This is a genomic window from Roseovarius salis (assembly GCF_044472985.1).
GTDB classification, from domain to species: domain Bacteria; phylum Pseudomonadota; class Alphaproteobacteria; order Rhodobacterales; family Rhodobacteraceae; genus Roseovarius; species Roseovarius salis.
The window spans coordinates 1-50,173 of record NZ_JBISDG010000026.1; the positions used below are offsets into that span (position 1 = coordinate 1).

The 50,173-nt window shown below is 67.5% G+C and carries 46 protein-coding genes, 1 tRNA gene and 3 pseudogenes; 18 read left to right on the forward strand and 32 right to left on the reverse strand.

All coding sequences use genetic code 11. The features are described 5' to 3' along the window. Positions 1–101 precede the first annotated feature (101 nt). The 3 genes from ACH13J_RS11845 to ACH13J_RS11855 form a co-directional block, all read right to left on the reverse strand. Positions 102–1,778 carry a formate--tetrahydrofolate ligase gene (locus ACH13J_RS11845; protein ID WP_397543546.1) on the reverse strand — a complete coding sequence of 559 codons (1,677 nt, stop codon included), beginning with the start codon at positions 1,776–1,778 and terminating at the stop codon, positions 102–104. 250 nt (positions 1,779–2,028) lie between these two features. Beyond that, positions 2,029–3,024: a YcjF family protein gene (locus ACH13J_RS11850; RefSeq protein WP_397543547.1), complete on the reverse strand. Its 996-nt coding sequence runs from the start codon at positions 3,022–3,024 to the stop codon at positions 2,029–2,031. Next, entirely contained in the window at positions 3,021–4,448 is a 1,428-nt protein-coding gene (locus ACH13J_RS11855; protein ID WP_397543548.1) for a YcjX family protein, read from the reverse strand. Before ACH13J_RS11855 ends, ACH13J_RS11850 begins: the two co-directional genes overlap by 4 nt. A 125-nt stretch (positions 4,449–4,573) precedes the next feature. Between ACH13J_RS11855 and truA the strand changes: the two genes are divergently transcribed. After that, positions 4,574–5,383, forward strand: a complete 810-nt coding sequence (truA, locus tag ACH13J_RS11860; RefSeq protein ID WP_397543549.1) for a tRNA pseudouridine(38-40) synthase TruA — start codon at positions 4,574–4,576, stop codon at positions 5,381–5,383. A 13-nt stretch (positions 5,384–5,396) separates the two neighbouring features. Further along, positions 5,397–5,473 (forward strand) — tRNA-Arg (locus tag ACH13J_RS11865). Between the two features lie 12 nt (positions 5,474–5,485). Here ACH13J_RS11865 and ACH13J_RS11870 read toward each other — a convergent pair. Both ACH13J_RS11870 and ACH13J_RS11875 read right to left on the reverse strand, forming a co-directional pair. After that, positions 5,486–7,321 carry a glycine betaine ABC transporter substrate-binding protein gene (locus ACH13J_RS11870; RefSeq protein ID WP_397543550.1) on the reverse strand — a complete coding sequence of 612 codons (1,836 nt, stop codon included), beginning with the start codon at positions 7,319–7,321 and terminating at the stop codon, positions 5,486–5,488. Next, positions 7,321–8,829, reverse strand: a complete 1,509-nt coding sequence (locus tag ACH13J_RS11875; protein WP_397543551.1) for a BCCT family transporter — start codon at positions 8,827–8,829, stop codon at positions 7,321–7,323. The genes ACH13J_RS11870 and ACH13J_RS11875 overlap by 1 nt, the downstream gene beginning before the upstream one ends. 728 nt (positions 8,830–9,557) lie before the next feature. Between ACH13J_RS11875 and ACH13J_RS11880 the strand changes: the two genes are divergently transcribed. Together ACH13J_RS11880 and ACH13J_RS11885 are read left to right on the forward strand one after the other, a co-directional pair. Then, positions 9,558–10,211, forward strand: a complete 654-nt coding sequence (locus tag ACH13J_RS11880; protein WP_397543552.1) for a response regulator — start codon at positions 9,558–9,560, stop codon at positions 10,209–10,211. Positions 10,212–10,559: 348 nt separating this feature from the next. Further along, entirely contained in the window at positions 10,560–11,120 is a 561-nt protein-coding gene (locus tag ACH13J_RS11885; RefSeq protein ID WP_397543553.1) for a Hint domain-containing protein, read from the forward strand. Between the two features lie 167 nt (positions 11,121–11,287). Here the strand turns inward: ACH13J_RS11885 and ACH13J_RS11890 are convergent, their stop codons facing one another. Continuing rightward, positions 11,288–13,924 (reverse strand): ATP-binding protein, encoded by a 2,637-nt coding sequence (locus ACH13J_RS11890; RefSeq protein WP_397543554.1) that lies wholly within the window; start codon positions 13,922–13,924, stop codon positions 11,288–11,290. 2 nt (positions 13,925–13,926) lie between these two features. After that, complete coding sequence (locus ACH13J_RS11895; protein ID WP_397543555.1) at positions 13,927–14,397, reverse strand: molybdopterin-dependent oxidoreductase; 471 nt, start codon at positions 14,395–14,397, stop codon at positions 13,927–13,929. Between the two features lie 298 nt (positions 14,398–14,695). Between ACH13J_RS11895 and ACH13J_RS11900 the strand changes: the two genes are divergently transcribed. The 4 genes from ACH13J_RS11900 (at position 14,696) to hisH (ending at position 17,145) form a co-directional block, all read left to right on the forward strand. Then, complete coding sequence (locus tag ACH13J_RS11900) at positions 14,696–15,298, forward strand: response regulator (RefSeq protein WP_397543556.1); 603 nt, start codon at positions 14,696–14,698, stop codon at positions 15,296–15,298. A 91-nt stretch (positions 15,299–15,389) separates the two neighbouring features. After that, complete coding sequence (locus ACH13J_RS11905) at positions 15,390–15,842, forward strand: thioredoxin domain-containing protein (RefSeq protein ID WP_397543557.1); 453 nt, start codon at positions 15,390–15,392, stop codon at positions 15,840–15,842. 72 nt (positions 15,843–15,914) lie between these two features. After that, a complete protein-coding gene (gene hisB, locus ACH13J_RS11910) occupies positions 15,915–16,502 on the forward strand; it encodes an imidazoleglycerol-phosphate dehydratase HisB (protein WP_397543558.1) in 588 nt (195 codons plus the stop codon). A 4-nt stretch (positions 16,503–16,506) separates the two neighbouring features. Continuing rightward, complete coding sequence (hisH, locus tag ACH13J_RS11915) at positions 16,507–17,145, forward strand: imidazole glycerol phosphate synthase subunit HisH (protein WP_397543559.1); 639 nt, start codon at positions 16,507–16,509, stop codon at positions 17,143–17,145. Positions 17,146–17,163: 18 nt separating this feature from the next. On the opposite strand, the gene ACH13J_RS11920 is transcribed toward hisH, so the two are convergent. Further along, the gene (locus ACH13J_RS11920) at positions 17,164–17,565 is read right to left on the reverse strand and encodes a DUF2147 domain-containing protein (protein WP_397543560.1); all 402 of its coding nucleotides are present in this window, start codon (positions 17,563–17,565) and stop codon (positions 17,164–17,166) included. Positions 17,566–17,919: 354 nt separating this feature from the next. Here ACH13J_RS11920 and hisA point away from each other — a divergent pair, with 354 nt between their 5' ends. Continuing rightward, complete coding sequence (gene hisA / locus ACH13J_RS11925) at positions 17,920–18,642, forward strand: 1-(5-phosphoribosyl)-5-[(5-phosphoribosylamino)methylideneamino]imidazole-4-carboxamide isomerase (RefSeq protein WP_397543561.1); 723 nt, start codon at positions 17,920–17,922, stop codon at positions 18,640–18,642. Positions 18,643–18,651: 9 nt separating this feature from the next. Here the strand turns inward: hisA and ACH13J_RS11930 are convergent, their stop codons facing one another. From ACH13J_RS11930 to ACH13J_RS11940, 3 genes are all read right to left on the reverse strand, one after another. Further along, the gene (locus tag ACH13J_RS11930) at positions 18,652–20,562 is read right to left on the reverse strand and encodes an elongation factor G (RefSeq protein WP_397543562.1); all 1,911 of its coding nucleotides are present in this window, start codon (positions 20,560–20,562) and stop codon (positions 18,652–18,654) included. 208 nt (positions 20,563–20,770) lie between these two features. After that, a complete protein-coding gene (locus tag ACH13J_RS11935; protein ID WP_397543563.1) occupies positions 20,771–22,405 on the reverse strand; it encodes a hypothetical protein in 1,635 nt (544 codons plus the stop codon). 89 nt (positions 22,406–22,494) lie between these two features. Then, a complete protein-coding gene (locus ACH13J_RS11940; protein WP_397543564.1) occupies positions 22,495–23,688 on the reverse strand; it encodes a methyltransferase in 1,194 nt (397 codons plus the stop codon). A gap of 160 nt (positions 23,689–23,848) precedes the next feature. On the opposite strand from ACH13J_RS11940, the gene ACH13J_RS11945 reads away from it, so the two are divergent. Beyond that, positions 23,849–25,069, forward strand: a complete 1,221-nt coding sequence (locus ACH13J_RS11945; protein WP_397543565.1) for a glutaredoxin family protein — start codon at positions 23,849–23,851, stop codon at positions 25,067–25,069. 38 nt (positions 25,070–25,107) lie between these two features. Beyond that, positions 25,108–25,479 (forward strand): annotated as a pseudogene (locus ACH13J_RS11950) (flavodoxin family protein); the annotation flags it as partial. 76 nt (positions 25,480–25,555) lie between these two features. On the opposite strand, the gene ACH13J_RS11955 reads toward ACH13J_RS11950, so the two are convergent. After that, positions 25,556–26,851 carry a metallophosphoesterase gene (locus tag ACH13J_RS11955; protein WP_397543566.1) on the reverse strand — a complete coding sequence of 432 codons (1,296 nt, stop codon included), beginning with the start codon at positions 26,849–26,851 and terminating at the stop codon, positions 25,556–25,558. A 104-nt stretch (positions 26,852–26,955) separates the two neighbouring features. On the opposite strand from ACH13J_RS11955, the pseudogene ACH13J_RS11960 reads away from it, so the two are divergent. The 4 genes and pseudogenes from ACH13J_RS11960 to arsC form a co-directional block, all read left to right on the forward strand. Beyond that, positions 26,956–27,288, forward strand: a pseudogene (locus tag ACH13J_RS11960) (DUF952 domain-containing protein); the annotation flags it as partial. Positions 27,289–27,360: 72 nt separating this feature from the next. Beyond that, complete coding sequence (locus ACH13J_RS11965; protein ID WP_397543589.1) at positions 27,361–27,717, forward strand: DUF1330 domain-containing protein; 357 nt, start codon at positions 27,361–27,363, stop codon at positions 27,715–27,717. Further along, positions 27,714–28,772 (forward strand): quinone-dependent dihydroorotate dehydrogenase, encoded by a 1,059-nt coding sequence (locus tag ACH13J_RS11970; protein ID WP_397543567.1) that lies wholly within the window; start codon positions 27,714–27,716, stop codon positions 28,770–28,772. The genes ACH13J_RS11965 and ACH13J_RS11970 overlap by 4 nt, the downstream gene beginning before the upstream one ends. Further along, positions 28,763–29,110: an arsenate reductase (glutaredoxin) gene (gene arsC / locus ACH13J_RS11975; RefSeq protein WP_397543590.1), complete on the forward strand. Its 348-nt coding sequence runs from the start codon at positions 28,763–28,765 to the stop codon at positions 29,108–29,110. Before ACH13J_RS11970 ends, arsC begins: the two co-directional genes overlap by 10 nt. Before the next feature lie 3 nt (positions 29,111–29,113). On the opposite strand, the gene ACH13J_RS11980 is transcribed toward arsC, so the two are convergent. The 4 genes from ACH13J_RS11980 to leuS form a co-directional block, all read right to left on the reverse strand. Beyond that, the gene (locus tag ACH13J_RS11980; RefSeq protein ID WP_397543568.1) at positions 29,114–29,443 is read right to left on the reverse strand and encodes an HNH endonuclease; all 330 of its coding nucleotides are present in this window, start codon (positions 29,441–29,443) and stop codon (positions 29,114–29,116) included. Positions 29,444–29,548: 105 nt separating this feature from the next. Continuing rightward, a complete protein-coding gene (gene holA, locus ACH13J_RS11985) occupies positions 29,549–30,574 on the reverse strand; it encodes a DNA polymerase III subunit delta (protein ID WP_397543569.1) in 1,026 nt (341 codons plus the stop codon). Next, positions 30,571–31,059, reverse strand: a complete 489-nt coding sequence (lptE, locus tag ACH13J_RS11990) for an LPS assembly lipoprotein LptE (protein ID WP_397543570.1) — start codon at positions 31,057–31,059, stop codon at positions 30,571–30,573. The genes holA and lptE overlap by 4 nt, the downstream gene beginning before the upstream one ends. Beyond that, the gene (gene leuS, locus ACH13J_RS11995) at positions 31,046–33,604 is read right to left on the reverse strand and encodes a leucine--tRNA ligase (RefSeq protein WP_397543571.1); all 2,559 of its coding nucleotides are present in this window, start codon (positions 33,602–33,604) and stop codon (positions 31,046–31,048) included. The genes lptE and leuS overlap by 14 nt, the downstream gene beginning before the upstream one ends. Positions 33,605–33,754: 150 nt before the next feature. On the opposite strand from leuS, the gene ACH13J_RS12000 reads away from it, so the two are divergent. After that, entirely contained in the window at positions 33,755–35,005 is a 1,251-nt protein-coding gene (locus ACH13J_RS12000; protein WP_397543572.1) for a glycosyltransferase, read from the forward strand. A gap of 9 nt (positions 35,006–35,014) precedes the next feature. Here ACH13J_RS12000 and ACH13J_RS12005 read toward each other — a convergent pair whose 3' ends face one another. Further along, a complete protein-coding gene (locus ACH13J_RS12005) occupies positions 35,015–35,482 on the reverse strand; it encodes a DUF3576 domain-containing protein (protein WP_397543573.1) in 468 nt (155 codons plus the stop codon). 172 nt (positions 35,483–35,654) lie between these two features. Between ACH13J_RS12005 and ACH13J_RS12010 the strand changes: the two genes are divergently transcribed. Beyond that, positions 35,655–36,305 (forward strand): YggS family pyridoxal phosphate-dependent enzyme, encoded by a 651-nt coding sequence (locus tag ACH13J_RS12010; protein ID WP_397543574.1) that lies wholly within the window; start codon positions 35,655–35,657, stop codon positions 36,303–36,305. A gap of 100 nt (positions 36,306–36,405) precedes the next feature. Here the strand turns inward: ACH13J_RS12010 and ACH13J_RS12015 are convergent, their stop codons facing one another. From ACH13J_RS12015 to ybgC, 11 genes are all read right to left on the reverse strand, one after another. After that, positions 36,406–36,912, reverse strand: a complete 507-nt coding sequence (locus ACH13J_RS12015; RefSeq protein WP_397543575.1) for a L,D-transpeptidase family protein — start codon at positions 36,910–36,912, stop codon at positions 36,406–36,408. A gap of 96 nt (positions 36,913–37,008) precedes the next feature. Further along, positions 37,009–37,728 carry a methyltransferase domain-containing protein gene (locus tag ACH13J_RS12020; protein WP_397543591.1) on the reverse strand — a complete coding sequence of 240 codons (720 nt, stop codon included), beginning with the start codon at positions 37,726–37,728 and terminating at the stop codon, positions 37,009–37,011. A gap of 62 nt (positions 37,729–37,790) precedes the next feature. Then, positions 37,791–39,716, reverse strand: a complete 1,926-nt coding sequence (gene ftsH / locus ACH13J_RS12025; protein ID WP_397543576.1) for an ATP-dependent zinc metalloprotease FtsH — start codon at positions 39,714–39,716, stop codon at positions 37,791–37,793. A gap of 77 nt (positions 39,717–39,793) precedes the next feature. After that, positions 39,794–41,047, reverse strand: a complete 1,254-nt coding sequence (gene tilS / locus ACH13J_RS12030) for a tRNA lysidine(34) synthetase TilS (RefSeq protein ID WP_397543577.1) — start codon at positions 41,045–41,047, stop codon at positions 39,794–39,796. Beyond that, complete coding sequence (ybgF, locus tag ACH13J_RS12035; RefSeq protein ID WP_397543578.1) at positions 41,044–41,889, reverse strand: tol-pal system protein YbgF; 846 nt, start codon at positions 41,887–41,889, stop codon at positions 41,044–41,046. Before ybgF ends, tilS begins: the two co-directional genes overlap by 4 nt. A gap of 13 nt (positions 41,890–41,902) precedes the next feature. Continuing rightward, positions 41,903–42,397: a peptidoglycan-associated lipoprotein Pal gene (pal, locus tag ACH13J_RS12040; RefSeq protein WP_397543579.1), complete on the reverse strand. Its 495-nt coding sequence runs from the start codon at positions 42,395–42,397 to the stop codon at positions 41,903–41,905. Between the two features lie 105 nt (positions 42,398–42,502). Further along, positions 42,503–43,834 (reverse strand): Tol-Pal system beta propeller repeat protein TolB, encoded by a 1,332-nt coding sequence (gene tolB / locus ACH13J_RS12045; RefSeq protein WP_397543580.1) that lies wholly within the window; start codon positions 43,832–43,834, stop codon positions 42,503–42,505. Continuing rightward, positions 43,831–44,949 carry an energy transducer TonB gene (locus ACH13J_RS12050; RefSeq protein ID WP_397543581.1) on the reverse strand — a complete coding sequence of 373 codons (1,119 nt, stop codon included), beginning with the start codon at positions 44,947–44,949 and terminating at the stop codon, positions 43,831–43,833. The genes tolB and ACH13J_RS12050 overlap by 4 nt, the downstream gene beginning before the upstream one ends. Positions 44,950–44,959: 10 nt before the next feature. Further along, on the reverse strand, positions 44,960–45,430 hold the full coding sequence (gene tolR / locus ACH13J_RS12055) for a protein TolR (RefSeq protein WP_397543582.1): 471 nt from the start codon (positions 45,428–45,430) through the stop codon (positions 44,960–44,962). 3 nt (positions 45,431–45,433) lie between these two features. Then, positions 45,434–46,129 carry a protein TolQ gene (tolQ, locus tag ACH13J_RS12060; RefSeq protein ID WP_397543583.1) on the reverse strand — a complete coding sequence of 232 codons (696 nt, stop codon included), beginning with the start codon at positions 46,127–46,129 and terminating at the stop codon, positions 45,434–45,436. 154 nt (positions 46,130–46,283) lie between these two features. Continuing rightward, the gene (gene ybgC / locus ACH13J_RS12065; RefSeq protein ID WP_397543584.1) at positions 46,284–46,670 is read right to left on the reverse strand and encodes a tol-pal system-associated acyl-CoA thioesterase; all 387 of its coding nucleotides are present in this window, start codon (positions 46,668–46,670) and stop codon (positions 46,284–46,286) included. Between the two features lie 122 nt (positions 46,671–46,792). Between ybgC and ACH13J_RS12070 the strand changes: the two genes are divergently transcribed. Then, positions 46,793–47,599, forward strand: coding sequence for a mechanosensitive ion channel domain-containing protein (locus ACH13J_RS12070; RefSeq protein WP_397543585.1), 807 nt, complete (start codon positions 46,793–46,795; stop codon positions 47,597–47,599). Here ACH13J_RS12070 and thpR read toward each other — a convergent pair. The 4 genes and pseudogenes from thpR to ACH13J_RS12090 all read right to left on the reverse strand — a co-directional run. Beyond that, positions 47,596–48,165 carry an RNA 2',3'-cyclic phosphodiesterase gene (gene thpR / locus ACH13J_RS12075; protein WP_397543586.1) on the reverse strand — a complete coding sequence of 190 codons (570 nt, stop codon included), beginning with the start codon at positions 48,163–48,165 and terminating at the stop codon, positions 47,596–47,598. The two genes, ACH13J_RS12070 and thpR, sit on opposite strands and share 4 nt — an antisense overlap. Before the next feature lie 7 nt (positions 48,166–48,172). Continuing rightward, positions 48,173–48,820: a hypothetical protein gene (locus tag ACH13J_RS12080; RefSeq protein WP_397543587.1), complete on the reverse strand. Its 648-nt coding sequence runs from the start codon at positions 48,818–48,820 to the stop codon at positions 48,173–48,175. A gap of 95 nt (positions 48,821–48,915) precedes the next feature. Continuing rightward, positions 48,916–49,944 carry a Holliday junction branch migration DNA helicase RuvB gene (gene ruvB / locus ACH13J_RS12085; RefSeq protein WP_397543588.1) on the reverse strand — a complete coding sequence of 343 codons (1,029 nt, stop codon included), beginning with the start codon at positions 49,942–49,944 and terminating at the stop codon, positions 48,916–48,918. A 73-nt stretch (positions 49,945–50,017) separates the two neighbouring features. Beyond that, a pseudogene (locus ACH13J_RS12090) lies at positions 50,018–50,173 on the reverse strand (Holliday junction branch migration protein RuvA); the annotation flags it as partial.

Here is a 50,173-nt window from a genome sequence, read left to right on the forward strand (position 1 = left end):
CCCCCCCCCCCCCCCCCCCCCCCCCCCCCCCCCCCCCCCCCCCCCCCCCCCCCCCCCCCCCCCCCCCCCCCCCCCCCCCCCCCCCCCCCCCCCGCCCCCGGTCAGAACAATCCTTCGATCTCGCCTGCCTCGTTCAGCCGGATGTTCTCGGCCGCCGGCTTGCTGGGCAGGCCGGGCATGGTCATGATCTCGCCGCAGACCACCACAACGAACCCCGCCCCGGCGCTGAGGCGCACCTCGCGGATGGGCACGGAATGGCCGGTGGGCGCACCGCGCAGGTTCGGATCGGTCGAGAAGCTGTACTGCGTCTTGGCCATGCAGACGGGCAGGTGGCCGTAGCCCTGCTCCTCCCACAGCTTGAGCTGGTCGCGGATCTTCTTGTCGGCCAGCACCTCGTCGGCGCGGTAGATGGACTTCGCGACGCGTTCGATCTTGTCGAACAGCGGCAGGTCGTCGCGGTAGAGCGGGGCGAACTGGCTGACGCCGCTGTCGGCCACCTCGGCCACGCGACGGGCCAGTGCCTCGGCCCCCGCGCCGCCATCAGCCCAGTGGCGGCTGACCACGGCCTCGCTGCCCTGCCCGGCGACGTAGTCCTTGACCGCCTCGATCTCCGCCTCGGTGTCCTTGATGAAATGGTTGATCGCCACCACGACCGGCACGCCAAAGGACTTGAGGTTGCCGATATGCCGGCCGAGGTTCGCACAGCCCGCCTTGACGGCCTCGACGTTCTCCTCGCCCAGGTCCTCCTTGGCGACCCCGCCGTTCATCTTCATGGCGCGCACCGTGGCCACCAGCACGACGCAATCCGGCGCAAGGCCTGCCTTGCGGCACTTGATGTTCATGAACTTCTCGGCGCCCAGATCGGCCCCGAATCCGGCTTCGGTCACGACGTAATCCGACAGCTTCAGCGCCGTCTTGGTGGCGATGACCGAGTTGCAGCCATGCGCGATGTTGGCGAACGGCCCGCCATGCACGAAGGCGGGGTTGTTCTCCAGCGTCTGCACGAGGTTGGGCTGCATCGCGTCCTTCAGCAGCACGGTCATCGCGCCCTCGGCCTTGATGTCGCGGCAGTAAACCGGCGTGCGGTCGCGGCGATAGGCCACGATCATCGCGCCGAGCCGTTCCTCGAGGTCCTTGAGATCCTTTGCGAGGCACAGGATCGCCATGACCTCCGACGCCACGGTGATGTCGAACCCGCCCTCGCGCGGGAAGCCGTTGGCCACCCCGCCCAGGCTGCAGGTGATCTGCCGCAGGGCGCGGTCGTTCATGTCGACCACCCGGCGCCACTGCACCCGGCGCACGTCGATCTCCTGCGCGTTGCCCCAGTAGATGTGGTTGTCGATCATCGCCGACAGGAGGGAATGGGCGCTGGTGATGGCGTGGAAATCGCCGGTGAAGTGCAGATTCATGTCCTCCATCGGCACCACCTGCGCATGGCCGCCGCCCGCGGCGCCGCCCTTCATGCCGAAGTTCGGCCCGAGGCTGGCCTCGCGGATGCAGATCATCGCCTTCTTGCCGATGCGGTTCAGCCCGTCGCCAAGGCCCACGGTGGTCGTGGTCTTGCCCTCGCCCGCCGGGGTCGGGTTGATGGCGGTCACGAGGATCAGCTTGCCGCTGTCATTCGACTGGACGGAATCGATGTAGTCCTGGCTGATCTTGGCCTTGTCATGGCCATAGGGCAGCAGGTGCTCGGACGGGATGCCGAGCTTGCCGCCGATGTCCTGGATCGGCTTCTTCTGGGCTTCGCGTGCGATCTCGATGTCGGATTTGTGGCTCATGTCTGGTCCTCTGGTGGCCGCAGATGGCGAGAATTCTGGCCCGCTGCTTACCGGGTCGGCCAAGGTATACGAATTGCGAATCCGACATTTCCAGTTTCTCTTGCGGCGGGATGCCGCAGCGCGGTTTCGTATCGGAAACCGACGTCACGACACGCCCCAAAACCCCTCCTTCGGCGTCGCCGTCCGCCGGTCGCCAACCTCGCGCCCCGCCCCGCGGCCGGCCGGGTCCGGGGGTGATTCCACGATGCCCTCACCCCTGCCCGAACAGCCCGGTCAATGCCCGTCTGACCAGCCTCGACACGGATGGGCGGCGACGGCGGACAAAGGGCATGGGGCGGCACACCTCCATGGCCGCCACGCCGACGCGGGCGGTCAGCGCCCCGTTGACGATCCCCTCCCCGAAGCGGCGCGAAAGCTTCGAGATCACGCCGCCGCCGGCGACCGAGCCCAGCATGTCGTCGCCGACCGCCACCGCGCCCGTGGCCACGACATGCGTCAACACCGCCCGCGCCAGACGCCAGCCGCCGACAATGCCCGACCGCCCGCCGTAGATTTCCGCGATGCGCCGGATCATCCGCAGGTTCGCGGTGAGCGCAACCACCACGTCAGCCGCCGTGAGAGGGACCAGCGCCGTCACGGCGGCGACCTGCCGCGCGGCGGCCTCGACCTCTTGCGCGGCGGCGGCATCAAGCGGGGACAGGATCTCGGCCTCGGCCAGCCCCAGAAGATCCGCGGCGTCGAACTGGTCCGGCGCGGTGCTGCGCAGCCGGTCGCGGCCGAGACGCGCCTCCTCGCGCCCGGCATAGAGGCTGTCGAGTCCGCCGGTCACCCGCCGCGCCTTGGCAAGGTCCGCTTCCGACAGGGCCGCCTCGGCCATGCGGTGCAGCGTGTCCAGCCGCTTGAGCCGGGAAAGGGCCGCGAATTCCCGCACCGCCAGAACGGTCAGCAGCATCAGCAGCGCACCGACGATCGCCAGCACGGCATAGCCCAACGGCGCGGACCGGCTGAGCATCCCCGCCAGGAAATCCCAGACCGTGACCGACACCATCGCCGCCAGCAGGATCGCCGTCAGCCCCCACGCCCACCGCGCCAAGCGCGACGGCCGGTGCGATGCCAACAGCGCCGCGGCCTGCATCGCCCGCCCGTCCGGCGCTGCCGCCCCGTCGTCAGGTATTGGCGGGGCGGTGTCCGGCCCCTCGGCGGGCTCCGTCTCGTCAAGATCGATGAGTATCGGGCCATTGGTCATAGCCTGTCTCCAACAAGGAACTGCGCCGCCCGGTCGAGCCGGATATGGGGCGGCCCGTCGCCCGGCCTGAGTTTCAGCGGCGCGGGCGCGAAGCGCATCGCGCGGTACTCGGCCCCGGGCCATGCCCCCGCCCCGGCCCGTGCCGGCGTCAGCAGGCGCGCCGGGTCCTCCGGCAACTCGCCGGGGTGAACGGCGACCTGCCGGCCGCGGCTGCCATCCTCGTTGAGAAGCGTGCCGCGCACGCATGGCACCTCCGCCCCGCCGTGACGGCGTGTCTCCTCGGTCGTGGCACGCAGCGCGGCAATGGCCATGGCGCGCGTCTCGGCCCCGGCGAAATCCGCCCGGTCCCGCGCCTCGCGCATCAGCGCCGCCGTGATCGCCGACAGCCTGTCATGCTGGAGGTGATGCAGGTGGTCGGCCTTGGTGGCCGCGAAAAGGATCCTTTCCACCCGGCGCCCCGTCAGAAGACGGGCGAGAAAGGCGTTTCGCCCCGGACGGAACGCGCCGAGGATATCGGCCATGGCCTGGCGCATGTCCTCGACCGCCGCGGGCCCGCGATGAATGGCGCCAAGCACGTCGACCAGAACGACCTGACGGTCGATGCGGGCGAAATGGTCGCGAAAGAAGGGTTTCACCACCCGCGCCTTGTAGGCCTCGTAGCGCCGTTCCATCTCGCGCCAGAGCGACCGGCGCGGCACGCTGCGCGGTTCCGGCAGCGGCGCGAAGGTCAGCGCCGGCGACCCCGCCAGATCGCCCGGCAGCAGGAAACGCCCCGGCGTGCAGTCCGAATAGCCCGCGTCACGGGTGGCCTTCAGATAGCCGGCAAAGGACCGTGCCAGCGCCTGTGCCCGTGGCTCGTCCAACCGCGCGGCGGGATCCGTCTCGCCGGACAGTGCGGCGAACTCAGCGCCTTCGGGGCGGGCGGCGACCCGCGCGAGGGTCTCGGCCGACCATGTCGTGTAATCCTTGTCCAGCAGCGCGAGATCGAGCAGCCACTCGCCGGGGTAGTCCACGATGTCCAGATGCACCGTCCGCGGCCCTGCCACCCCGCCCAGCAACCCAGCAGGCCGCACCCGCAGCGACAGCCGCAGCTCCGACACGGCGCGCGTGCTTTGCGGCCAGTGCGGCTCGGGCCCCGTGAGGGCGGCGAGATGGCTCTCGAAGTCGAAGCGCGGAACCGTGTCGTCGGGCTGGGGCTGAAGGAACGCCGCCGAGATCCGCCCGTCCGCCGCGGCCACGAGGCCCGGCATGCGGCCGCGATCCATCAGGTTGGCGACAAGCGACGTGATGAACACCGTCTTGCCCGCGCGCGAAAGCCCGGTCACCCCCAGCCGGATTACCGGCTCGAAGAAGGTTTCCGAGACGCGCCCGGCCATGTTTTCCGCCCGGCGGGACATCCCGTCTGCGATGGTGGAGAGGACCAATGCCGCTGCCTTCCGTCGTGGTCGTGCCGCCAAGATAGACACCGGGGCCGGCGGATACCAGTGGTGCGGTACCGCGCCAGCTACCGGGATTGCCCGCCACCACGCGGCGCGGTATGTGCGGCGCCATGCCCAGATACGCCCTCAAGGTCGAATACAATGGCGCGCCGTTCGCCGGCTGGCAGCGGCAGGCCGACCAGCCATCCATCCAGGGCGCGATCGAGACGGCACTGACACGGCTGGAACCCGGACCGCATACCATCGCCGCGGCGGGGCGCACCGATGCGGGCGTGCACGCGCTGGCACAGGTGGCGCATTGCGACATGGCGCGCGAGTGGGAGCCTTTCCGCCTGTCAGAGGCGCTGAACCACCACCTCAAGCCGCAGCCGGTGGCGATCCTTGCCTGCGCGCGCGTACCCGATGACTGGCACGCGCGATTCTCGGCCATCGAGCGGCACTACCTGTTCCGCCTGCTCATGCGACGCGCACCGGCGACCCACGACCGCGGTCTGGTGTGGCAAGTCCGCCGCCAGCTGGACGTGCCCGCGATGCGGGCCGGCGCGGCCCATCTGTTGGGGCATCATGACTTCACGACGTTCCGCTCCAGCATCTGCCAGGCGAACAGCCCGCAGAAGACGCTGGACGAGATCACGATCGACGAGGTCACCGGCCTTGGCGGTGCGGAACTGCACTTCCGGTTGCGGGCACGCTCCTTCCTGCACAACCAGGTGCGCTCGATCGTGGGCACGCTGGAACGGGTCGGCGCGGGCGCATGGACGCCCGAGAGCGTCCGGCGCGCGCTGGAGGCGTGCGACCGCGCCGCCTGCGGCCCCGTCTGCCCGCCCCAGGGGCTGTACCTTGCCGGTGTCACCTACCCGGAGGATCCGTTCGCGGGAGCCTCTGCATTTGGCTTTGATTCCGGCGCGACGCGCGGGTAAATGACGGCGCAGCGGTCCCGTAGCTCAACCGGATAGAGCAGCTGACTTCTAATCAGCAGGTTGGGGGTTCGAGTCCTCCCGGGATCGCCAAAGAGGGAATGTCTAGCTTTCGCGCTTCGGCCTGACCAGGAGCCAGCCCGCCCAGATCACGAACAGCACGATCGCGACGGAAAGGACGGATCGCTCGGGTTCGGGGTTCAGGTCCCCGCGTCTGGGCCGGACGCTTGGCTGGAGCGCATCGGATTTCTTGAGAGATGGATCCACGCTGACCTTGAGATCCAGGTTCGCGTTGATCGCGCGCACCACGTTGTCGGTCAGCGGATAGAGCTCCTCGATATAGGATCCCGGCCCCTGGCGGCCGATCACGCTGGTCGAAGGGCGCGCGGGGCCCGTCAACGTAAGCTGCATGGCCAGTGTATCGACTTCGCGGTGACCAACTCCGTATGTATCGGCCGGAACGAGGGCGCGCCGCAGGAATGGCAGCCGCAAGCGCGTGATACCGGACCACCATCCAGCCGCATCCGCGAGGACCAGAGGCTCCGACCCCGTCAACACCTTGCGCAGGTCGGGCCGTCCGAGCGCGCCCACCACGATCGCGGCGTCCGCGGACCCGTCGCGCACGAGGGCGGCCGCGGACCCGGCGGAGGCATCCTCCGCGAACACGAGATCAGGCTCGGGCTCCATCGACGCGGCGACCAGCCTGCCCAGGCGATAGGAGGCCGTTCCGAACGGCCCCACGGCGATCCTTTGGGCCTCTGCCAAGGCATTCGGCCCGGACTGAAGGGTGAGCGCGTGCACCAGGCTGGAGCCGACGACCGCGACCGTCTCGATCCTTTCGTTGCGAATGGCCCGGCCGTTGCGCACGTGAAAGTGGGAAATGCTCGGGACGAGCGCGATGCGCGCCGACCGAAGACTGATCGCGGCGATCGGGTCTACCGTTTCCAGGAATGCCACGCCGCGCCTGGGCACCGCCTGTCTCACGGATCGCAATGCGAGGCTCGCCTCGTCACCACCCACGGCACCGGTTTCGGCAGCGATGGCAAATGGCGGGACCGTCTCGGTCTGGCCCGGCTCCACCAGCCCCAGCTCGGCCAGCGCATCGCGGGCAATGCGCGCAGGGGAACGCCCCTCAATGCCAACCTGTTCATTCAGGCGGCGCATCAGGGACACGTCCAGCTTGTCCGCAAGTCGTGTAAGCGTTGCCTCGATTGACGGGGCGCGCGCCAGGGCGGCCTCGCTTACCAGGGGTGCCGCCTCGTAGGGGGGGAAGAAGGTTTCTGTCGGGACGAGGGTCACGAGACCGAAGTCCCGGATTTCCGGGTCCGTCGCATAACCCACCATCACATCGATCCGGCCCTCTACCAGATCGGTGTAGAGTTGCGCCCGGTCGTTTCCATCGGCCACGACGATGTCGGAAAAGTCCAGCCCGAAAAAGCCCAGCATCGGCTGCAAGCCGTCGCGCGGGCGCTGCACGTATGCCTCTGTCGCGCCCAGCCGCAGCTCCTGCGCAACCGGGCCCAGGTCGCCGATTGTCTCCAGCTCCCGAGCGGTAGCCGTCTCGGCAGTTACAAGCACCGCATAGGTCGACTCGAAGCCGAGCCTCGGAAGAAACTTCAAGCCCAGTTCGTGAAAGGCGAACTGCACACGGCGCCACGCCGCGCCGGCGTCCGTCGTGCCCGCCTGCCCCAGAAGACCGAGCGCAGTCCCCGTATACTCGGGGTAAACGTCGATCGAGCCCTGCCGCAGTGACTCGAAGACTTCGGATGTGGACCCCAGGGGGATGCGCCGCTCGACGCGCAACCCTTCCTCTTCGAGAAGGAGGGCGAACATCTCGGCCAGAATCCGGTTCTCGTCGAAGTCCTTGGAACCGACGACGACGGTCTCACGCCCGCAAGCTGCAACAAGCAGGCAGAGCGAAAGGAGGAAGATCCTGACCATCACCGCGCGTCAACAGATGGGGGGCGACTGCCAGCCGTGCTGTCTTCGCGCAAGCTTCGGAGCAGTCCGACGATTTGCAGCACCAGGATGACAGAGAACGGGATCGCGCCGGTCGCTGCCATGGCCCGCGCAACCTCCACCGATCCGGAAAAGAGCGTGGCCCCGGTGACCAGTGCAACCAGGGATCCCCAGATCATCTTGTAGGATATTTTCGGATCGAGATCGCCACCGCTCGTCATCATCGAGAGAACGAACGTGCCACTGTCGGCCGACGTCACGAGGAAGATGAAGATCAGCAACAGCGCGAGGATGGCAAGCACCTCTGACAGCGGGAAAAAGCGGAAGAAGGCGAAAAGCGCCACCGCGATGTCTTCCGAGACCAGCTCGGAAAGCCCGCCGGGCCCTTGCAATTCGATGTAGAAAGCCGCACCGCCGAAAGTCGAGAACCACAGGATCGACACCAGCGTCGGCATCAAGATGACGCCGGCGCAGAATTCCCGAATGGTCCGGCCGCGCGAGATGCGTGCGATGAACACCCCCACGAACGGGCCCCATGCCAGCCACCAGATCAGGTAAGTGAGCGTCCATCCCGCCGACCAGTTCGAGAGATCCTCGTAGGGAAAAAGGTGGAAGGACATCGCGAAGAAGCGCGAGCCGTAGGCACCTATCGTGTCGACGAAAATATCTAGGATGAAACTGGTCGGGCCGGCCAGCAGGACAAAGCCCATGATTGTCAGGGCGAGCAAGACGTTGAAGTTGGAAAGAAGCCTGATCCCCTTGTCCACCCCGGTGCTCGCCGAAAACATGTAGCAGACGAACAGGACGCTCAATATCGCAAGCGAAACGGTATCGCTTTTCTCGATGCCGAAAACCGAATTCAGGCCCGAACGCACTTGCAGCGCGCCCATGGCGAGTGAGCCGGCCAGGCCAAAGACGACGGCGATAACGCCGAGCACGTCCGCTCCGACCACCAGCTGGCGAGAGCGCCGCCCCTCGAACAGCGTGAGGATGGGCGTCGAAATCAGGGGTTTTCCGCCGCGGCGGAAAACGAAATAGGCGATCACCAGCGTGCAGACACCATAGATCGACCAGGCGTGAAAGCCCCAGTGGAGATTGGTGATCACCATGGCCTCGCGGGCCGCAGCCGGCGTGCCGCCCGTCAGGTTGGGCGGTTCCTCGAAATGCATGACGGGCTCGGCCACGCCCCAAAACAGCAGCCCCGCGCCCATTCCACCGGCAAAAAGCATGGACAGCCAAGAGGCTGTCGAGAACTCGGGCCGTTCGTCGTCGCCCCCCAGCCGAAGCGATCCGTACGGCCCGATGGCGAGATAGGCAGAGAGCGCCACGAACCCCGTACACAGCAGCAGCCACCACCAACTGGCCGCCAACAGCACGAAGGACGTGAACCCAAGCGCCGCGTCGGTTACGCCTTGAGGATCGGCAACACCCCACACGCCGATCGGGAGGCAAATCGACAAGGCCAGAATCAACACGGCATTTTCTTTCATGTTCTGACCCTGCCTTCATCCTGCCTGCGCCGACAAGGGACCTTGTTCACGGTCCGGTTCCGTCAGGACGTCCGTATCGGCACGACGGAATGGCGCACGGACAAACGGATTGCGGGTCGCGGCCGACGGCAAGATTGCCAGGACACTGGCAGAGGCAGAAAACGGCACCGACGCCAACCACGAACAAAATCGCTGCCTTGCCTGGCCAAGGCACGCCGCGAAAGGCTCTCACGACCCGGCCCTGCGGGTCCATCAACGCATCCATGGAAAACGGGCCGCGGGATCGCCGGCGTGGTATCCGGCGCGCGCGAATCGGGTACCGCCCCCGCGTTGACGGCAGTGAAGGCAGCGCCGGTCCGGTGCCCGACCGGGCACATCGGTCCTCATCCCGGACACAGTGGGATGAATCCCTGCACAATGTCGCGGCCGCGGCGACATATTTCCCAGCCGGATCGGAATCGATCCACGACAATTCCGGCACTGGTGGCTAAGAAGCTGTCGACCGACGGCTGGACGCCTCTGCCCCGTTTGCCGACGGGCTTGCCTGATCGGTCGCCCGGGTCGTGCCGGCCACCTTAGAGAGCGAAGATGGGCGAAATGTGATGGCCCGGCACTTTCTTTCGTTTGGCGATCTAGCCGACGACACCGAGCATGCTATTTGGACGTCCATGGGCACGAACGTTGGATGATGTTATCGGACGAGGGCGTCGTGCCGGTACGATGCAGAGATGAACGAAATTTTCATGCAGGACCACAGCAACAGATCAAGCGCGCACGAGGCCGCGACAGTCGTGATTGCGGATGACCATACCCTTGTCGGCGAGGCCATCGCGGGGTTGTTCCACGCCGAACAGGGATATTCCGTGACCGGCATGGTCGACAGTTATGACGGGGTGATTTCTGCCCTTGCCAAGGCTGGGAACCATGTCGACCTGCTCTTGCTGGATCTGCGGATGCCGGGGATGCAGGGCCTTACCAGCCTCGCGGACATCTTGTCGCGCAACACCGGGAAAACGGTGATCTTTTCCGGCCACGCCGAGGCACAGCTCGTGCGGGAAGCCCTGAAACTGGGGATCTCCGGCTTCATCCCCAAGACGATCCCGCTGCATTCCGTAAAGGGCGCGATCGACCTGATCATGAGCGGACAGGTCTTCGTTCCGATGAACCTGATGATGAATGACAGGTCGGAACTGGACCTCTCCGACGTGGAAAGGATGGTGCTCTCGCGCCTTGCGGAAGGGGCCAGCAACAAGGCCATCGCGGCCGAGCTCGGCCTGCCCGAGGGCCGAATCAAGATGCATGTCCGCCAGATCTGCCAGCAGCTCGCGGTAGAGAACCGCACGCAGGCCGCGCTGGCTGCCCGCGACCTCGGCATTTCCTGAGCGCCGCGACACGGCGCCACCCATACTTGGGTACATGCCACTGCCCTCCTACGACAGACGCGAGCGCGCATCGGGATGGGTGCTGCGCAATTCCTTTGCCTTGCGCACCGTCCCGTTCGACCCTGCGGAAAAGAGCAGAACGAGGCAGGTATGCGGTTGGCAGATTCATGCAGGGAGACTCTCTACTCCACGCCGCCCCCCCAGACGCGGCGCGACAATCGGTTCCTTTCCTTCTTCCGGTCGTATCTGGAAAGCCACCACTCACACGGCAGCCCGACACGACGCACGGCCCGCAGGTACGACCGGAAGATTGATCTCGGCAACGCAGGTCGCCGTCAGCAGGGGATCGTGGCGGGAACGCGCGTTGCGACCCATCAGGGGTGGCGCCCCGTCGAGTCGCTGATGCAAGGTGATCTGGTGGCGACCTTCGACAGCGGGTTTCAACCGTTGGAGGCGATCACGCAGCATCGTGCATGGATCGCCGCGACCCCATTGCGAAAACGGGCGGCGCCCCTGCATGTCGCGCGCGGCGTGCTGCGCAACCGGCGGGACATGATGGTGCTGCCCGGCCAGCCTGTCATGATCGAAAGCGATGCGGCCGAAAGGTTGCTTGGCGATCCGTTCGCCGTCGTCCCAGCACGCGCCCTGCTCGGCCTTGCCGGGGTAGAGCCGTGGCAGCTGGACATCCCCGTCGACATATTGGTGCTGCGCATGGCGCGGGATGAACTGGTCTATGTCGATGGTGGCGCGCTGGTGCTGGCCGGCGCGGCGGACGCACAAGGTCAAAACCCGGGATCCCGCCGCCGCGACACGGGTGCGCGCTACGGGGTCCTCGGGGGGGAGCTGGCGCAGCTGGTCGTGCAACTGCAGGGAGGGTCGGACTTCGGGCTTCCCGGGGATGCGGCGTGACTGGTTAGCCGGTTGTCCGGGTGGGGCGTGCCCGCGCGCTCGGGGAGGCCGCGGGCCCCTCGGGCAGATCGCCTTTGGTCCCGTATGTGCGGTTCGCGCATGGGTCCGTCTCACCCGGGCATGGATCGTGGCATTCCCACGGCCTGCCCGTCAGGGCGATCGCCCGGTCATCCATCCGGACCCGCTGCGAGCGCCCTCTCGATCTCCACCCGCGTTTCGGCGAGCAATGCCTTCAGTCGCGGGATTTCGGCCTGGCCCTGCTCGGGCACGCCGGCGGCGACGGCATCCTCCATGTGCTGCAGGATAGCCCGCATCCGCGTGGCGCCGAACATCGACGCGGTCCCCTTCAGCCGGTGCAGGTCGGCAGCCATCTGGCCGGCCGCGTCCGGTGCCGATACCACCGCAAGGCGGTCCAGCGTCTCCTCGGCCTCGCGCACGAAGGCCTCTAGGAAACGGCGCGTCTTATCCGGGCCGAGCATGGACAGCATGTCCTGAACATGCGCCGGATCGGTCAGGCCACTTGCCGCCGCGTCCTCCCCGGGTCCGTTCCGCGCCGGCGACGGGCCGGCCTGCGATCCCGAGAGCTTGGCGATGAGCACCTTCATCGAATAGGGCTTGGTCAGGACATCGTTCATGCCAGCGCTCAGGAAACGCGCGTGATCCTCGGGCTGCGCGTGCGCGGTCATCGCGATGATCGGCGCGTCCTTGGATGGACCGCCCCCCTCGCGGATCAGCCGCGTGGCGTCGACGCCGCTCATGCCCGGCATGCTGATATCCATGAGAATGCAGTCGAACCGCGTCTTGTCCGCCTCCTCGACCCCGTGCCGTCCGCTGCTGGCCATCGTGACACGGAACGCGTTGGCGGTGAGGGCGTCACCCAGAACGGCGCGGTTGATCTCGTCGTCATCGACGACAAGCACGTCGCGCACCGGCGCGGACCCGCTGATCTCGCGCCGCTCGGGGTCCGCGTGCACATCCTGCAGCGCATGCGCCGCCGCGTCAGGTGCGGCCGGGCAGGGAATGCGGAACCAGAAAATGCTGCCTTGTCCGACTTCGCTGCTCACACCCAGCGTGCCGTCCATCGCGTCGACGATGCGGCGCGTGATCCCCAGACCCAGCCCGGTGCCCACCCCTTGACGCGACAGGAACGCGTCGCTGGTGTAGAAATCCTCGAATATACGGTCCAGCTTGTCGGGCGGTATGCCGATGCCCTCGTCCGCGACGCGGAACTCGATGTCGTCGCTGGCCGGGATGCGGTTGACCTCGAGGGTGATCTTGCCGTCCTGGGTGAACTTCGCGGCATTCGAGAGCAGGTTCGCCAGAACTTGCCGCAGGCGGACCGGGTCACCCTCGACCATCCGCACCGATCCCGGAAAGCGGGCGAGCCGGATCTCGTTGCGGTTCTTGGCCGCGAGGATCTCCTGCTCGTTCAGGATCTCCGATACCAGCTCTTCCAGGTTGAAGGGCTTTTTCTCGATCCGCAGCTGCTCGGACGTGTCGCCGGCCACGTGCAGCACGTTCTCGACATGGTTCAACAGCGTCTTGGTCGCATTTCCGATGATGCGCGCGTATTTCTGCTGCGTTTGCGACAGCCCCGTCGTCTCGAGCAGTTCGAGCGCCCCCGAGATACCGTGCAGGGGTGTGCGCATCTCGTGGCTCATCGTGTTGAGAAGCCGCTCCTTGGCCATTTCCCCGGCGCGCGCCACGTCGCGGGCCTGCGTGATCTCCGTCTCGCGCGCGATGTCCACCGTGATATCGCGGATGTAGGCCACGTAGATCTGCCCGTCGGGCGCAAGGCCGGTCGAAAGCGAGATTTCCGCCGGAAAGGTGCCGCCGTCACGTTTCAGCGCCCGCGAGCGGACGCGCGGATTGCCGATCATCACGGTTTCCCCGGTTTCGTGGTGGCGCTTGACGCCGGCCCGGTGCCGGGGGCGCAAATCCTCGGGAATGATCAGCCTTTCGACCGGCTGGCCCATGGCCTCGTGACGGGCATGGCCAAAGGTTTCCTCGGCGGCCTTGTTGAACTCGATCACGTCCAGATTGCGGTCGCTCACGACGATCGGGTCGGGCGACGTCGAGATGACCGTCGCCAGACGCGCTGCCGTCATGTCCTTTTCCCGGGCCGACCTGCGGATCTTGCGGCCGGCCCGCCAGATCGCGACGATCAGCCCGATCATCACCAGGAACAACAGCGCGGTCGTCGAGGCCACGAGGTAGAGCACCGACATGACAGCTTTCCGCTCGCGGTCGGCCGTGTCCGAGGCCACCATGACACCGGACAGCGCCAGTTCCCGCACCGGCTGCTGCAGGTCGCGCGTGGCACGCTCCAGCGCACGGATTTCCGACAAAAGCTGGGTGTCCGTGCTGTCGATCAGCGCGACGTGATCGCGCAGGTACGCCCGTACCGCCTCGAACGCCGCCGCGGTGTCGGAACTGACCCGGATCTCGCGGTAAAGCGGGCTTTCCGATATGGTGGTAATACGACTGTAAAGGATGTTGAACTCCCGCCGGACGGACTCCAGACCTTCGGCGGCCGCCGCGTCCCGGCCGGTTTCGATGCCGTGGATGACCTGCCCTATCGACTCCTTCAGCCGGAGGTACTCGACCTCAACCTGCGAGAGGTTCCACGGGATGTTGTCGGACTCCGCCCGGCGGAGCGTTTCGACACGTTCGAAAAAGATCACCGCACCGGCAATGATGACCGACAACAGCACGACCAACACAAGCCCGATCGCGCCGTACCGGCGGCCCGCGGTGAACTGCTCCCTTGCCGGCTCGGGGGGCTCTTTGGCTTGGCTGCGCACCGTCAGTCGATCACGTCAATCCGGTCAAGCTGCCAGATGCTGCGGGCATAGATGACCTCGGACTGGTAATCCGGGTTCTGGTCGTAGGGGTAGATGATCCAGAGCGGCCCCTTTTCCCGGATGCTGATTTCCTCGCCGTCGCGTGAATACGCGATGATCGGGCCATCGGGAACCGCGTCCGAAACGGGGATCGTCACGGAATACTCGTTGATCGCGCGCGCCTCCAGCTTTCCGGAGGACACGCCAAGCCTGTCCAGAAGTGACCGCAGCGGCACGCCGGTGAAGGTGACCTTGCCGGATGTCCAGATCGTCGTGGTCGAGATGTCACGCTGACCGATCGACCGGAGCATCGCCCGGTCAAACTCCGCGGCGGCCGGTGTGTTCCGAACGCCGATATCGCCCGTGACCGTCAGGATCACGCGCCCCGACGGCTCGGGGAGCGGTTCTGCGAACGCCGGGGGGGTGAATAACATCGTTATCGTGAAGACTGAGAAAATCACCTGCTTCCAAAGCATGTATCCCGCGCCTTTCGGTATGGAAATCGCCTTGCAACGCGGCATCCTTCGCACAAAATGGCCGATATTACATCCTTTCTTTCGGCCCGCTTTTACACTCTTAAGTATATGTTTCGAATATATTGAGCGATCCGGCCTAACCATTGCACCATCCTCACGGCCCGAGCGGCGCTTGTGCAAGCGGCCCGGGGCGCTACGATGGGGGGCGATGGCCACGACCGCGCGCGGTTCACGCCGGGAAATCTGGAAGCCGACCATGCGCTTGCTCATAGCAGACGATCATGACCTAGTCCGCGAAACGATCGGGGCGTTTCTCGAGGCGCAGTCCGACGCGCGCGTGGAGAAAGCCCGGACCCTCGACCACGCCTGTCAGCGGGTCGCCGACGATGGGCCGTTCGATCTCGTTCTTCTCGACTACGACATGCCGGGGATGGACGGGCTGAACGGGCTGGTCAGGATGCTGGAATTGAACGGGGGCAAGCCCGTGGCCATGCTCTCGGGCGCCGCGTCGCGCGCGGTGGCGCAGCAAGCGCTCGGCATGGGCGCCGCCGGGTTCATCTCCAAGACGATGAATGCGCGCTCGATGCTGCACGCCGTCCGGTTCATGGTCTCGGGCGAGGTCTTTGCGCCGCTGGACCTTTTGGGCGACGGCGACGACGGTAATGCGTGGAACCTGACCGACCGCGAAAGGGACGTGCTGCTGCGGCTCTGCCAGGGCAAGGCGAACAAGGAGATCGCCAACGACCTCGGGGTGAGCCTTGTCACGGTCAAGATGCACGTGCGCAGCCTGACCCGCAAGATGGACGCCAAGAACCGTACGCATGCCGCAATGATGGCCCGTGAAAAGCGCATGTTCTGAGCCTGCCGCAGCGCGGCTTGATGCGTGTCATACCAATGCCCGCGGCGGTGCATAGTATGGGGAACATCCGGACAACCGCGCGAGGAATGACATGACCCTCAAACTGACATGTCTGGCGTGCGGCCAGGCGAACCGTGTTCCCCGGGACAAGCTCGACGCGGCCCCCAAGTGCGGGCGTTGCGGCGTCCGGCTGGTTTCAACCCGGCCGCAGGAGGTGTCTCTCGACATCCTGCAGAAAGCCGCGCGCCGGGACGAGTTGCCGTTGATCGTGGATTTCTGGGCCGATTGGTGCGCCCCGTGCCGCATGATGGCCCCCGAATTCGCCGAGGCGGCAGGCATGCTGGCGGAACGGGCGCGTTTTGCAAAGCTCGACACGCAGGCGCATCCTCGGGCCGGCGAGATCTACGGCATCCGCGGGATACCGCTGCTGATCGCCTTTCAGAATGGCGGCGAGGCGGGGCGGCAGACGGGGGCAATGCAGGCGCGTCAGATCGCCGACTGGGCGGGTCAGATTGCGCGCACCCACCGCAACGCCGGGGCCTGAGCTGCTTGGCGGCTTGGCCTCGGGCTCCTGCATGCCTATAAGGGCGCGAAACCAACCATGCACGGGGCCGCCATGCGCGAATCCACCATCACCCGCAAAACGGCCGAGACGGATATCGCCGTCAGCCTCGCGCTCGACGGCACAGGGCGGTATGAAAATGCCACCGGCGTTGGATTTTTCGACCACATGCTCGACCAGCTGGCACGACATTCGCTGATCGACATGCAGCTGCGCTGCGCGGGCGACACGCATATCGACGACCATCACACGGTCGAGGATGTAGGCATTGCCATCGGCCAGGCGCTCACCGCCGCGCTTGGCGACAAGACCGGCATCCGCCGTTACGGCGCATGCCTGCTGCCGATGGACGACGCTCTGGTACGCGCGGCGCTGGACCTGTCGGGGCGGCCCCATCTGGTCTGGAACGTCGACATGCCGACCCAGAAGATCGGCAGCTTCGACACCGAGCTCGTGCGCGAGTTCTTTCAGGCGTTCAGCACCCATGGCGGCATCACCCTGCACGTGGACGCGCTGCACGGGATCAACAGCCACCACATCGCCGAGGCGGCATTCAAGGGCGTGGCCAGGGCGCTGCGCGAGGCAGTCGAAACCGACCCGCGCAAGGCCGATTCCGTCCCCTCGACCAAGGGCAGCCTGTGACCGCATGACCACCGTTATCGTCGACTACGAATCCGGCAACCTGCATTCCGCCGAGAAGGCATTCCAGCGCATGGCGCATGAGACCGGGGCGGGCGCGGTGCGCGTCACTGCAGACCCCGACGCGGTGCGCGGGGCAGCGCGCGTCGTGCTGCCGGGCGATGGCGCCTTTCCCGCCTGCCGCAAGGAGCTGTTCGACCATCGCGGCCTGTTCGAGGCGATCGAGGAGGCGGTGATCGCCGGCGGCCGACCCTTCATGGGCATCTGCATCGGCATGCAGATGATGGCCACGCGCGGAATGGAGTATACCGAGACCCCCGGCTTCGACTGGATCGGCGGCACGGTCGAGGCGATCAGGCCCGCCGATGCCCACCTAAAGGTGCCGCACATGGGCTGGAACGACCTCGTGATCGACCGGCCGCACCCGGTTCTGTCGGGCGTGGAGACGGGCAATCATGCCTATTTCGTGCATTCCTTCCAGTTCCGGGTGGACGACCCCGCCCATCTGCTTGCCCATGCCGACTACGGCGGCGCCGTCACCGCCGTGGTGGGGCGGGACAATATCGTCGGCACGCAGTTCCACCCCGAAAAGAGCCAGGCCACCGGCTTGCGGATCATCGCCAACTTCCTCGGCTGGACGCCCTGAGCAGACCGCGCCCGCGGCTCAGCGCAGGCGTTTCCACGTCTGGCCGTCGCACAGGACCGCCTTGCACCCGCGCACCCTGAGCGTGTCGCCCTCCAGCGTCATGCTGGCCCGGGCCGTGACGTCCAGCAGCGGCACCCATGCCGTGCCGTTGCCGTACTTGCCACCGCCCAGCGGCTCGACGCCCCAGAAAATACGCTTGCCGACATTGGGTGTCTCGACCTGCTCGCCCGACGGCGCGTAGCTGCGCAGGACCTGCCCGCAAAGCTCCGCGTCGCCACATGGGGAAATGCGGATATGCGACACCAGATCCTTGCGGTCCGGCGGCGTTTGCCAGACCCCCAACACCGGATCGTTCGCGATTTCAGAATTGGCCGCGGTCGCCGCCATAATTGCCAACGCCGCCATGAACGTTCTTGTCACCGGTCTCTCCTCCACCAGTGAGCGCCTCGCCCCGCGAGGCCGTCGCCCGGCGGCGTAACCCGCCGGGACAGCGCACGTTACCAGCCCGGACGGTGCCGGGCCAACGGGATCCGACGGGTGCCGCCGGCTCGGCCAATATCCGCCGAGCGGGCCGTGCGGGCCCGTTGCAAGTCACCGGGCATGAAACACCCGCTGCACGCGGTGACGCGGATTTCATTCAAGGAAACGCGCCGGGTAACGGGGCCCCTTCCACCCGGGGGCGCGGCATCCCGGGTCCTTCGCGCGCCGGGGCGCGTTGCAATTCCCGCGCCGTCATGGCAAAGCCCGCCCGAGCGCTGCAGCAAGGGCCCACCGATGATCCTCTACCCCGCCATCGACCTCAAGGACGGCCAGGCCGTCCGCCTGTTCAAGGGCGAGATGGACAAGGCGACCGTTTTCAACGACGACCCCGCCGACCAGGCCGCCAAGTTCGTCGCGGCGGGGTGCGAGTGGCTGCACCTTGTGGACCTCAACGGCGCCTTCGCCGGCCAGCCGGTCAACGCGGCACCCGTCGAGGCGATTCTCGACCGCGTGGACGTGCCGGCGCAGCTGGGGGGCGGCATCCGCGACATGGCCACGATCGAGCACTGGCTGGACAAGGGGCTTGCGCGCGTGATCCTGGGGACCGTGGCGGTGGAGGACCCCCGGCTCGTGCACGAGGCGGCGCGCGCCTTTCCCGGGCAGGTGGCCGTCGGGATCGACGCCCGTGGCGGACGCGTTGCAACCCGTGGATGGGCCGAGGTGACGGAGATGCAGGCGAGTGTCCTCGCAAGGTCGTTCGAAGACGCGGGCGTGGCGGCGATCATCTACACCGACATCAACCGCGATGGTGCCATGCAGGGCCCCAACATCGAGGCCACTGCCGAACTGGCGCGCACCGTCTCGATCCCGGTCATCGCCTCGGGCGGGGTCTCAAGCCTCGATGACCTCATCGCCCTGCGCGACTGCGGCGCCCCGCTCAACGGCGCGATCTCCGGTCGCGCGCTCTATGACGGCGCGCTCGACCTGCGCGAGGCGCTGGCGGCCCTCGGCGGCTGATCCTGCGGCTCAGGCGCGGGCCATCTCCTCGGTGCGCGATTCCGTGTAGTGGTCGAACGCGGCGGTAAACCACGCCGTGCCCCGCGCGGCGCTTGCCAGCGCGCCGGTCAACTCGTCCAGCGCCTTCATCGGCAGCATCGCCCGGAACAGGTCCCATCCGGCGGCCGCCGGGTGCGCCTCGAACCCCATCACCTGCCCTTTCATCCCCGAGATCATCGGCACCAGCCCCCCGGCATAGACCGACGGGACATGGATCAGGACATGCGCGATGGGTTCCAGCACGATGGTGCCAGCTTCGGCCATCGCCTCCTTCATCGCGTTCTTGCCCGCCGTGCGAAAGGCGAAGTCCGAACTGTCAACCGAATGGTGCTTGCCGTCGGTCAGCGTGACGCCGAGATCCACGACGGGATGGCCGTGCGGCCCCTCCGCCAGCGCGTCGTGAACCCCGGCCTCGACCGCGGGGATGTAGTTGCGCGGCACGGCGCCGCCCTTGACGACATCCTCGAACGTCACGCCCGTCCCGCGGGCCAGCGGCCTGGCCTCGATCACGACATCGGCGAACTGCCCTGCCCCGCCGGATTGCTTGCGGTGGCGATGGTGTATGGTGGCGGGCTTGCGGAGCGTCTCGCGGTAGGCGGGCGGGACCTGGGCCTCGGTCACCTCGATGCCGAACCCCTCCGACAGCCTGCCCAGGCACCTGCGGAAATGCTGCGGCCCCTGCGCCGACAGCACCGCGTGGCCAGACTGCGGATCCTGTTCGACGGCCAGACCCGTCTCGATCTCGGCAAGACGGTCCAGCGCCGCGGACAACCGCGCCTCGTCGCGCTCGTTGGCCGGCTCGATGACACGCCGGTAACACGGCGGATGCGCCCGTGCCCATTCCGGCAGGGGGCGGGCCGCGTCAGCGTCGAAGAGCGCCCCGGCGTTCAGGTGATCGGACTTCATCGTCAGCCCGATCTCGCCCGACTTCAGGTCGGGCACGGGCGTCTTGGCGTCCAGCGCGGTGATGCTGCCCACCGGCTTGCCGGCGAGCTTCTGCCCGTTGCCCACATTGTCGGCAAACGAGCGGAGCAGCACCGTCTTGCCAAGGTGCTTGACGTGATCGGCAAGACACCCGGCGGCAAGCGGCGCCGCCCCGTCGGACAGGCGGGCCAGTGCCGCCTCAGGGCCCGGCGCCTCGTGGCGAAGCGACTTCATCAGCCGCAGCATCCCGTTGCGGTGCTCGGCCGAACCGAGCAGCGCCGGCACGAGATCGTGATGCTGCAGCACGGCCGTCGCCGTGTGATAGACGTCCTCGGTCAGCGGCTGCCGGTCCTCGATGAGCTGTTCCAGCAGGCCATCGTCGAAATCCGCCAGCGCCTCCAGCAGCTCGGTGCGCGCCTGCTGCTCGCGGCTGGCCACGCTGTCGGGAATCGCGACCAGCGCAGAGGGCTCGCCCTCGCGGTATTTCCACGCCCGCTCCGAGATCAGGTCCACCGCCCCGACGATGCGGCCATCCTCGCGGATGGGCACCTGCCGCAGGGCGATGCCGTGGCGGCAATAGGCCTGCAGCGCCGAGATCACCTCGCTCATCCTGTCGGTGGCCGCGTCGACCCGGTTCACGAAAAGAAAGCAGGGGATCCCCGCCTCCTCGATCAGACGGAAATAGGGCGCCGCAAGGTCGGAAGCCTCTGCATCCGCCCCCACGCAAAGCACGGCCGCATCGCTCACTGCCAGAACGGGGCCCGCGGTGCACAGGTTCTCCGCCCCGCCCGCGACGTCTATTGCCGTCCAGTCATCACCCATGAAGCCGAACTGGCTGACCCGTGCCACGCCGGGCAGGTCGAGCGTTCGCGCGCGCCCGCCTTCCAGCCCGGTCAACCCCTCGACCAACGTCGATTTTCCCGATTGCGATGGTCCGAGAACCGTGAATACGCGCATCGTGCATCTCCCTTTGCCAAGTCAGCATCGCTCATGCTGCCCGACACAGGAGAAACGGCCACCGCCGCCGCGACCTGTCCGCCTGTTGCCTGCCTCGCACGCCGGTCGGGGCTGGTCCGCGTTCCGGCGCCCTGACCGGTGGCACCGCCCCCTCACTGTCGGTCAGAAAGGGGCTGTGCGTCAAGCGGCCCCGCGGCGCCCCGCGGCACTAGTCCCGGCTGCGCAGCCGGGTTCGCTGAACGATCGCAACCGTCAGCAGCGGCACCCCCGTGGTGAGCACGCCCACGGTGATGAGCAGCCAGCCCAGTTCGGAATAATCCTGCGGCGTGGTCACGGCCCCGGTCTCGGGGTCGGTCACCTCGCGGCTGATGGTGAATATCTGGTTGAGGTACTTCGTCCCGAGGCTGCTGGCCGACAGGGCAAGGTTGGTGAACGAGGCCATCACGGCAAAGAAGGTCGCCTTGAGCTGATTGGGCGCGTTGCGCGCGATCCAGGCCAGCATGGGGATCATGGCGATCTGGCCGAGCGGCGACTCTATGGCCGTGTCGAGGATCGCGATGAACCGCGCGTCGACCACCCCCGCGGTCAGCGCCGCGGTGAGCTCGTGAATCCCGTAATACAGCCCGATATTCGGCAAGGTCAGCACCCCTGCGGCGATGCTGAGCAGGATCACGATATAGACGATGGACCGGTGCGCCATCAGCGGGCGCAGCACCACCATCCCCGCCAGCGCCAGCACCGAGGTGATGAGCGACAGCACGGACAGGAACTGCTGGTCGAAACCCAGCACGTCTATGTTGAACCATGTCACCCCGTCGCCCGGCCGGGGCACCGCGCGAAAGGCAAAGATGATGATGGCCGTGCCGATCAGCGTCCGCGCCTGCGCCCGCGGCAACGCCTGTATAAGCTGGCGCATCAGCAGCACCACGATCCCCATCGAGCCGGCAAAGATGATTTCCTGTCCGAACGGCACGTCGCCCAGCCCGATCCCGAGCGACAGCGCCACAAACCCCGCCCCGCCGACAAAATACCACGGGTTCACGCGCGTCTCCTCGTTGGGCAGGGCGGTGTATGCCTCGGCCTCGGCGCGCGACATGCCCCGCCGTATCAGGCTGCGCTTGGCAAGGTATTTCTGGATTCCCGCCAGTGTTACCCCCGTCACCGACAGCACTGGTATCGCCAGCGCGGCGAGGTATATGCTGGCATAGATGTCGGCCTTGGCCTGTTCGTCCATGGCCTCTATGCCGCGGAACATGTAGATGTTGACGGCCGCGACAACGACCGTGCCGGAAATCAGCGCGAAGCGGCCAAGCGTCTGCATGGTGACGTGCATCGGCTTGGTTTGCTCCTCGGAGAGTGGATTACCCCGGGCATCGACGCGCGGCACGGCCTCGACCGACATCGCGTCGGCCACCGCGTCCTGCAGGACCACGCCGCACGGGGCCAGCAGGTAGCTGGTGATGTACCACGAGCTGATGGGCATCACCGCCTCCATCATCTCGCGCTCGGTGATGACGAGGTACATGATCAGCACGCTCAGCGCCAACAATCCCGCCCCCAGCCAGACCAGCAGCCATTTCCAGCGCCAGATGATGTCCACGAGATGCCCCAGCGGCATCTTCAGCGACCACGGCAACCCCGCCCAGAAGGCGAGCCCGGCAAGAAACGCGGCAGACAGGTCGAGGTAATCCTTGACGAAGAACGTGCCCACGATCTGCGTCAGCCCGGTGAAGCCGTAGGCGAAATAGACCATGAGCGGCGGCAGGAAGGACCAGCGCAACTGGCGCCCCAGGTCGTAGACGACCGCGTCGATCCATCCCCGTACCGTTCCCTCGGCGGTCATCGCTCCTCCCGTCGCGCACTTGCCGACGAGCCTAGCTGCCGTGCGAACGCGATCAACAGCTTTCCGCGCACCGTTCGCCGCCGTGCCCCTCAGCGCAGGACGGAGGAATAGAGCAGCATCCCCCACGGCGCGAGCGCGCGCTCGACGCCGGCCCAGGCGGCGCCGAAGGCGATCGGATCATCGCCGGCCAGCGCCGCGATGTCCGCAATGCTGCGCCGCCCGTCGATCGCGGCAATGGCGCGTGCCGCCCCCTTGGGCAACTCCAGCGCCGCGGACACGCCATCGGCGCTGACGGTCACGGCATGCCCGTTCGCCGCGGCCTGCGCGAGCTGCGCGGCCTGAACGCCCTTGAGATGCGGCACCAGCGCCCGGTTCCGGCCCGAGGCCGGGGCGGGCGCGTCCTCCTTCGGCGCGGCATAGGCGGTATGCGTGCGGATCGTGCCATTGAGTTTCTCGGCCAGCGCCATTTTCTGAACCTCGCTCATGCCTTCCGGCACCGGCCCGAAACGGGACAGGTCATAGGGCGCGGGCACGGTGAATCCGCTCAGCGCCCATCCCGTTTCATCCAGCACCTCGACAAGACCGGCCACGTCATAGGCGCGGTCCTGCGTGTGCAGCAGCAGGTCATAGAACCCCGCATCGCCGTTCTCGTGATCATGCACGTTGGGGTTGGTCTTGAACGGGTGCCCTGCGGGCAGGTTTTCATACACCCTGCGCGCCGCGTCGAGACGCGCCCGTGGCTCCAGCGTGCCAAAAAGCGCCGCGAAAGCCTGCTGCAACGGGTAGACGCCCGACCGGCCATAGGGCGCGTACACCATGAAGCCCATGCCGCCCCCCGGTGCCAACGCGGCGCGCAGGGCGCGAAACCCCGCCGCGGGATCGGGCAGGTGGTGCAGCACGCCGCAGCAATCGATGTAGTCGAAGGGCCCGTGGTCGGCAGCATCCAGCAGGCTGCCGGTGACGAAGGTGATGCCGCCCAGTCCGCGTGCCGCGGCCCGCGCCTCGGCCACCCGGCGCGACGCGGCGGAAAGGTCGATATAGGTCGCCCTGTAGGGCTTGCCGTACCGGGACAGCAACGCCGTGAGCTGGATCAGCCCATCGCCAGTGCCGCCCCCCGCGACAAGGATGCGCAGCGGGCGCGACCAGTCCCGCTGGCCGCCGAACAGGAAATGATCGATCTCCTGCGGCAGCGAGGGCGAGCCGGTGATCAGCCGCCTGCTTTCATCCGCCGGATCGCGCTCGGGGTATGGGAATGCCTCGTACTGGTCCTTGACGGCGTCCATCTGTATCTCCCGGCGCGACTCTTTCCCGGGCGACAGTAGACCGCGCGGGGCGGATATTGCAAAACCGTGCGCCGCGGTTTGATCGCCATCAAGTTCCGCCGTGGCGGGGCCACGTATAACGCCCCGCACCAACATGCGCGGATCTTGCGTGAGGCCCCAGATGACCCATGGCCCCGGGCCATGCCCGCGCCGCATGCTCGGCTCGCTTTTTCTGGCCCTGTGCCTGTTGTTGTCGGCGCTTGCCCCTCCGGCCGCGGCGCAGGACGTGACGGTGCATGTCTTCTGGCAGGAGGGATGCCCGTACTGCGAAAGGGCCCGCGCCGCGTTGTCTGACATTGCTGCCGGCGATCCGGGACTCGTGATCGACGCGATCGAGCTTGGCCCCTCCGCCCGGGCCAATGCGCTGTTCGGACGCGTGGTAAACGCGCTCGGGATAGAACGGCCGGGTGTGCCGCTCGTCATCGTGGGTGACCGCCACGTCACCGGTTTCGCCGGCCCCTCCACCGCGCAGCGTTACGCCGCGGTGATCGCGGCATGCCGGGCCGGCCCCTGCCCCGACCTTGTGGACAAGCTGCGCGCGGAGGGAACGGCGGGGACAACGCACCGCGCCACCGCCGCCGGCGACCCGCCCGACCGGCCCGTCGCGGTCTCGCTGCCATGGGGCGGCGACCTCTCGCTGCAAGACCTGTCGCTGCCCGTCCTGACGTTGGTTCTGGGCGCGATCGACGGGTTCAATCCCTGCGCCATGTGGGTGCTCGCCCTGCTCATCGGCCTGCTGCTGGGGGTCGAGGACAGCCGCCGCATGTGGGTGCTGGGGGTGATTTTTCTCGCCGCGACAGGGGCGATGTACTTCGCCGTGATGAGCGCGTGGCTGAATGTCGTGCTGTGGCTCGGCGCCGTCGCGTGGCTGCGACTGGCCATCGGCGCGCTGGCGATAGGAGCAGGCGTCTATTACCTGCGGGAATACTGGACCAACCCCGAGGGCATCTGCCGGATCACGCCGGGACATCGGCGCAAGACCATCGCCGAGGCCTTTCGCGCGATGATCGAACGCCCGAGCCTGCCCGTGGCCGGCCTTGGCGTCGCAGGGCTGGCGATCGCCGTCAACCTTGTCGAGCTGGTATGCTCTGCCGGCGTGCCGGCCGTCTACACCCAGATCCTGTCGATGCACGCGTTGCCGGCCGGCACCTACTACGCCTATATCGCGCTGTACCTGTCGGTATTCCTGTTCGATGACGCGGCGATATTCGTGGTGGCCATGGTCACGCTCCGGGCGGCAGCCGCCTCCGGGCGCTACTCGCGGGTGTCGCACCTGCTGGGTGGCGTGGTCCTGCTGGCGCTCGGGGCGGTGATGATCCTGCGGCCTGACCTGCTGGGCTAGGCTTGCCATCCGGGCAAAACCCGCGCAGCCTGCACAGCATGACACGGACACCGGACACGCCGCGTATCGCGATCCCCTATTTCACCGGCAACGGCCATACCCGCGTTCTGGCCCGGGCCGTGGCAGAGGGCGCGGAACAGGCGCGGCTGATCGACGTCGAGACCATGCAGGACGACGATTGGCAGGCGCTCGACACGGCTGACGCGATCCTTTTTGGCACGCCCACCTACATGGGCTCCTCTGCCGCAGGCTTCGACCGGTTTCTTGAACAGGCCTCCGACCGTTGGCCGGACCTGCTGTGGCAGGACAAGATCGCGGGCGGATTCACCGTGGCCACCTATCCCTCGGGGGACAAGCTCTCCACGCTTGTCCGGCTCGCGGTCTACGCCGCGCAGATGGGAATGGTCTGGGTCGGTCCCGCCGAGATCGGCGCGCCCGTCCATCCCGAACGGCCCGGCGTCAACAGCTGCGGCAGCTGGCTGGGGCTCATGGCAACCTCCTCGCGCGACAAGTCATGCATGATCGGGGCCGATGACCTCGGCACCGCCCGCAGGTACGGCGCGCGCATCGCGGCAACAGCCCGGCGCTGGCGGGCGGGGGCAGCCAGCACCAGCGGGGCCGCATCCTAGTCCGCGACCAGCCGGATCCGCCCGTCCGTGTCAGGCCGCCGCCGTTCTGCAACGCCACGTCGATCCCCTGTCCGCGGACGCGGTCCAGCATCGCGTCGGCCACGAGAGTTCCCATCTGGCATTCGCCGCTGCGGCAGGCGAGCGCCCCGCCCGCCACCGGCGCGGCGGCCTCTGCCACCACCCGGCCGCGGACCTCTTTCAGCGGCTGCGCCGCCTGCTCGATCCTCGCCTGCACAGCCGCGTCTGCCGCGACCGTGGAATCCAGCAAGACCGGCCCGCCCGAAGCCGCGGTGACACGTCCGGCCGCGTCGAAGGCAACACTGAGCACGCCGAGGAAAACGCCATAGGCATACGCCTGCACAACGGCCGTATCGCCCACCATCGTGGGATAGGGACCCGCCGACCACGGCACATCCTCGCCGAGCGGCGTGTGGCTGTGCCCGCCCACGATGACGTCCACGCCGGACGTCTCGCGCGCGATGCGCTTGTCGATCTCGTAGCCCGAATGGCTGAGCACGACGATTCGCTTCACGCCCGCCGCGGTCAGCCGGTCGACCTCGGCCCGAACCGCGGCGACGGGATCGCCGAAGGTGACGCCGGGTCCGGGGCTGGACGACCCCGCGGTATCCTCCGGCGTGAGCCCGATCAGACCGATTCGGCGGCCCCCGCGCATGATCACCGCCGACTTGCGCAAAAGGCCGTCGAGTTGCGGCGCGTTGCCCACGTCCACATTGACCGACAGCACGGGAAACTTGGCGGCATTGACGAAATCACGCAGCGCGGCAGGCCCGTCATCGAACTCGTGATTGCCGACCGCCATGGCGTCATACCCAAGACGGTTCATCATCTCTGCGGCAAGGCCGCCCTTGTGGACCGTGTAGAACAGCGACCCCTGGAACTGGTCGCCGCCATCCAGCAACACCGTGTTCGCGAACCGCTGTCGCGCCGCCCTGATCGCCGTGGTCAACCGCGCCGCACCGCCGTAGCAGCGACCGGCTGCGCGGCCCTCCTCCGTGCAGGCCGCCCCGAACCGGTCAACCGGTTCGAATCGCGCATGGAAATCGTTGGTATGCAGGATAACCAGCCGATCATCGGCAAATGCCGGCCCGGCACTCAGACCGAGCGTGGCGGCAATAACAAGGCGAAGCTTCATGGCATGTCTCCCCTCACGGCCGGGACAGTGTTGCATGGCGATGTGACAGGCCGTCAAAGCCTTCGCGCTTGACCGCACCGGGTGGGCGGGGCATCACCCGGCCCATGCTGATCGTCAAGATTTTCCGGGCCGATGAATGGGCGGCGCTGCGCAGCGCGGGCGTCACGCGGGGCGCGCCGGTGGATATCGCCGACGGGTTCATCCATTTCTCCACGCCAGGGCAGGCCCCGGACACGGCGGCAAAGCACTTCGCCGGCGAGGACGGGCTGTTCCTGGTCGGGGTCCGGGCCGATGACCTCGGCGACGCGCTGAAGTGGGAGCCATCGCGCGGCGGGGCGCTCTTTCCACATCTCTACCGCGAACTGCGCCTTTCCGACGTGGCGCGGATCGAGCCGCTGCCCCGAGTCGGCGGCGTGCATGTCTTCCCCGAGGATCTCGTCGGTCATGTCGATCCCGCCCGCCCGCAGTTTGAGCAGTTCAAGGGGTTCGACCGCGACGGGCCGATCGACATGCTCAACCTCGTCGCGTTGGGCGACAGCGCCGCCTACCCGGCCGGGCACGCGCTGTCCGGTGCCGGGCTGACCGGCGCCGAGGCCTATCACCGCTACGGCGAGGAAACGGCGCCCATTCTCGCCCGCATCGGCGCAGAAATCGTCTGGCGTGGCGATATGCAGGCCATGCTGATCGGCCCGATGACCGAGACCTGGGACCACCTCTTCATCGCCCGCTACCCGTCCACCCACGCTTTCCTCGACATGGTGACCGACCCCGCCTACCGGCAGGCCGTCATCCACAGGCAGGCGGCGGTGCGCACCTCGCGGCTGATCCGCTGCCAGCCGGCCGCGCCGGGCGGAGCCTTCGCATGAACCTGCTCGAGCGCGCCGGGCTCGGCCTCCTGCAAAGGCTGGACCCCGAAACCGCGCACGGCGCGGCGTTGCGCGCCCTGCGGCTGGGGCTCGTGCCACTGCCCGGCCCGGTCACATCGCCGCGCCTGCGTTGCTCGGTGGCGGGGCTGGAATTGCCCAACCCGGTGGGGCTCGCCGCGGGCTTCGACAAGAACGCCGTGGCGCTCGCGCCGCTGGCCCGCGCGGGCTTCGGCTTCATCGAGGTGGGTGCCGTTACACCGCGACCCCAGCCCGGCAACCCCCGCCCGCGCCTCTTTCGGCTGCGCGCCGACCGTGCCGTGATCAACCGGTTCGGCTTCAACAATGACGGCATGGAGGCCGTGGCCGCGCGGCTGGCCGACCGCCCCCGCGACGCGGTGATCGGCCTCAACCTCGGCGCGAACAAGGACAGCGCCGACCGCGCGGACGATTTCGCGCAGGTGCTTGCCCGGTGCAGCCCGCACCTTGATTTCGCCACCATCAATGTCTCCAGCCCCAACACGGAACGCTTGCGCGACCTGCAGGGCGCCGTGGCGCTGGAGCGGCTGCTGGCCGGCGTTATGGCCGCGCGTGACAGGCTGGCCCGTCCCCTCCCCATCTTCCTGAAGATCGCGCCGGACCTCTCCGACACGGAGCTGGCCGAAATCGCCGGGGTCGCCTGCGCCAGCGCGCTCGACGGCATCATCGCCACGAACACCACGCTGTCGCGCAACGGGCTGGAGGACCCCGCGCGGGACCAGGCCGGCGGCCTGTCCGGCCGGCCGCTCTTCGAGCGCTCCACCCGCGTGCTCGCCCGGCTCGCGCAGCTGACCGACGGCACCATGCCCCTCATCGGCGTGGGCGGCGTGGCCTCGGCCGAGGACGCATATGCCAAGATCCGCGCGGGCGCCAGCGCGGTGCAGCTCTACTCGGCGCTGGTCTATGACGGGCTGTCGCTGGCAGGGCGCATCGCGCGCGGGCTGGACCGGCTGCTGGAACGCGACGGCCACGCCACGGTGGCGCAAGCCGTCGGCACGGGAAAGGAGGACTGGCTGTGACCGTGATCTGGCACAACCCGCGATGCTCGAAATCCCGCCGGGCGCTCACCCTGCTGGAGGAAGGCGGCGCCGCGGTGACAGTGCGCCGCTACCTCGACGACCAGCCCAGCCTGGCCGAGCTGGAGGCCGCGCAGGCCGCGCTCGGCCTGCCGGCGGCTGAGATGATCCGCCCGTGCGAACCGCGCTTCAAGGAGATGGGCCTTTCGCTGACGGACGACGACACGATCCTGCTTCGAGCCATGGCAGAGAACCCCAGATTGATCGAGCGACCCGTGGTCTTTGCTGGCGGGCGCGCGGTGATCGCCCGGCCGCCGGAGCGCGTGGCCGAGCTGACCTGAGCGTCACCGCCCGCGCCGCGGACCCGGCGTTTTCGAGTGGAAGCCCGGCGGCCGCTTGCGCACCCAGCGGATGAACTTCGACAGCCGCGGATGCGCCTTCAGCGCCGCGACGGTATTGTAATCACGCGCCAGCTCGGCCTCGGTCAGCGTGGCGTGGATCTCGTTGTGGCAGATCTGGTGCAACCGCACCACAGGCCCGCCTCCGCCACCCTTCAGCTTCGGCACGAGGTGGTGCAGGCTCTGCCGCGCCTCCGGCGGGATCGGCCGCCCGCAAAGCGGGCAGACCGGGTCGCCCGCGGCCGGTCCGGAGCTATCTTTGTGCCAATCGCCCATGTCTTTCGCATCCCCTGCCCGGCCGGAAGATGTGACATTCAGAACCCGCGGCAAGACCCGGCCCGCGGAAACGCGTTACCTGCGTCACGGGCGGCGTATCGCGGCTTACCGCCGGTTCATCATCGCCAGCCGGATCAGCGCACGCTCCACCAGCGCCATGTCCGGCGCCGTCCGCCCGGCCGAGCGCAGCCTGAGGTCGGTATCGGTCAGCAGGGTCACCGCCTGCTCCAGCCTTGCCGCGCCCCAGCTCTGCGCCTGCCGTTGCATCCGGTCGCGGCGGGGGCCGAAGACCGGCGGACGCACCCGGGCGATGCCCTTGGCCGGCCCCTCCGGATCGGCGGCGGCGGCATAGAGGATGCGGAAATGGCGTGCGGCGGCCATGCACAGGCTGACCGGCTGCACCCCCTGCGCGCGCAGCCGTTTCATCACCGGCCCGATCTCGCCCGGGCGCGCCTCGGCCACGATGTGCAGCACGTCGTCGAGCGCGGCCTCGGATGTGCCCGGCGCGCAGGCGGCGATGTCATCGGGGCCGACGGGCGCCGCATCGTCCAGCTTGTAAAGCGCGAGCTTTTCAAGGGTCTGGCGGAAATCGCCGGGGTCGAGCGCGCGTGCAAGCGCGGTCAGGTCGCGCATCGCGGCATCGGTCAGATCGGTCAGTCCGGCGGTCTTGAGACCCGCCTCGATCTCGGCCCGCGAGGGCGGATCGTCGTAGATCGCGGCGGCATAGGCGTTGTCGTGCCCCTCGAAGAGCTTGCGCAGCTTCGAGCCGGGCTTGAGCGCCCCGGCGGTGACGACAAGCTGCGCGTCGCCCGGCTGCCAGGCACCTAGCGCCTCCGTCACGGGGGCGGCCACCGTGTCCGTCGCGTCCTCGACGAATACGACGCGCGGGCCGGGAAAGAACCCCTGCGCCTTGACCGCGTCGGGCAGCATCGCCGGGTCGCGCCGCAGGTCACCGGCCGCCAGCCGCGTCAGCCGCATCTCTGACTCGCCTTCGGGACCGATCAGCGCCTTGATCACCTCCTGCCGCCGCATCGCCACGCGCATCGCGTCATTGCCGTAGATCAACAGGCCCGCCCTGTCGGGCTCGGGCCGGGCGAAATAGGCCGGCGCGTCGCGCGGGGACAGCTTCATGCCGGCAGGCTGTCCGCCTCGGCGGTCAGGCGCGTGATGATCTTGTCGGTCAGGATGGTCATGAGACGCTCTTCCGCGTCGCGGTCGGCCGCCTGCGTGGCGACGGTCGTGCCCGAGGCGGAAAAGCTGGTGAAGCTGTCGACCTTGCCGCTCGCCAGCACCTTTTCGCTTTCGAGGTCGCGCAGCGCATAGGTCACGGTGCCCAGCTTGTTGTAGCGCGTGATGACGTTGGCGGAAGAGATGGCAATGGCGCTGTCGCGTATGTCTATGGAATAGGACAGGCCATAACGCGCGGGGTCCGGCCGGCCCAGCCGCTCCTCGAAGCGGCGGGTCAACAGGTATCCCGGGCGGCTATCGGGGGAGTCGACGAGCACCGCGACCTGCAACCGCGTCGCCGCACCGCCCGGCCCGTAGGCGGGGGAAAACCCGCACCCCGCAAGCGCGGCGGCGGACAGTAGGAAACTGCGGCGGCTAAACGACGACATTCACGATCCGTCCGGGGACGACGATGATCTTCTTGGGCTGGGCCCCGTCCAGCGACCTGATGACAGCATCGTGCGCCAGCGCGGCTTTTTCAACCTCTGCCTTGTCCATGTCCTTGGGCACATGGATCTCGGCCCGCCGCTTTCCGTTGATCTGGATGGGCAGCGTGATGGTTTCGTCGACCAGCTTGGACTCGTCCGCCACCGGCCACGGGGCCGTCGCCACCAGCCCCTCGTGACCGAGACGGTGCCACAGCTCTTCCGACAGGTGCGGCGTCATCGGCGCCATGAGCTGAACCAGCGCCGTCACCGCCTGCCGCTTGGCCTGTGCCCCCGCGGACGATTTCGCCAGCGTGTTTGTAAAGGCATAGAGCCTGGCGATCGCGGCGTTGAAGCCGAAGGATTCCACCCCGCCCGTGACCTCGTGGATCGTCTTGTGCATCTCGCGCAGCAGCGCCTCGTCGGCCTCGGGGTGCGCCGCCTCGGTGCTCTCTGCGATCTCGGTCACGATGCGCCAGACACGCGAGAGATGCTTGTAGGCGGCCTCGGCGCCCGCGGCGGTCCACTCCACGTCGCGCTCCGGCGGGCTGTCGGACAGGACGAACCAGCGGGCAGTGTCGGCCCCGTATTGCGCGATGATGGTCGAGGGGTCGACCACGTTCTTCTTCGACTTCGACATCTTGGCCGAGGGGATGATCTCCACCTCCTCACCGGTCGGTTTCAGAACGTGCCGGCCGTCACGCTCCTCCACCTCGTCGGGGAAGTGATAGACGGGGCGACCGTTCTCGTCGCGGCTGGCAAAGATCGCGTGAGTCACCATGCCTTGGGTAAAGAGCGCGTCGAAAGGCTCGCGCGATTTTTCCGGCAGGTGGCCGCAGACGTGCATGGCCCGGGCGAAGAAGCGGGAATAGAGCAGGTGCAGGATCGCGTGCTCGATCCCGCCGATATACTGGTCCACGTTCATCCAGTACTCGGCCGCGGCCATGTCCGTGGGGGTTTCGGCGCGGGGCGCGGTGAAGCGCGCGTAATACCACGAGCTGTCCACGAAGGTATCCATCGTATCGGTCTCGCGCTTGGCCGGCGCCCCGCAGGCCGGGCAGGCGCAGTCGCGCCACGTCGGGTGGCGGTCCAGCGGGTTGCCCGGCTGGTCGAAGGACACATCGTCGGGCAGGCGGATAGGCAGGTTCTCCTTGCGCTCCGGCACCACGCCGCAGGCGTCGCAATGCACCACGGGGATCGGGCACCCCCAGTAGCGTTGGCGTGAAAGCCCCCAGTCGCGCAGGCGGTAACGGACCATACCCCGGCCCTTTCCCTGCGCCTCGAACCATTCGATCGTCCGCTCGATGGCATCGAAACCGGTCGCCTCTCCAACCCCGGCGAAATGATCAACGTAGACCACCTTATCGCCCTTGGGCGGCACCAGCGCCGTGTTCCCGACCTCGGCGCTGTCACCCGGAAGATGGAAGGCATTGCGCACGGCAAGGTCGTATTTCCGGGCGAAATCGAGATCGCGCTGATCGTGCGCCGGACAACCGAACACTGCGCCGGTTCCGTATTCCATCAACACGAAATTGCCCACCCAAACCGGCAGGTCACGGTTCTCGGCCGGATGATGCACCGTCAGCCCCGTGTCGAAGCCCAGCTTTTCGGCCTTTTCCAGCGCCTCCTCCGTCGTCGCGCCCTTGCGCGCCTCGGCGCAGAAAGCGGCAAGCTCGTGGTTCTCGGCCTCGAGCGCCTTGGTCAGCGGATGGTCCGGCGAGATCGCCAGAAAGCTGGCACCGTGCATCGTGTCTGGTCGGGTGGAGTAACAGGTCAGCGTGTCGATACCGTGCGTCGGCGCGGTCAGTTCAAAGTCGATCTCGATACCGCGCGAGCGACCGATCCAGTTTTCCTGCATCAGCCGCACCTTGGCGGGCCAATTTTCCAGCCCGTCCAGCGCCTCCAGCAGGTCCTCGGCGAAATCCGAGATGCGGAAGAACCACTGCGTCAGCTCGCGCCGTTCGACCGGTGCGCCCGAGCGCCAGCCGCGGCCGTTCTCGACCTGCTCGTTGGCCAGAACGGTCATGTCGACCGGGTCCCAGTTGACCACCGCCTCCTTGCGGTAGACGAGACCCCTTTCGAGGAAATCGAGGAACAGCGCCTGCTGCTGGCCGTAGTATTCCGGGTCGCAGGTGGCGAATTCGCGGCTCCAGTCGATGGACAGGCCCATCGGCTTCATCTGGTCGCGCATGTCGGCGATGTTGCCATAGGTCCAGTCCTTGGGATGGCCGCCGCTGGCCATGGCCGCGTTCTCGGCCGGCATGCCGAACGCGTCCCAGCCCATGGGATGCAGCACGTTGTGGCCAGTGGCCAGCTTGTGGCGCGCGATCACGTCGCCCATGGTGTAGTTTCGGACATGGCCCATGTGGATACGGCCCGACGGATAGGGAAACATTTCGAGCACGTAGTACTTGGGCCGGTCCTCGTCGCGCTCCGCCCGGAAAATGCCCGCTTTTTCCCAGGCGTCCTGCCACTTGGTCTCGATCTCGGCGGGGGAGTAGCGTGACATCGGCTGCCAGTCCTTCCATCCTTGGGGTTTTCCCGGGTGATAGGCGCACATGCGCCCGTGGTCCAGTCCGTGCCGCGAAAAATGCGCGGGCTTTGCAGCCCGGCGGTGCCCGCCTATAACGGGACCATCCACGGGCGGGCGACGAAACCCATGAAAATCCTCTTCATTCACCAGAATTTTCCCGGCCAGTACAAGCATCTGGCGCCGCTTCTGGCGGCAAAGGGGCATACATGCGTCGCGCTGACCCTGCGCGTGAAGGAACCCAGAACATGGAAGGGGGTCCGGGTCCTGCCCTATGCACTGCCGGAACGTTCCGGGCAGAAGGTGCATCCGTGGCTGGTCGATCTGGACACCAAGGTGACGCGCGGGCATGCCTGTTTTCTGGCCGCGCGCAAGCTGCGCGCGCAGGGCTTCAGCCCTGATATCATCCTTGCGCATCCCGGGTGGGGCGAATCGATGTTCCTGCACGATGTCTGGCCCGCGGCGCGCCTGGGGCTCTACTGCGAACTCTACCACCGTGCCGATTACCCGCATCTGAACTTCGACCCCGAGTTCGAGCAGGGCGACCCGGAAACGCACCCCCTGCGTATAAGGCTCAAGAACCTCAACAACCACCTGCATTTCCCCGACGCTGATGCCGGCATCAGCCCGACGCGTTTCCAGGCAGATACCTTTCCCGATGATTTCCGCGGCAGAATCACCGTCTGCCATGACGGTATCGACACGCGCGTTGCGCGCCCCGACGCGCAGGCACGGCTGCGTATCGACGACGGGCCGGAGGTCAGCCGCGATGACGAGGTGATCACGTTCGTCAATCGCAACCTCGAACCCTATCGCGGCTACCATGTCTTCATGCGCGCCCTGCCCCGGCTCCTTGCCGAACGGCCCGTGGCAAGGGTGCTGATCGTCGGCGGGGACGAGGTGAGCTATGGCGCGCGGCCGCCAAAGGGACAGACGTGGAAGCAGGTGTTCATCGACGAGGTGCGCGGCCACATCCCTGACAGGGACTGGGCGCGCGTTCATTTCCTGGGGCGGATTCCCTACTCGGATTTCCTGTCGCTACTGCGCGTCAGTCGCGTGCACGTTTACCTGACCTATCCCTTCGTGCTCAGCTGGAGCCTGCTGGAGGCGATGAGTTGCGGCGCTGCGGTGGTGGCCAGCGACACGGCCCCCGTGCGCGAGGTGATTCGCGACGGCGATACGGGCCGGCTGGTGGATTTCTTCGACCGTGACGCGCTGGTGGGCGCCGTTTGCCGGTTGCTGGAAGATCCCGAGGAGCGCGCCGCCCTCGGCACGGCCGCCCGGCGGCAAATGGTCAGCGCCTACGATCTGGAAACGGTCTGCCTGCCAAGGCAGCTGGAATGGATCGACGCGCTGTCACGCCTGCCGCGGTCGGTTTGACCGCCGCGTTCAGAAACCCTTGGCCTTGACCCGCAACTGCCGCGCGCGCGACAGGATCGCGTTTTCGACCGCGCGCTGCGTTTCCTTGGACACGGGTCCCCTCCGGGTTTGCAGGGCCACGTTGAGCGAACGGGCATCAAGCGCCGGGTCACTGATCAGGATCGTCGCGCGATAGGCCGTCCCGCCGCCCGGAGGCCGACCATAGCCGGTGCTGATCACGCCGGTGAAGGGGTCCGCGCTCTGGACCGGGAGGAAATCGAGCGTCTGCAGCGAGGCGTTCCAGAGGTAGCGGTTCACCTTGACCTGCGCGCCCCCGTCCTTGAACAGGTCGAAAAGGCTCGACCCATCATCGACGGGGGTGGTCACGTCGGGGCCGGATTCGACCTCGAAGGCCTCTTCACGGACCGTTGTATCCTGAAACGCTCCGCAGGACGCGGTGAAGCCCGCGCAAAGCAGCGCGATAAAAGCTGTCTTCATACGGAGTTGGATCATTTTCGCCGCCCGTGACTGTTTCTCCCCTACTATCCAACAGCAGCGGACGGGGCAAGGAGTTTACCCGCTGCAGGCCATGCTCCGCCCGGCAAGGGATTGTGAAGCGCCGCGGGCCTGTGGCAAAGACCGTGAAAACAACACAACAAGGATCGATCCCTTGAGCCTTTCAGACATCACGGCCCGCATCAGGGCAGCAGAGAAAGAGGCCGGCCGCCCCGAGGGCAGCGTGACGCTGGTCGCGGTGTCCAAGAAGCAGCCCGAGGACCGGATCGAGGCTGTGCTGGAAGCCGGGCACCGTGTTTTTGGCGAAAACCGCGTGCAGGAGGCGGCAGGCAGGTGGCCCGCCTACCGCGAACGCTACGAGGGCATAAGGCTGCATCTCGTCGGCCCGCTTCAAACCAACAAGGCGCGGCAGGCGTTTGGCCTCTTCGACGCGATCCATACCGTCGACCGGCCCAAGCTTGCCCGCACCATCGCGCGCCTGGCACAGGAAGAGGGCCATTGCCCGGATCTGTTCATCCAGGTCAACACGGGCGAGGAAGAGCAGAAGGCCGGCGTGCTTCCTCCGGAGGCGGACGCCTTCGTGGCAGAGTGCCGCGGGCTCGATCTGCCGGTGCGCGGCCTGATGTGCATCCCCCCCGTGGACGAGGAGGCGAGCCTGCACTTCGCGTTGCTGGCCAAGATCGCCGCGCGCAACGGCCTGGATCTGCTGTCGATGGGAATGAGCGGGGACTTCGAGACGGCGATCGCGCTCGGCGCCACGCATGTGCGGGTGGGCAGCGCGATCTTCGGTGAGCGCGCGTACTGATTGCCCCCGTCAAGGCAATGGATCGCCGCGCGGAGTTAACCGGGCGGCATTTCCCCCGCAGGTGGCGGCGCCCCGCAAGTGCACGGCCTGATCCCGCGGGTCAGCGCCCCGCGGGCCGCACGATCAGCCGCGTGCCCGGCCGGATGAGCCGCGCGAGCGCGCGCAGCCGGTCCCTGCGCAGCGCGATACAGCCGGCCGTGGGATATCGCGGCCGCCGCCATGTGTGCACGAATATGCAGGACCCGGCATATGGCACGGCCGGTGGCCGGTTCCAGTCCGTGACCAGCACGAGGTCATAGAGCGGGTCCGCCCGTCGCAACACCTCGTGCGACCCGTCATGGGGACGCGACACGCGGCTGTTGTAGTCCGGCCGCTCCGGATCGTCGGACCACAGGTCGCCCGGTCCGATGGGCCGGGCCCATGCCGCCGGTCGCGCCATCCGGTCCGGCCGATAGAGCAATTCCACGATCCTGTGGACACCCGCAGGCGTTGCGCCGTCCCCTTCGCGCTTTGCCGTGCTGACCCCCGCGCGCCCGATGCTGCACGGAAAACACTGGCCCCTGAAACGCAGGCCCTTGGGCGTCAGAACGAGGTCGCGCGGTGTCATGCCGCCTTGATGCCCGAATCCAGGCCTCGGTTGAAGCCGTCATGGCGTCGCGGCGGTCGCGCGCGCCACATGTTCCCACGATACCGTCGATGCACCTCAGACGGTCAACGTGAAGAACAAGCGGCGGAAGGGGAAAAGAACCGAACCGTCGGAGCGCACCGGGTAGGCCGTGCGCATGACTTCCTCATAGCGTCGGATCAACTCGCCCTTCTCGGCCTCGTCAAGCGCCTGCAGGACCGGCCGCGCATAAGTGCTCTCGGTGAACCGGCGCACCGGATGGCTGTTTCCCTCGGCCACGAGGCGCTGGTAATACTCTGTCTCCCACAGGCGGAACTGCCCCTTGCCCGCCAGCAGCTCCTCGTAGCAGACCGGGGCCATCACGCCGGGTGTGCCCATCTTGCCGACCCGGCCGGGAAAAAGCTCCTGCGCCAGGCTCAGCCACACGCGGTGCGATGGCGCCTTGTTCTGGTGGGGCATCTGCACGGCCAGCGTGCCGCCCTTGCCCAGAAGCGAGGCGAGGCGCGGCATCAGTTTCTCGTGATCGCCCACCCAGTGCAGCACGGCGTTGGAAAAGATCAGGCCCGGCTTGCCCGCCGGGTACCAGTCGCGAATGTCGACCTGCTGCAGCTTGCCGTAGGCGTGGGTCTGCCGCGCCTTTTCCAGCATCGCCGGAGACGCGTCCACGCCGATGATCTCGCGCCCGCCGGCGCGCGCCCTGAGAGCGTCGCCCATGGCGCCGTTGCCGCACCCCAGGTCATACACCTCTCCCGTGCCCATCTGGCTGACACTGTTGAGAAGATCGAGCCCGGGGCGCATCCGCAAATCGTGGAACCGGGCATAGGCGCCCGGGTTCCAGTCATTGCTGCGTGATACGGTCGTCACGTCGAGGGTTCGGGCTCCAGGCCACCATCACCAGACCCGCGCGGGGATTTGGGTTTGGTCTTGGGGATCGACGCGACAGAGGGCTTGTCCTCCTTCTCGGGGGCGCCGCCGTCTCCCTCGTCCTCCGGCGGCTCTCCGCGGATCACGCGGCTGATCTCCTCGCCGGTGAGGGTTTCGTATTCCAGCAGCCCCTCGGCAAGGCGTTCCCAGTCCTGCTTGCGTTCCGTCAGGATGCCGTGCGCGCGCTCGTAAGCCTCGTCGATGAGGCGTTTCACCTCTTCCTCGATCAGCTCCTTGGTATGCGCCGACACCGAGAAGCCGCCTGCGGCATTGCCCATGTAGCCTTCGTGCGCCTGCTCGTAATCGACGTTACCGACCTTCTCGGACATGCCCCAGCGCAGCACCATCGCGCGCGCCAGTCCGCTGGCCTGCTGGATGTCGCCCGCCGGGCCGTTCGAGACATTCTCTGGGCCGTAATGGATGATCTCGGCCGCCTTGCCGGCCATGGTCATGGCAAGCTTCTGCTCGCACTCGTCCTTGTGCCAGTTCAGCCGGTCGATCTCTGGCAGGCTGACCACCATGCCCAGCGCGCCGCCGCGCGGGATGATCGTGGCCTTGTAGACCGGATCGCATTTCGGCAGCGACAGCCCGACGATCGCGTGCCCCGCCTCGTGGTAGGCGGTCTTTTCCTTCTGTTCATCGGTCAGGACCATCGAGCGGCGCTCGGCCCCCATCATCACCTTGTCCTTGGCATTCTCGAAATCGTCCATGGTGACAAAGCGCCGGCCCACCCGCGCGGCCATCAGGGCCGCCTCGTTGACGAGGTTGGCCAGGTCGGCACCGGAAAAGCCGGGCGTGCCGCGCGCCACGATCCGAAGATCGACGTCAGGGCCGAGCGGCGTCTTGCGCGCGTGCACGCCAAGGATCTTCTCGCGCCCCTTGATGTCGGGGTTGGGCACGGTGATCTGCCGGTCGAAACGGCCCGGCCGCAGCAGGGCAGGGTCCAGAACGTCCTTGCGGTTCGTGGCCGCGATGATGATCACGCCCTCGTTGGATTCGAAGCCGTCCATCTCGACGAGAAGCTGGTTGAGCGTCTGCTCGCGCTCGTCGTTGCCGCCGCCGTAGCCCGCGCCGCGATGGCGCCCGACGGCGTCGATCTCGTCGATGAACACGATGCAGGGCGCGTTCTTCTTGGCCTGTTCGAACATGTCGCGCACGCGGCTGGCGCCCACGCCCACGAACATCTCGACGAAATCCGACCCGGAAATGGTGAAGAACGGCACGCCGGCCTCGCCCGCGATGGCGCGCGCCAGAAGGGTCTTGCCGGTGCCCGGAGGGCCAACGAGCAGCGCGCCCTTGGGGATCTTGCCGCCCAGACGCGAGAACTTCTGCGGATTGCGCAGGAACTCGACGATCTCCTCCAGCTCTTCCTTGGCCTCGTCGATGCCCGCCACGTCGTCAAAGGTGACGCGGCCCTGCTTTTCCGTCAGCATCTTGGCCTTGGACTTGCCGAAGCCCATGGCGCCGCCGCCGCGGCCACCGCCCTGCATCCGGTTCATGAAATAGATCCACACGCCGATAAGCAGCAGGAACGGCAGAAGAGAAATGAGGAAGGTCTGGAAACCCGACTGCTCCTGAGGCTCGGCGCTCACCGGGATGTCGCGTTCCAGCAGCATGTCTGTCAGCTTGGCGTCTTCCGGCTTGACGGTCACGTAATCCTGCCCGTCCGTGCTGCGGAAACGAACGGTCTCGCCGTCCAGTGTCACGCTGCTGACGGTGTCATCCCGCACGGCCTGCACGAATTCCGAATACGGCATCTGCCGGCTCTGCAGGGTGTTGCCCGAGCCGCTGAACAGGTTGAACAGCGCCAGGATCAGAAGAAAGAGGACCAGCCAGAAGGCTATGTTTCTCGCGTTACCCAAGGGTGCTCTCCTCGAAAAGGACCGCCTAGCTCTACCACAAGGCTTGAACGTCTTAAATAGCCATCATCCCGGCAGGATCAATGCGCGACGAGCGCGGCGAAGTCGTGGCGATCACGGTGTACGAGCTCTGCCTGCCAGCCGTTTTCCAACCTGGCGAGCGGCGCCGCCAGAAGGGTATCGCCGCGCCACACCGCCGGAGACGCCGCCAGAGACGCTGCCGGCAGAACGGAATTTTTCCTATCTGGACAATACCTTAACCCATCCCTTCCCAACGGCCCGATGCGCATGTCGTCCCGTGCAGGCCCGTGCAGGCGCCAGCGTCCGTCCCAGATCTCGCCGACGGGGACGAAATGTCCCCTCACCGCACTCTCCTCGCGGGTGACGCGCACGCTGCACGGGCGGGAAATCAGGCGGCATCCCTGCAGCGTCAGGGTGTCGCCCCCCGCGACGCTGTCCAGCGCACGCGACAGGGCCGCACCGCGCGGCGGGTAGTCGGCCCCGCTGATCCACATCAGAACCTCGCGGAGCAGCCTGCGGGCGATCTCGGCCGGCAGCGCGGCAAGCCCGCCGCGGTCGATCAACACGTCGCCGAGTTCGATGCGTGCGATACGCCGGGCGACATCGGCCATCTGCATGTCCAGCGCTTCGCGCGCGTCCGCCATGTGACCGGCAACCGACGACAGCGTTGCCGCATCGATCCCCAGAGGCGCGAGCGCCGTCAGCGCCGCCCGCGCCCGGACGCGCTCGAAAGCCTCGTCCGCGTTCGTCGGGTCCTCCGCCCAGCAAAGACCGCGATCCTCGAGCACCGCCCGCAATTCGTCGCGCCCGGCATCCAGAACCGGCCTTGCGAAGGTCACGCCGGCGTGTTCCCAACATGCCGCCATGGCAGATAGCCCGTCGACACCTGCCGCCCGCGCCAGACGCATCAGAAAGGTTTCGGCCTGATCGTCCATGGTGTGGGCAACCGCGATACACGCGATGCCGGTTTCGCGCGCCCACCGCGCCATGAGATCATAGCGCGCGCGGCGCGCACGGTCCTGCAGGTTTCCGTGCCCGTCCCAGCCATGCCACCGCAGCGTGGAATGCGGAATGCCCCGCGCCTTGCAGACACGCGCGACCGCGTCGGCTTCTGCCGCGGCCTCGGCACGCAGGCCGTGATCGACCGTGACGGCGTGAAGTGCCGGGCCGCCGATCCCGCGCCACTCGTCAAGAAGCACCAGCAGCGCCAGCGAGTCGCTGCCGCCCGACACGGCAACGCCAAGGATCGCGGGCGGGTGTTCCCCGAAAAAAGCTTCGATCCGGCCGTCGAGGCCCATGGGCGGGCGCGTCACTGGCAGCCCAGGCGCTGCATTTCTTCACGTGCCTGCTGCGCGGGTTGCCCCCCGGGAAACCGGTACCCGACCTCGGCCAGCGTGGTGCAGGCATCCTCGGTCTTGCCAAGCCGTCCCAGGGCCCGGCCCACACGGTAAAGCGCCACCGGTGCTTGCGCCCCGTTCGGGGCCGCGCTGAACGTGTCCAGGTACACGCGCGCCGCCTTGGAGGTCATACCCGCCGCTTCCAGTGCCTCGCCCCGTTTCAACCGGGCCTTCGCTTCGAGCGGGCTTGCGGGGTAGTCCTGCCGGAAACGCGCGAAAAGGTCGGCCGCGGTCGCGTAATCGCCCTGGTCGAGCGCCTTTTGCGCGGCGTCGAAATCGTCCTGTTCGCTGATGGCCAGCTGCGCCCCGTCGGTGCCGGGGTCGTCCGCCGGGGTGGTGACGGCCGCCATCCCAGCGCCCGCCGCGGCGGTCTCGCCGCCCAGTGTCGTGCCCTCGTCCAGTTGCGCGATGTCGCAATCGCTTTCCAGTTCGCACAGCCGGAACTCCAGATCGCCCAGCCTGTTGGTGCCATCACGCACGATCCGGTCGATACGGTGCTGCAGCTCCTCGGTCTTGGCCGTGAGCCGCTGGAGTTCACTCTCGATCGCCGAAACGCGTTCGATCACCGAGCCCCCGGCCACGAGGTTCTTTGCCCCGCCGGTGGTGCTGAGCTCCCGCTTGAGCTTCTGCAGCTCGACATGGAGCACCGACATTTCCTGCCGGATGTCGGCCAGCGTCGACTCGCGGTCGCCTTGCGCCGCGGCGGCGCCGGCCAGACCGGCCATCACGACACATATTCCCAGCACGAAGCGGCGCATTGGCGGCATCTCCCTAGCTCGTGGGACCGGCGGAGATCACGGTCACTGCGCGGCGGTTGCGCGAATAACAGCTTTCCTCGCTGCAGATCTCGATCGGGCGCTCCTTGCCGTAGGAGACGATCTCCAGCCGGCTGGCAGCCACCCCCTGGCTGACGAGGTATTCCTGCACGGAGTTCGCCCGGCGCGCCCCGAGGGCGAGGTTGTACTCCCGGGTGCCCCGCTCGTCGGCGTGGCCCTCGATCACGGCGTTATAGTCGGAATTGGTCATCAGCCACTCCGCCTGCTGATCCAGCGTGGCGCGCGCGGACGACGTCAGGGTGGACTGGTCCACCTCGAACAGGACGCGATCGCCCACGGCCTCCTGGAAGTAAACCGGCGAGGACGGGTCGCCAGCGGCGGCCGACGCGCTGCTGGCCGCGCCCGCGTCATTGCCGAACCGGGCCGAATTACTGCACGCCGCCAGCGAAAGCGCGGCGGTCATTATGATGAGCTTGCTCAGATTGGTCATGTCGTTGCCCTTGATGCCTCTGTGTCTTGTCACGTTGTGGCCAATGTTTACCCTGGTCTTGGCCCTTTCTTACCACAGCCGACCGCGGTTTGGAACGCGCGCGGTTCACTCCTGCAGCGGCGACCAAGACGGGTCCGACGCCCCGGTGCCGGTTGAGACCTGCCGCAGGTTGCGGCCGGTGATGTCTACCGTGTAAAGGCTCGAGCGGCCCTGCGCGCCGCGGGTTTCGCGCGTGAACATGATGACGCGCCCATTCGGCGCCCAGGAGGGCCCCTCGTCGAGGAACGACGCGGTCAACAGCCGTTCCTCGCTGCCGTCTGTGCGCATGACGCCGATATGGAACCGGCCCTTGGACTGCTTGGTAAAGGCGATGAGGTCGCCGCGCGGCGACCAGACGGGCGTGCCGTACCGGCCCTGCCCGAAGCTGATCCGCTCGGCCTCGCCGCCGCCGGAGGGCATGATGTAGAGCTGCGGCGTGCCGGAACGGTCGCTTTCGAACACGATCCGCTTGCCGTCGGGGCTGAAGCTCGGCGCCGTCTCGATGGATGGCGCGCGGGTCAGCCGGCGGCTCTGCCCCGTGGCGATGGTCATCTCGTAGAGGTCCGTGTTGCCGCCGCGGGTGAGACTGTAGACCACTGTCCGCCCATCGGGCGAAAACCGCGGCGCGAAACTCATCGTGCCCTCCTGGCTGGTTTCCAGCGCCCGGCGCCGCGCACTGGCCACGTCCAGCACGTAGATGCGCGGAAACCCCGTTTCGTAGCTGGTGTAGAGCACGCGGTCCCCGGTCGGCGAAAACCGCGGGGCGAGCACGAGCGCGCTCCCGTCTGTCAGGTAGGACACGTTGGCCCCGTCATAATCCATGATCGCCAGCCGTTTGCGGCGCGCGTCCTTTGGCCCGGTTTCGGCGATGAAAACGACGCGGCTATCGAAATACGGCTCCTCGCCGGTGAGCCGTGAATAGACCTGGTCGGCCACCTTGTGTGCGATCCGCCGCCAGCCCTGCCGGGTGCCGACGAGTTGCAGCCCCTGCCCCATCTCCTGCCCGGCAAAGACATCGTAGAGCCGAAAGCGCACCACGACCTTTCCGGCGTCGTCGACGCTGACCGCGCCAGTGACAAGCGCCTCGGCGTTGATGGCCCTCCAGTCGGAAAACTGGACCGGGCTGGCGAAACTCGTGACCCGCGCGATGTGCGCCTCGGGGGGGATTTCCCTGAACAGTCCCGTACCGGTCAGGTCGGCGGCGATCACCCGCGTGATGCGCTCGGCGAATTCGCGTCCCGCCGCGCTGTCGGCCACAAAGGTCGGCACGGCCACCGGCAAGGGCTCGATCACGCCCTCGGTGATCTCGATCCGGAGCGGCCCGTCATCGTCCTGCGCCGCGGCGGGGGAGGCAAGGATGGAAAAGGCCGCAAGGAGGCTCAGCAGGTATCGCATCATTTGATCCTCATTCTCTCCGGATTGAATGTCATTTCAATATCCCGCCAGCGCTCGTACTTGCCCGGCGGCAGGTCATATCCGTCCACGCCGCAGCGGATGATGGCGCGGCGGGCGGCCTGAAACGCCTGCTCTGCGGCACCGTCGCCGCCACCGGACGAGCTTACCATTTCGATCGAACCGGTCAGCGGACTCCCGTCCTCGGCCATGCGCACGGACACGACGACCGTCGTTCCAAGCGCCTCGGTCGAGAGCGACCCGACATTCCAGCATTGCTCGACCGCCACGCGCAGCGCATCCTTTTCGCCCGCCGTCAGCGGCGGACCGGCGGGGGTATCGGCGCTGTCGCCCGAGCCGCCGAGGGCGGCCGCAACGGCATCCTCCACCGCGGCATCGTCGACGTCGGGCGATGTGGCCGTCTCCTGTTCCGAGGGGGGCTCGGCCGGGTCCTGCGTCTCGGCCTGCGCCGCGCGCTGCGGGCGCGACCTCGGCCTGAGCGAGCGCGACGGTGCGGCATCCGCTTCCTCGGCCTCGGTCACGATCTCGGTCGCGGCTTCCTCGCGGGCGGTAGGCTGTTCCTGTTCTTCCACCGGTTCCGACGTCTCGTCCGGCGCCGTCCGCTCGCGGTCGATGTCGTCGATCTGGACATCTGGGTCCGGCGGGGCCACCGGCTCGGGGGCGACGCGCGGCGCGGGGCTCGGGGCGGACCTTTCGGGCGGCTCAGGCACCAGCGCGGCCGTGTCTTGCCCCGGCGGCTGCAGCACCGGCGGGTCATCACCCACATCCGCCTGCGCCGGTGGCGCGGGGGTCTCGACGTCGGGCGTTGTATCGGGCTGCGCGCTCTCGGTGGCCTCGGGGCGGCTGACCTCCGGCGGGCTGTCCGCCCGGGAATTCAGCGTCGGCGCCTCCCCGGCTGCGGGCGGCTCGGGAGTATCGACATTCGCCGCCGCCTCGGGCTCGGGCTTGGGCGCGGTCAGCGCGGCGTATTCCTCTGCCGAGATCGCTGTCACCTCCGTCACCTCATAGGGCAGCGGTTCGGATTGAAAGGCGCCGCCGAAGACGGCCCAGGCGATGAGGCCGGCATGAGCGGCCCCGGATATGATCTGTCCGGTCTTCATCGGCCACGCGTCAGCCTTCCTCGTCGAGCGTCGGCCCGCCGGTATCGGTGACAAGCCCGATATCGGCGAAACCGCCGCGGTTGAGCGCGCCCATGACCTGCATCACGTCCGCATAGGGCACCGCACCGTCGGCGCGCAGAAAGACCCGGGCGCTGTCCCGCTCGGCCGCGATGGCCCGCAGGCGGCTGACCAGTTCGCCGCGCGCGATCTCGGTCGTCTGTATGGTCACCGTGCCGTCCGCGCCCACGGTGACTGTCAACGGCTCCTCCTGTTCGCCCGGCAGGGCGCCGGCCGCCGTCCTGGGCAACTCCACCGGCACGCCCACCGTCATCAACGGCGCGGCCACCATGAAGATGATCAGCAGCACCAGCATGACATCCACGAAGGGTGTCACGTTGATCTCGGCCATGGGGCGCGTGCGTCCGCGGCCGCGCCGGCGGCGCCCCCCCTCCGATGTCTTCTGAATGACGCCCGCCCCCATTGCTCAGCTGTCCAGCTGCCGGCTGAGGATGGTCGAGAACTCGTCGGCAAAGGCCTCGTAGCCTGCCACGATGCGGTCGGCATCCGCGCTAAGCTTGTTGTAGAAGATCACCGCCGGGATCGCCGCCAACAGGCCCAGGCCGGTGGCCAGCAACGCCTCGGCGATGCCCGGCGCCACCACGGCGATGTTGGTGTTCTGCTGCTCCGCGATCTCGATGAAGGCGTTCATGATACCCCAGACCGTGCCGAAAAGCCCGATGAACGGCGCGGTGGAACCGACCGTCGCAAGTATCGAAAGCCCGCGCTGCAGCTCGTCGGCCTCCTTGGCTATGGCAACATCCATGTTGCGGTCGATCCGGGCCGTTGCCCCGGGAATGAGCGCGCCATCGTCACGATGGGACCGGCGCCATTCCATCATGCCCGCGGCGAAAACGCGCTCGGACCGGCCGGACGGGTCTGCGCCGATCTCCTCGAACAGCTCGTCGAGCGGCTCGCCGGACCAGAACCGCTCGTCGAACCGGTCGGCCTCTGCCCGCGCGCGGCGATAGGCGATGAGCTTCTCGATGATGATCGACCACGCCCAGAACGATGCCAGCACCAGCATCAGCATGACGATCTTGACGATCAAGGTTGCGCGCGCGAACAGCGCCCACAGCGAGTAGTCCGCGGCCTGCGCGACTGCCAGAGTCTCTGCTTCCATCTGCCTGCTCTTCAAATCCGGTTCGTTGCCTTTGGCCTTGTTTGCCGGCCCTTTTGGCGGACAGCCTAGCGGAATTCCACTGCGAACACCATCAAATCCGCGTCAGCGGACCGGCCAAAACGGCGGAAAGCGGATATTTGCCGTCCACGCCTGCCTAATGCAGCTTTCGGCGGATCCCTTCGGGCAGCCGCACGGGCTGTCCGGCCAGGGTGATGCAGGCGATCGTGACGCGCGCGGCAAAAAGCTCCTGCTCTTCGCGCATCACCGACTGGTCCATGACCAGCCGCGCGCCGCTGACCGAGCGGGTGGTGGTGCGCACCTCCAGCACGTCACCGTAGCGCGCAGGCTGCATGTAATCCGCCTCGATCCGGCGCACGGCGAAAACCACGCCCTCCTCGCGCATCGCGTTCTGGTCGAGCCCGAGTTCCCGCACCCACTCGCTGCGGGCGCGTTCGATGAACTTGAGGAAATTGGCGTGATAAACGATCCCGCCCATGTCGGTGTCCTCGTAATAGACATTCATGCCGAAGCGGTGTGTCATGATACTGACCCTAGCGCCGGATTGACGGTTGCGGAAGCGTCGGCGTGGAGGATATGCGATCGACAGGGTCACGTTTGCCCCGTTCCCGGCCCGTGCCGGAGCATTTCCTGGCGGAGAGAATTATGGAAGAAATACTTGATACCTTGAGCGGTTACGGCCCGCTCGTCATCAGTGCGGCAAAGGTTGTCGCCGTGCTCGTCGTCGGGTGGATCGTGGCCGGCGGCGTCAGCGGCATGATCCGCCGCCGCGTGAACGCCAACCTGAAGATCGACAACACGATAGGCAATTTCGTGGCAAGTATCGCGAAGTGGGTCATCCTGCTGATGGTGCTCACGGCCGTCCTGGGGCTGTTCGGGATCGAGGCCACCAGCCTCGTGGCCGTGCTGGGCGCCGCCACGCTCGCCATCGGGCTGGCGCTGCAGGGCACGCTTAGCGACCTGGCCGCCGGGTTCATGATCATCCTGTTCCGACCCTACAGGAACGGGCAGTACGTTGACATCGGCGGCACCGCGGGCACAGTGGTGGACATCAACCTGTTCATGACCGAGCTGGTGACCCCCGACAACGTGCAGATCATCCTGCCCAACGGGCAGGCATGGGGCGCAGTGGTCACCAACTATTCGCACCACCCCACGCGGCGCTGCGATTTCACTTTCGGCATCGACTATGGCGACGACGCCGACGCGGCAATGAAGATCATCACGGACCTCGCCGCGGCCGACGCCCGTGTGTTCGACGATCCCGCGCCATGGGTCCGTGTCACCAACCTCGGTGACAGCAGCGTGGACCTGGGCGTGCGCCTGTGGTGCAATGCGGATGACTACTGGAACCTCAAGTTCGACATGACGAAGGCGGTCAAGGAAGCCTTTGACGCGGGCGGAATCTCGATCCCCTTCCCGCACACGGTCGAAATCCAGAAGACCGGCTAGACCCCCACGCCATCCTGCCGGGCGAGCGAGTACTCGGCCAGCGGCTCGTAAACCGGCCCCTCGCGCGTCAGGTCCGAACGATAGAGCGCGAAATGGTCCACGTCGATCGTACCGGCATCCAGATCGCCGTAGGCCTCCAGCACCCCGGCGATCCGCTGCGTTTCCAGCATGGTCAGCTTCCTTGGAAAGCGGGCCAGCGTGACATGCGGGCGGAACCGCTCTCGCGGCAGGTTCACGCCCGCGCCGCGCGCCGCCGCGCGCACCTTGTCGCGCAGGTGCACCAAGGCCTCCGAACGGTCCACGCCCGCGTAGATCAGGCTGGGCGTGCGGCCGCCGAATATGTCCGTGCCTGCAATGCGGATACCGAACGCGGGCACCGACAGCTCCGACAGGCGCTCGTGCAGCTCTTCGAGCACCGTTTCGGGCTGCTCGCCCAGAAAGGCCAGTGTCACGTGCCAGCTTTCCGGCGCGACGGGGCGGCCCACCTCCAGGGCATGCTGCACCTTGTACAACGCACCCGCCTGCCCGTCCGGGACGGGGATGGCGATGAAGCTGCGGATCCCCATGCCGCGCTCACTGGGTCTGGCCGACCCGCGCGGCGAGCCTGAGCGCATGGGCGGGGTCGCGCGCCACGGGCGGCATCACCGGGTCGTAACCGGCCCTGATCACCGCCGCGATGTCGGGGCGCAGGATCACGCCGTCATCTCCCGCACCCGGTGCCCGCGCCAGCGGCGAGCGATCCATGAAGGCCGTGTCGGACCACAGCACGATCGTCTGCACCACCTGGCTCAGCGCCAGCGTCTCGGCGGGAACCTTGTCCAGCTCGGCATCCATGCGGACAAAGACGAATGCCGCCTTGATCGCGTCCCGTTCATCGAAGCGAAAGACGCGATACTGGTTGGCTCCTCCCTTCTTGAGCCGCTGGACCAGCGGCTCAAGCCCGTCGACAAGGCGGTCCAGGTCGGGCACCTCCAACAGTTCGTCCCAGTCGCGGAAGAAGAACATCATCAGGTTGACGCCGAGTTCCGGGTCGGTCTCGGCCATCTGGTGGCCCGCTAGGCTGACCACGGCCTCGACCGCACCCTTGACGATTTCCAGCGTGCGGTCATCCACCCCGAACACCACCGGCACGATGGGCCGCCCCCAACGGGCAAAGAGGTAGTCGCCGCTCTCGCGCGTGAAAAGCGCCTCGATCCGTTCGCTTGACATGGGCTCGGTCATGGTCACCCGCTTAACAGGCTGCGGCCACAGTGCAATCCCCCGCGCGGTCATGTCGCTGACGGGCCGCCGGCCCGCACATCGACCGAACGGGGGGGTCACTTGCCGAACAGATCGCTCTGCCCCTTGGGCCGGGGCGCCTCCAGCCCCAGGTGATGCCAGCCGCCCTGCGCCAGCATCCGGCCCCGCGGCGTGCGCTGGATCAGGCCCTGTTGCAGCAGGTAGGGCTCGATCACCTCTTCCAGCGCGTCGCGCGCCTCGCTCAGCGCGGCGGCCATGGTCTCGATCCCAACCGGCCCGCCCTGGTAGGCCTCGGCGATCAGCCGCAGATAACGCCGGTCGGCGGCGTCGAGCCCGAGCGCGTCCACCCCCAGCCGGGTGAGCGCGTCGTCGGCCAGCGCGGGGGTTATGCGCCCGTCGCCCTCGACCACGGCGAAATCGACCACCCTGCGCAAGAGCCGCCCGGCAATGCGCGGCGTCCCGCGCGAGCGGCGGGCCACCTCTCGCGCGCCCGCCGCCTCGGTCTCGACCCCCATCAGCGCCGCGTTGCGCGCGACGATCTCGTGCAGTTCGTCCTCGGTGTAGAACTGCAGGCGGGTGGGAATGCCGAAGCGGTCGCGCAGCGGCGTGGTCAGCAACCCCAGCCGCGTGGTCGCGCCCACGAGCGTGAAAGGCTGCAGCTCGATCCGCACGGTGCGCGCCGCCGGCCCCTCGCCGATGACGAGATCGAGCTCGAAATCCTCCATCGCGGGGTAGAGGACCTCCTCCACCGCCGGGTTGAGCCTGTGGATCTCGTCGATGAAGAGAACGTCGTTCCGCTCGAGGTTGGTGAGGATCGCGGCAAGGTCGCCGGCCTTGGCCAGCACCGGGCCCGACGTCATGCGAAAACCCACCCCGAGCTCGCGCGCGATGATCTGCGCGAGCGTCGTCTTGCCCAGACCCGGCGGGCCGTGGAACAGCGTGTGGTCCATGGCCTCGCCACGCTGGCGGGCGGACTGGACAAAAACGCGAAGGTTGGCCTTGGCCTCGGCCTGCCCGATGAAATCCTCCAGCGCCTGGGGGCGCAGGCCACGCTCGGCGTCCTCGGGCAGAGGATCGGGGCGCAAGGTGGGGTCGGGACCGGTCATGGACGCTCCTCAAGCCCGTGCGGGCTTTCCTCGCGAAGAGGCCTGCAAAGGCCGATGAGCGCCGCCATGGTTGCTACCCTTTCGGCGCCAGCAGGCGCAGCGCGGCGCGGATCAGCGCCTCCGCCTCTGCCTGCGGGTCGTCGCCGGCTGCCTGCGCCACGGCTCCGGCCGCCTCGCCGGGTGCATAGCCCAGATTGGTCAGCGCCGACAAGGCGTCGGCCTGTGCGCG

Coding starts and splice junctions, on each gene's coding strand:
- tolQ (WP_397543583.1), bottom strand. CDS start 46,129: ATGGAAGCAGAGACTCTGGCAGTCGCGCAGGCCGCGGACTACTCGCTG.
- ACH13J_RS12005 (WP_397543573.1), bottom strand. CDS start 35,482: ATGAAGACAGCTTTTATCGCGCTGCTTTGCGCGGGCTTCACCGCGTCC.
- ACH13J_RS12015 (WP_397543575.1), bottom strand. CDS start 36,912: ATGACACCGCGCGACCTCGTTCTGACGCCCAAGGGCCTGCGTTTCAGG.
- thpR (WP_397543586.1), bottom strand. CDS start 48,165: ATGGGGATCCGCAGCTTCATCGCCATCCCCGTCCCGGACGGGCAGGCG.
- ACH13J_RS11980 (WP_397543568.1), bottom strand. CDS start 29,443: ATGGGCGATTGGCACAAAGATAGCTCCGGACCGGCCGCGGGCGACCCG.
- lptE (WP_397543570.1), bottom strand. CDS start 31,059: ATGTCGTCGTTTAGCCGCCGCAGTTTCCTACTGTCCGCCGCCGCGCTT.
- ACH13J_RS11965 (WP_397543589.1), top strand. CDS start 27,361: ATGCTCAACCTCGTCGCGTTGGGCGACAGCGCCGCCTACCCGGCCGGG.
- ACH13J_RS11850 (WP_397543547.1), bottom strand. CDS start 3,024: ATGACCAATGGCCCGATACTCATCGATCTTGACGAGACGGAGCCCGCC.
- tolB (WP_397543580.1), bottom strand. CDS start 43,834: ATGATGCGATACCTGCTGAGCCTCCTTGCGGCCTTTTCCATCCTTGCC.
- hisA (WP_397543561.1), top strand. CDS start 17,920: ATGATCCTCTACCCCGCCATCGACCTCAAGGACGGCCAGGCCGTCCGC.
- ACH13J_RS11880 (WP_397543552.1), top strand. CDS start 9,558: ATGAACGAAATTTTCATGCAGGACCACAGCAACAGATCAAGCGCGCAC.
- ACH13J_RS11895 (WP_397543555.1), bottom strand. CDS start 14,397: ATGTTATTCACCCCCCCGGCGTTCGCAGAACCGCTCCCCGAGCCGTCG.
- pal (WP_397543579.1), bottom strand. CDS start 42,397: ATGACCAATCTGAGCAAGCTCATCATAATGACCGCCGCGCTTTCGCTG.
- truA (WP_397543549.1), top strand. CDS start 4,574: ATGCCCAGATACGCCCTCAAGGTCGAATACAATGGCGCGCCGTTCGCC.
- ACH13J_RS12080 (WP_397543587.1), bottom strand. CDS start 48,820: ATGACCGAGCCCATGTCAAGCGAACGGATCGAGGCGCTTTTCACGCGC.
- ACH13J_RS12020 (WP_397543591.1), bottom strand. CDS start 37,728: ATGCGCCCCGGGCTCGATCTTCTCAACAGTGTCAGCCAGATGGGCACG.
- ACH13J_RS11935 (WP_397543563.1), bottom strand. CDS start 22,405: ATGACCGCCGAGGGAACGGTACGGGGATGGATCGACGCGGTCGTCTAC.
- ACH13J_RS12000 (WP_397543572.1), top strand. CDS start 33,755: ATGAAAATCCTCTTCATTCACCAGAATTTTCCCGGCCAGTACAAGCAT.
- ybgC (WP_397543584.1), bottom strand. CDS start 46,670: ATGACACACCGCTTCGGCATGAATGTCTATTACGAGGACACCGACATG.
- ruvB (WP_397543588.1), bottom strand. CDS start 49,944: ATGACCGGTCCCGACCCCACCTTGCGCCCCGATCCTCTGCCCGAGGAC.
- ACH13J_RS11945 (WP_397543565.1), top strand. CDS start 23,849: ATGACCCATGGCCCCGGGCCATGCCCGCGCCGCATGCTCGGCTCGCTT.
- ACH13J_RS11900 (WP_397543556.1), top strand. CDS start 14,696: ATGCGCTTGCTCATAGCAGACGATCATGACCTAGTCCGCGAAACGATC.
- ACH13J_RS11905 (WP_397543557.1), top strand. CDS start 15,390: ATGACCCTCAAACTGACATGTCTGGCGTGCGGCCAGGCGAACCGTGTT.
- tolR (WP_397543582.1), bottom strand. CDS start 45,430: ATGGGGGCGGGCGTCATTCAGAAGACATCGGAGGGGGGGCGCCGCCGG.
- ACH13J_RS12050 (WP_397543581.1), bottom strand. CDS start 44,949: ATGAAGACCGGACAGATCATATCCGGGGCCGCTCATGCCGGCCTCATC.
- ACH13J_RS11930 (WP_397543562.1), bottom strand. CDS start 20,562: ATGCGCGTATTCACGGTTCTCGGACCATCGCAATCGGGAAAATCGACG.
- ACH13J_RS12070 (WP_397543585.1), top strand. CDS start 46,793: ATGGAAGAAATACTTGATACCTTGAGCGGTTACGGCCCGCTCGTCATC.
- ACH13J_RS11845 (WP_397543546.1), bottom strand. CDS start 1,778: ATGAGCCACAAATCCGACATCGAGATCGCACGCGAAGCCCAGAAGAAG.
- ACH13J_RS11870 (WP_397543550.1), bottom strand. CDS start 7,321: ATGGTCAGGATCTTCCTCCTTTCGCTCTGCCTGCTTGTTGCAGCTTGC.
- hisH (WP_397543559.1), top strand. CDS start 16,507: ATGACCACCGTTATCGTCGACTACGAATCCGGCAACCTGCATTCCGCC.
- ACH13J_RS11940 (WP_397543564.1), bottom strand. CDS start 23,688: ATGGACGCCGTCAAGGACCAGTACGAGGCATTCCCATACCCCGAGCGC.
- ACH13J_RS11875 (WP_397543551.1), bottom strand. CDS start 8,829: ATGAAAGAAAATGCCGTGTTGATTCTGGCCTTGTCGATTTGCCTCCCG.
- leuS (WP_397543571.1), bottom strand. CDS start 33,604: ATGTCACGCTACTCCCCCGCCGAGATCGAGACCAAGTGGCAGGACGCC.
- hisB (WP_397543558.1), top strand. CDS start 15,915: ATGCGCGAATCCACCATCACCCGCAAAACGGCCGAGACGGATATCGCC.
- ybgF (WP_397543578.1), bottom strand. CDS start 41,889: ATGCGCCGCTTCGTGCTGGGAATATGTGTCGTGATGGCCGGTCTGGCC.
- ACH13J_RS11970 (WP_397543567.1), top strand. CDS start 27,714: ATGAACCTGCTCGAGCGCGCCGGGCTCGGCCTCCTGCAAAGGCTGGAC.
- ACH13J_RS11955 (WP_397543566.1), bottom strand. CDS start 26,851: ATGAAGCTTCGCCTTGTTATTGCCGCCACGCTCGGTCTGAGTGCCGGG.
- holA (WP_397543569.1), bottom strand. CDS start 30,574: ATGAAGCTGTCCCCGCGCGACGCGCCGGCCTATTTCGCCCGGCCCGAG.